Source organism: Pontibacter toksunensis (assembly GCF_042686245.1).
In the GTDB taxonomy this organism is placed as follows: Bacteria; Bacteroidota; Bacteroidia; order Cytophagales; family Hymenobacteraceae; genus Pontibacter; species Pontibacter toksunensis.
On the sequence record NZ_JBHUOX010000001.1, the window covers coordinates 344,017 to 401,687 of the forward strand.

At 46.6% G+C, this 57,671-nt stretch carries 47 protein-coding genes and 2 tRNA genes (2 of these 49 only partly in view); 28 read left to right on the forward strand and 21 right to left on the reverse strand.

Annotated elements, in window-relative coordinates:
- The 3 genes in view from ACFS7Z_RS01540 to hemF are tightly spaced (at most 51 nt apart) and all read right to left on the reverse strand, a layout consistent with a single transcriptional unit that may run on beyond the window.
- Window positions 1-1,374 carry the 5' portion of a TonB-dependent receptor gene (locus ACFS7Z_RS01540; RefSeq protein WP_377479822.1) on the reverse strand. The gene continues 1,002 nt to the left of window position 1, outside the view, so 1,374 of the gene's 2,376 nt are visible here — the first part of the coding sequence; its start codon is at window positions 1,372-1,374; its stop codon lies beyond the left edge, outside the window.
- Between the two features lie 51 nt (window positions 1,375-1,425).
- Window positions 1,426-1,998, reverse strand: coding sequence for a phosphatase PAP2 family protein (locus tag ACFS7Z_RS01545; RefSeq protein ID WP_377479825.1), 573 nt, complete (start codon window positions 1,996-1,998; stop codon window positions 1,426-1,428).
- 13 nt (window positions 1,999-2,011) lie between these two features.
- Window positions 2,012-2,911, reverse strand: coding sequence for an oxygen-dependent coproporphyrinogen oxidase (gene hemF / locus ACFS7Z_RS01550; protein WP_377479828.1), 900 nt, complete (start codon window positions 2,909-2,911; stop codon window positions 2,012-2,014).
- Between the two features lie 228 nt (window positions 2,912-3,139).
- On the opposite strand from hemF, the gene ACFS7Z_RS01555 reads away from it, so the two are divergent.
- Entirely contained in the window at window positions 3,140-5,218 is a 2,079-nt protein-coding gene (locus tag ACFS7Z_RS01555) for an alpha-ketoacid dehydrogenase subunit alpha/beta (RefSeq protein ID WP_377479831.1), read from the forward strand.
- Between the two features lie 636 nt (window positions 5,219-5,854).
- On the opposite strand, the gene tamL is transcribed toward ACFS7Z_RS01555, so the two are convergent.
- Complete coding sequence (gene tamL, locus ACFS7Z_RS01560) at window positions 5,855-8,308, reverse strand: translocation and assembly module lipoprotein TamL (RefSeq protein WP_377479834.1); 2,454 nt, start codon at window positions 8,306-8,308, stop codon at window positions 5,855-5,857.
- Between the two features lie 10 nt (window positions 8,309-8,318).
- Between tamL and ACFS7Z_RS01565 the strand changes: the two genes are divergently transcribed.
- On the forward strand, window positions 8,319-9,065 hold the full coding sequence (locus ACFS7Z_RS01565; protein WP_377479837.1) for a TrmH family RNA methyltransferase: 747 nt from the start codon (window positions 8,319-8,321) through the stop codon (window positions 9,063-9,065).
- A gap of 70 nt (window positions 9,066-9,135) precedes the next feature.
- Here the strand turns inward: ACFS7Z_RS01565 and ACFS7Z_RS01570 are convergent, their stop codons facing one another.
- The 4 genes from ACFS7Z_RS01570 to ACFS7Z_RS01585 form a co-directional block, all read right to left on the reverse strand.
- Complete coding sequence (locus ACFS7Z_RS01570; RefSeq protein WP_377479840.1) at window positions 9,136-10,260, reverse strand: outer membrane beta-barrel protein; 1,125 nt, start codon at window positions 10,258-10,260, stop codon at window positions 9,136-9,138.
- Between the two features lie 12 nt (window positions 10,261-10,272).
- Window positions 10,273-11,172: a hypothetical protein gene (locus ACFS7Z_RS01575; RefSeq protein WP_377479842.1), complete on the reverse strand. Its 900-nt coding sequence runs from the start codon at window positions 11,170-11,172 to the stop codon at window positions 10,273-10,275.
- 11 nt (window positions 11,173-11,183) lie between these two features.
- A complete protein-coding gene (locus tag ACFS7Z_RS01580; RefSeq protein ID WP_377479845.1) occupies window positions 11,184-11,717 on the reverse strand; it encodes an RNA polymerase sigma factor in 534 nt (177 codons plus the stop codon).
- Window positions 11,718-12,132: 415 nt separating this feature from the next.
- Window positions 12,133-12,849: an arylesterase gene (locus ACFS7Z_RS01585; protein WP_377479848.1), complete on the reverse strand. Its 717-nt coding sequence runs from the start codon at window positions 12,847-12,849 to the stop codon at window positions 12,133-12,135.
- 147 nt (window positions 12,850-12,996) lie between these two features.
- On the opposite strand from ACFS7Z_RS01585, the gene ACFS7Z_RS01590 reads away from it, so the two are divergent.
- From ACFS7Z_RS01590 to ACFS7Z_RS01600, 3 genes are all read left to right on the forward strand, one after another.
- A complete protein-coding gene (locus ACFS7Z_RS01590) occupies window positions 12,997-13,713 on the forward strand; it encodes an ABC transporter ATP-binding protein (RefSeq protein ID WP_377479851.1) in 717 nt (238 codons plus the stop codon).
- Window positions 13,714-13,758: 45 nt separating this feature from the next.
- Window positions 13,759-16,338 carry an ABC transporter permease gene (locus ACFS7Z_RS01595; RefSeq protein WP_377479854.1) on the forward strand — a complete coding sequence of 860 codons (2,580 nt, stop codon included), beginning with the start codon at window positions 13,759-13,761 and terminating at the stop codon, window positions 16,336-16,338.
- A 227-nt stretch (window positions 16,339-16,565) separates the two neighbouring features.
- Entirely contained in the window at window positions 16,566-17,423 is an 858-nt protein-coding gene (locus ACFS7Z_RS01600; protein ID WP_377479857.1) for an SDR family NAD(P)-dependent oxidoreductase, read from the forward strand.
- A 209-nt stretch (window positions 17,424-17,632) separates the two neighbouring features.
- Here the strand turns inward: ACFS7Z_RS01600 and ACFS7Z_RS01605 are convergent, their stop codons facing one another.
- The 3 genes from ACFS7Z_RS01605 to ACFS7Z_RS01615 all read right to left on the reverse strand — a co-directional run bounded on the left by ACFS7Z_RS01605 (window position 17,633) and on the right by ACFS7Z_RS01615 (window position 20,817).
- Entirely contained in the window at window positions 17,633-17,995 is a 363-nt protein-coding gene (locus ACFS7Z_RS01605) for a CoA-binding protein (protein ID WP_377479860.1), read from the reverse strand.
- Between the two features lie 136 nt (window positions 17,996-18,131).
- Complete coding sequence (locus ACFS7Z_RS01610; RefSeq protein WP_377479863.1) at window positions 18,132-19,715, reverse strand: NAD(P)/FAD-dependent oxidoreductase; 1,584 nt, start codon at window positions 19,713-19,715, stop codon at window positions 18,132-18,134.
- A gap of 136 nt (window positions 19,716-19,851) precedes the next feature.
- Window positions 19,852-20,817 carry a tryptophan 2,3-dioxygenase family protein gene (locus tag ACFS7Z_RS01615; protein WP_377479866.1) on the reverse strand — a complete coding sequence of 322 codons (966 nt, stop codon included), beginning with the start codon at window positions 20,815-20,817 and terminating at the stop codon, window positions 19,852-19,854.
- Window positions 20,818-21,196: 379 nt separating this feature from the next.
- Between ACFS7Z_RS01615 and sdaAB the strand changes: the two genes are divergently transcribed.
- The 4 genes from sdaAB to ACFS7Z_RS01635 are packed head-to-tail and all read left to right on the forward strand — an operon-like array spanning window position 21,197 to window position 25,767.
- The gene (sdaAB, locus tag ACFS7Z_RS01620; protein ID WP_377479869.1) at window positions 21,197-21,874 is read left to right on the forward strand and encodes an L-serine ammonia-lyase, iron-sulfur-dependent subunit beta; all 678 of its coding nucleotides are present in this window, start codon (window positions 21,197-21,199) and stop codon (window positions 21,872-21,874) included.
- A 12-nt stretch (window positions 21,875-21,886) separates the two neighbouring features.
- Window positions 21,887-23,359, forward strand: a complete 1,473-nt coding sequence (locus ACFS7Z_RS01625; RefSeq protein ID WP_377479872.1) for a TolC family protein — start codon at window positions 21,887-21,889, stop codon at window positions 23,357-23,359.
- A 6-nt stretch (window positions 23,360-23,365) separates the two neighbouring features.
- On the forward strand, window positions 23,366-24,763 hold the full coding sequence (locus ACFS7Z_RS01630; RefSeq protein WP_377479875.1) for an efflux RND transporter periplasmic adaptor subunit: 1,398 nt from the start codon (window positions 23,366-23,368) through the stop codon (window positions 24,761-24,763).
- Window positions 24,764-24,777: 14 nt separating this feature from the next.
- Window positions 24,778-25,767 carry an NAD(P)H-dependent glycerol-3-phosphate dehydrogenase gene (locus ACFS7Z_RS01635; RefSeq protein ID WP_377479878.1) on the forward strand — a complete coding sequence of 330 codons (990 nt, stop codon included), beginning with the start codon at window positions 24,778-24,780 and terminating at the stop codon, window positions 25,765-25,767.
- Between the two features lie 88 nt (window positions 25,768-25,855).
- Here ACFS7Z_RS01635 and ACFS7Z_RS01640 read toward each other — a convergent pair whose 3' ends face one another.
- Window positions 25,856-26,386 carry a hypothetical protein gene (locus tag ACFS7Z_RS01640; protein WP_377479880.1) on the reverse strand — a complete coding sequence of 177 codons (531 nt, stop codon included), beginning with the start codon at window positions 26,384-26,386 and terminating at the stop codon, window positions 25,856-25,858.
- Window positions 26,387-26,659: 273 nt separating this feature from the next.
- Between ACFS7Z_RS01640 and ACFS7Z_RS01645 the strand changes: the two genes are divergently transcribed.
- Both ACFS7Z_RS01645 and ACFS7Z_RS01650 read left to right on the forward strand, forming a co-directional pair.
- Complete coding sequence (locus ACFS7Z_RS01645) at window positions 26,660-27,052, forward strand: (deoxy)nucleoside triphosphate pyrophosphohydrolase (protein WP_377479883.1); 393 nt, start codon at window positions 26,660-26,662, stop codon at window positions 27,050-27,052.
- Between the two features lie 57 nt (window positions 27,053-27,109).
- The gene (locus ACFS7Z_RS01650) at window positions 27,110-28,501 is read left to right on the forward strand and encodes a methyltransferase RsmF C-terminal domain-like protein (protein ID WP_377479887.1); all 1,392 of its coding nucleotides are present in this window, start codon (window positions 27,110-27,112) and stop codon (window positions 28,499-28,501) included.
- Between the two features lie 142 nt (window positions 28,502-28,643).
- Here the strand turns inward: ACFS7Z_RS01650 and ACFS7Z_RS01655 are convergent, their stop codons facing one another.
- The 4 genes from ACFS7Z_RS01655 to pdxH all read right to left on the reverse strand — a co-directional run bounded on the left by ACFS7Z_RS01655 (window position 28,644) and on the right by pdxH (window position 32,553).
- Window positions 28,644-29,828, reverse strand: coding sequence for a class I SAM-dependent rRNA methyltransferase (locus ACFS7Z_RS01655; protein WP_377479890.1), 1,185 nt, complete (start codon window positions 29,826-29,828; stop codon window positions 28,644-28,646).
- A 181-nt stretch (window positions 29,829-30,009) separates the two neighbouring features.
- Complete coding sequence (locus tag ACFS7Z_RS01660; RefSeq protein ID WP_377479894.1) at window positions 30,010-30,591, reverse strand: Maf family nucleotide pyrophosphatase; 582 nt, start codon at window positions 30,589-30,591, stop codon at window positions 30,010-30,012.
- On the reverse strand, window positions 30,557-31,855 hold the full coding sequence (locus ACFS7Z_RS01665; protein WP_377479897.1) for a DUF1015 domain-containing protein: 1,299 nt from the start codon (window positions 31,853-31,855) through the stop codon (window positions 30,557-30,559). Before ACFS7Z_RS01665 ends, ACFS7Z_RS01660 begins: the two co-directional genes overlap by 35 nt.
- A 47-nt stretch (window positions 31,856-31,902) precedes the next feature.
- Window positions 31,903-32,553 carry a pyridoxamine 5'-phosphate oxidase gene (gene pdxH / locus ACFS7Z_RS01670; RefSeq protein WP_377479900.1) on the reverse strand — a complete coding sequence of 217 codons (651 nt, stop codon included), beginning with the start codon at window positions 32,551-32,553 and terminating at the stop codon, window positions 31,903-31,905.
- Between the two features lie 254 nt (window positions 32,554-32,807).
- Here pdxH and ACFS7Z_RS01675 point away from each other — a divergent pair, with 254 nt between their 5' ends.
- The 6 genes from ACFS7Z_RS01675 to ACFS7Z_RS01700 all read left to right on the forward strand — a co-directional run bounded on the left by ACFS7Z_RS01675 (window position 32,808) and on the right by ACFS7Z_RS01700 (window position 39,907).
- Window positions 32,808-33,377 carry a YqgE/AlgH family protein gene (locus ACFS7Z_RS01675; RefSeq protein ID WP_377479903.1) on the forward strand — a complete coding sequence of 190 codons (570 nt, stop codon included), beginning with the start codon at window positions 32,808-32,810 and terminating at the stop codon, window positions 33,375-33,377.
- A gap of 31 nt (window positions 33,378-33,408) precedes the next feature.
- Window positions 33,409-35,622, forward strand: coding sequence for a DUF349 domain-containing protein (locus tag ACFS7Z_RS01680; protein WP_377479906.1), 2,214 nt, complete (start codon window positions 33,409-33,411; stop codon window positions 35,620-35,622).
- A 127-nt stretch (window positions 35,623-35,749) separates the two neighbouring features.
- Window positions 35,750-35,825, forward strand: a tRNA-Thr gene (locus ACFS7Z_RS01685).
- 55 nt (window positions 35,826-35,880) lie between these two features.
- Window positions 35,881-35,953, forward strand: a tRNA-Thr gene (locus ACFS7Z_RS01690).
- A gap of 382 nt (window positions 35,954-36,335) precedes the next feature.
- The gene (locus ACFS7Z_RS01695) at window positions 36,336-38,579 is read left to right on the forward strand and encodes an ATP-binding protein (RefSeq protein WP_377479909.1); all 2,244 of its coding nucleotides are present in this window, start codon (window positions 36,336-36,338) and stop codon (window positions 38,577-38,579) included.
- Between the two features lie 161 nt (window positions 38,580-38,740).
- Window positions 38,741-39,907 (forward strand): hypothetical protein, encoded by a 1,167-nt coding sequence (locus tag ACFS7Z_RS01700; RefSeq protein ID WP_377479912.1) that lies wholly within the window; start codon window positions 38,741-38,743, stop codon window positions 39,905-39,907.
- Here the strand turns inward: ACFS7Z_RS01700 and ACFS7Z_RS01705 are convergent.
- Window positions 39,904-40,941: a potassium channel family protein gene (locus tag ACFS7Z_RS01705; RefSeq protein WP_377479915.1), complete on the reverse strand. Its 1,038-nt coding sequence runs from the start codon at window positions 40,939-40,941 to the stop codon at window positions 39,904-39,906. The two genes, ACFS7Z_RS01700 and ACFS7Z_RS01705, sit on opposite strands and share 4 nt — an antisense overlap.
- Before the next feature lie 119 nt (window positions 40,942-41,060).
- Here ACFS7Z_RS01705 and ACFS7Z_RS01710 point away from each other — a divergent pair, with 119 nt between their 5' ends.
- Window positions 41,061-42,089, forward strand: coding sequence for a metal-dependent hydrolase (locus ACFS7Z_RS01710; protein WP_377479918.1), 1,029 nt, complete (start codon window positions 41,061-41,063; stop codon window positions 42,087-42,089).
- Window positions 42,090-42,122: 33 nt separating this feature from the next.
- Here ACFS7Z_RS01710 and ACFS7Z_RS01715 read toward each other — a convergent pair whose 3' ends face one another.
- Window positions 42,123-42,851 carry a hypothetical protein gene (locus tag ACFS7Z_RS01715; protein WP_377479921.1) on the reverse strand — a complete coding sequence of 243 codons (729 nt, stop codon included), beginning with the start codon at window positions 42,849-42,851 and terminating at the stop codon, window positions 42,123-42,125.
- Window positions 42,852-43,023: 172 nt separating this feature from the next.
- Between ACFS7Z_RS01715 and ACFS7Z_RS01720 the strand changes: the two genes are divergently transcribed.
- The 7 genes from ACFS7Z_RS01720 to ACFS7Z_RS01750 all read left to right on the forward strand — a co-directional run bounded on the left by ACFS7Z_RS01720 (window position 43,024) and on the right by ACFS7Z_RS01750 (window position 51,247).
- Window positions 43,024-43,794: an SDR family oxidoreductase gene (locus ACFS7Z_RS01720; protein ID WP_377479924.1), complete on the forward strand. Its 771-nt coding sequence runs from the start codon at window positions 43,024-43,026 to the stop codon at window positions 43,792-43,794.
- 131 nt (window positions 43,795-43,925) lie between these two features.
- The gene (locus ACFS7Z_RS01725) at window positions 43,926-44,168 is read left to right on the forward strand and encodes a hypothetical protein (RefSeq protein ID WP_377479927.1); all 243 of its coding nucleotides are present in this window, start codon (window positions 43,926-43,928) and stop codon (window positions 44,166-44,168) included.
- 82 nt (window positions 44,169-44,250) lie between these two features.
- On the forward strand, window positions 44,251-46,821 hold the full coding sequence (gyrA, locus tag ACFS7Z_RS01730) for a DNA gyrase subunit A (protein ID WP_377479930.1): 2,571 nt from the start codon (window positions 44,251-44,253) through the stop codon (window positions 46,819-46,821).
- Window positions 46,822-46,892: 71 nt separating this feature from the next.
- Complete coding sequence (locus tag ACFS7Z_RS01735) at window positions 46,893-48,026, forward strand: tetratricopeptide repeat protein (protein WP_377479933.1); 1,134 nt, start codon at window positions 46,893-46,895, stop codon at window positions 48,024-48,026.
- Window positions 48,027-48,570: 544 nt separating this feature from the next.
- Window positions 48,571-49,611: a glycosyltransferase family 2 protein gene (locus ACFS7Z_RS01740; protein WP_377479935.1), complete on the forward strand. Its 1,041-nt coding sequence runs from the start codon at window positions 48,571-48,573 to the stop codon at window positions 49,609-49,611.
- An 89-nt stretch (window positions 49,612-49,700) separates the two neighbouring features.
- Window positions 49,701-50,603 carry a glycosyltransferase family 2 protein gene (locus ACFS7Z_RS01745; protein WP_377479937.1) on the forward strand — a complete coding sequence of 301 codons (903 nt, stop codon included), beginning with the start codon at window positions 49,701-49,703 and terminating at the stop codon, window positions 50,601-50,603.
- A gap of 242 nt (window positions 50,604-50,845) precedes the next feature.
- On the forward strand, window positions 50,846-51,247 hold the full coding sequence (locus tag ACFS7Z_RS01750; protein ID WP_377479940.1) for a GlcG/HbpS family heme-binding protein: 402 nt from the start codon (window positions 50,846-50,848) through the stop codon (window positions 51,245-51,247).
- Window positions 51,248-51,330: 83 nt separating this feature from the next.
- Here the strand turns inward: ACFS7Z_RS01750 and ACFS7Z_RS01755 are convergent, their stop codons facing one another.
- On the reverse strand, window positions 51,331-52,980 hold the full coding sequence (locus tag ACFS7Z_RS01755; protein WP_377479943.1) for an NADP-dependent glyceraldehyde-3-phosphate dehydrogenase: 1,650 nt from the start codon (window positions 52,978-52,980) through the stop codon (window positions 51,331-51,333).
- A 481-nt stretch (window positions 52,981-53,461) separates the two neighbouring features.
- Here ACFS7Z_RS01755 and ACFS7Z_RS01760 point away from each other — a divergent pair, with 481 nt between their 5' ends.
- Window positions 53,462-54,100, forward strand: a complete 639-nt coding sequence (locus ACFS7Z_RS01760; RefSeq protein WP_377479946.1) for a TlpA disulfide reductase family protein — start codon at window positions 53,462-53,464, stop codon at window positions 54,098-54,100.
- Window positions 54,101-54,195: 95 nt separating this feature from the next.
- Here ACFS7Z_RS01760 and ACFS7Z_RS01765 read toward each other — a convergent pair whose 3' ends face one another.
- Both ACFS7Z_RS01765 and msrA read right to left on the reverse strand, forming a co-directional pair.
- The gene (locus tag ACFS7Z_RS01765; RefSeq protein WP_377479949.1) at window positions 54,196-54,600 is read right to left on the reverse strand and encodes a phage holin family protein; all 405 of its coding nucleotides are present in this window, start codon (window positions 54,598-54,600) and stop codon (window positions 54,196-54,198) included.
- A gap of 69 nt (window positions 54,601-54,669) precedes the next feature.
- Window positions 54,670-55,350 (reverse strand): peptide-methionine (S)-S-oxide reductase MsrA, encoded by a 681-nt coding sequence (msrA, locus tag ACFS7Z_RS01770; protein WP_377479952.1) that lies wholly within the window; start codon window positions 55,348-55,350, stop codon window positions 54,670-54,672.
- Window positions 55,351-55,464: 114 nt separating this feature from the next.
- On the opposite strand from msrA, the gene ACFS7Z_RS01775 reads away from it, so the two are divergent.
- On the forward strand, window positions 55,465-56,283 hold the full coding sequence (locus ACFS7Z_RS01775; RefSeq protein WP_377479955.1) for an aminotransferase class IV: 819 nt from the start codon (window positions 55,465-55,467) through the stop codon (window positions 56,281-56,283).
- A gap of 517 nt (window positions 56,284-56,800) precedes the next feature.
- On the forward strand, window positions 56,801-57,671 hold the beginning of the coding sequence (locus ACFS7Z_RS01780; RefSeq protein ID WP_377479958.1) for a M4 family metallopeptidase. It continues 2,243 nt past the right edge of the window; only the first 871 of its 3,114 coding nucleotides appear in the window; the start codon lies at window positions 56,801-56,803; its stop codon lies beyond the right edge, outside the window.

Genomic DNA, 57,671 nt, shown 5'->3' on the forward strand with positions numbered 1-57,671 from the left:
CAGCTTATCCGTCACGTTCCAATCATCTGATACATAAAACCCAGTTTCATGGCCATATTTTGGTAATATCCGGGTGGTGCCGAACAATTCACCTGCTTCGCCCTCTGCCTCGCCGGTACGAGGGCGAAGGGTATGGTTCGTATACTGCACACCATACTGCAGGTGATGCCGTACAGACGGAGTATAATCAAAATCGATGTTCAGGCTATAGTCCTCCACACCTGTCTGCAGCACGGTGTTATACCCCCCATAGTCCCAGTTAAACTCGAACTTGTAGTTGCTGAGCACACCCGATACATTCATGAACATCTTATTGTTGAACACGTGGTTCCAGCGGGCGGTGGCGGTGGCGTTTCCCCAGGAAAACTGAGAGGTGAAACGACCATCGGATAATTTCAGATTCCCGATGTCGCGTCCATAGTAGCCACTCAACGTAAGCTTGTCCTTATCTGATAAAGTATAAGTTAGCTTTCCATTCAGGTCATAAAAGCGGAAGGGAATACCGCCTTGCTCTGTATTTTTAAGGACGGGGTTGAATAGGGCGTCAACATAAGTGCGGCGCCCGGAAAAGATAAAGGAAGCTTTTTGTTTGATTATTGGCCCCTGCACCGTCAGCCGGGAAGCAATCAAACCAATGCCACCTTCCGCGCTATAATCTGTCACATCGCCTTCTTTCATTTCGATATCCAGCACAGAAGAGAGGCGGCCACCGTAGCGGGCGGGCATATTCCCTTTTATTAGCGTAGTATTAGAAATGGCATCGCTGTTGAACACCGAAAAGAAGTTAAAGAGGTGGCCGGGGTTGTAAACAGTCGCGTTGTCCAGCAGCACGAGGTTCTGGTCGGCACCTCCGCCACGCACATAAAAGCCGGTATTGCCTTCACCACCCGACTGTACGCCCGGCAGCAGCTGCACTGTTTTCAGAATATCCAGCTCCCCAAAAAGAACAGGAAGTGTTTTTATAGTTTCCATAGGCAGTTCCAACTGCCCCATTGTTGCCGTTTCTGTGATGGGCTGCTGCCGTTCAGCCACAACTTCCACTTCCTGCACGCCATAAGTGGTTGGTGTGAGTTTAAAAGTAAGCTGGCTGTTCTGGTTCAGTTGCAAGAGCTGCTTTGCTTCATCGTAACCAATAGACTTCGCTAAAACGGTATAGGTGCCAGCAGGTGCAAGCAGCATAAAACGTCCATCAGCCGCTGTAATCGCACCCAGGTTACTGCGTTCCTGCAGGGATATGGAGGCTCCTGCCAGTCCTTCGCCTGTCTGGGCATCAGTTACCCGTCCGGATAGCCTGTAATTCTCCTGTGCTGATGCGGGAGCCAGAGCAATAAGCAGCAGAAAAAGAGAAATGAAAATAATATTAATTCGTCGCAAACCTGTTGCTATGTGTAAATCCCTCAAAGAACAGCCTATGGCCTCAAAGGTTTAACGCACCAGCGAAGGATATTTGTTCAAAAGAATGGTGTAGCCGAGCGAACAACAATAAGCCAGGAAGGCACCCAGTAAAGCGCCTCCAATTGTATCTCCGGGGTAGTGCACGCCCAGGTAAATCCGACTGTAAGAAACCACCACTGCCCAGACCACCAGCACAATTTTAAATACTAGGTACCGGTCTGAGAGAATCAGGTTGAAGAACACAGCCAGGGCAAAGCCTGTGGAGGCATGTGAAGACATAAACCCGAACCTCCCGCCGCAACCTTTCACAATGTTCACCACAGCAGAAAGCTCCGGGTCGTGGCAAGGGCGGAGGCGCGCGAAGAATGGTTTGAATATACCGGAGGCAACAAAATCAGCCAGGCCCACGGCCACAATGGCCAGCAGCAGCATCGGGATGCTCTGTTTCCGGTAGCGCCACACCAAGTAAACGATTAGACCCAGGTAAAAGGGAATCCAGACGTACTTGTTCGAAACAAACACCATCACACCGTCCCAGAATGGGCTCTGCATGTCGTTGAGGTACACAAAAAGGTCCTGGTCGAGTTGCTCCAGTTCTTCCATCTACTTCTATTTTCTATTGCACCTGTAGCCAATCAATTTCCTTCTTCAGGTAAGCCTGCGTCTCTTCTTCCGGGCTACCAGCCTCTGGTTTAAAGTTATAAATCCAGGAGGCGTGGGTAGGCAGGCTCATCAGAATCGATTCAATGCGCCCTTTTGTGAGCAGGCCGAACTTGGTGCCCCGGTCATACACCAGATTAAACTCCACGTATCGGCCACGGCGCAGCAACTGCCATTGCTTCTCCCGCTCCCCATAAGGTAGGTCACGGTTCTGGTTCATGATGGAAGTATAGAATGGAATAAAAGCATAAGCCACATCCTGTACAAAGGCAAAGCGTTCCTGAATGGTGAATTCTTCGTTCGCCGATAACCTATCAAAGAAAATGCCTCCCACACCACGCGTTTCCTCCCGGTGCTCGTTGTAAAAATAATCGTCGGCCCACTTCTTGAACTCCGGGTAATAAGAAGGATGGTGCTTTTCACATACCGCCTTCATCTGCTCATGAAACTGCTTTGCCTGTTTCTTGTCCAGGTAAATAGGCGTAAGGTCTATGCCGCCGCCAAACCAGGCTTGCCCATCTCCTGCTTCAAAGTAGCGCACATTCATATGCGTGATGGGTACCATGGGGCTGTGCGGGTGCATCACGACCGAAACACCTGTTGCAAAATAGTTTGGGTCCGGCATCAGCAGCATTTTCATGAAAGCAGGGGAAAGCTCTCCTTCCACAGCAGAGAAATTAACGCCGCCTTTCTCCAGCACAGAGCCGCCCTCTATTACACGTGAAATGCCGCCTCCGCCACTCTCATGCTGCCATTCGTCAGCACTGAAGGTAGCACCACCGTCACAGGTCTCTAAGGCTTGGTAAAGGTCTTTCTGAAACTGGCGCATGAACGCCTCTACTTCTTCTCTGAACATGTTATATAGCTACAGAATGTAAAACAAACACTTGAGCACCCTGTATATATACCGGCTAGCAAGCCCATATGAATCAAGGGTAAATTTTACCTGATGAAAATCAGAAGCTTAGCTTTTAGAGCTTCATCTGGGGTAAAATTACCAAATGTATTGCGTACAACCGAAGCAAGAGGCAAATTTTAGGAAGAGACCGGAAATTTGTAAATTCGGGCAAACCCACACAAGATTATGGTAAAAGATTCCTTTGAAGAGGTAAAGCTGGACGTTGATCTCTTAAAAAAAGCTTTCCGACTCATGATAACTGCCAAAACCATGGCAGACACTTACGAAGATAACAAAGCGATCTGTAGCAAGTATGTGCACAGCACGTCCCGCGGACATGAAGCCATTCAACTGGCGGCCGCTTTCCAGCTACAGCCTTACGATTACGCCGCCCTCTACTACCGCGATGATTCTATGCTGCTGGGCATAGGGCTGCAGCCCTACGAGCTCATGCTGCAGCTCATGGCCAAAGCCGATGATCCTTTTTCAGGAGGACGCACATACTACGGTCACCCATCTATGAAAAGAGACGGCTTCCCGACCATTCCGCATCAAAGCTCTGCCACCGGCATGCAGGCTATTCCGGCTACAGGTATGGCGCATGCTGTTTCTTACCTGGAAGGGCAGGGGCTGTTGCAGGGCGAGGAGAAGCCTGTGGTGCTTTGCTCTATAGGAGATGGTGCTGTAACGGAAGGAGAGGTGTCAGAAGCTTTCCAAATGGCAGTGCTGAAGGACCTGCCGATTGTGTACCTGGTGCAGGACAACGACTGGGGCATTTCGGCCACTGGCAGGGAAATGCGTTCTATGGACGCCTATGAATTTGCCGCTGGTTTTAAAGGGATGGAGCGCTTGCGCGTTAACGGTTCCGATTTTGAAGAGGCTTACGAAGGAATGCGCGTGGCATTTGAATATGCTCGAAAAGTGCGTAGACCGGTGCTGGTGCATGCAAAAGTTCCGCTCCTGGGCCACCATACCTCCGGCGTGCGCCGTGAGTGGTACAGAGGTGATAACCTGAAGCAGCAGGAAATAAACGACCCTATCCCGCAACTGCGCCAGACACTTTTAGAAGCGGATGTTTCTGAAGATGAAATAGAGGCACTGGAGCAGGAGGCAAAAGAAAACGTGGCACAGGATTATCAAAAAGCCCTGAATGCCCCAACTCCTGATCCAACTACTTTTGATCAGCATGAATTTGCACCCACACCTGTAACAGAAGAAAAAGGCGAACGCAGCCCTGCTGGTGCTGAAAAAGTAACCATGGTAGATGCCGCCCTGCATGCAGTAGATGATATCCTTAAAACGTATCCGGAGGCACTGTTCTATGGCCAGGATGTGGGAGGAGAACTGGGAGGTGTGTTCCGGGAGGCTGCCTTGCTGGCCAAGAAGTATGGCGATGCACGTGTTTTTAATACACCGATACAGGAAGCATACATCGTCGGCTCTACGGCCGGTATGTCGGCCGTGGGAGCCAAAGCCATAGTTGAGATCCAATTTGCCGACTATATCTGGCCTGGCATTAACCAGCTTGTAGAGGAGCTGTCAAAAAGCTGCTACCTCTCTATGGGGCAGTTTCCTGTGCAGTCCCTTATCAGGGTGCCTATAGGAGCTTACGGTGGGGGCGGGCCTTACCATTCCGGAAGTATAGAGTCTACGCTGCTGAATATCCGAGGCATTAAAGTGGTCTTCCCTAGCAATGCGGCTGATATGAAGGGCTTGATGAAAGCCGCTTTCCTGGACCCGAACCCCGTAGTAATGCTGGAGCACAAAGGCATTTACTGGTCTAAAGTGCCGGGCACCGAAGACGCTAAAACAGCAGAACCTGACGCTGATTACATCCTACCACTCGGCAAGGCGAGCATTGTGCAGCAGGCTGATGAGCAGGAAGTGCGCATGGGCAACAGTATGGCCGTCATTACCTATGGCATGGGCGTGTACTGGGCTAAAACGGCATCAAAGGAATATCCAGGAAGCATTGAAATCGTTGACCTCCGCACGCTGAACCCACTCGACTATGATACAGTGCGGGCATCTGTAGAGCGGCATGGTAAGGCGCTGGTGCTGACTGAGGAGCCGCTGATGAACTCTTTCGCAGAATCCCTGGCCGGACGCTTATCGAAAGATTGCTTTCAGAAGCTGGATGCTCCGGTTTATACCTTGGGTGCCGCTAATTTGCCAGCGATTCCGCTCAATGTGGAGCTGGAAAAGATGATGCTGCCGAATGCAGAGAAAGTTGCCGCCGCGATGGAAGATTTGTTGAACTACTAAAGTTGAAGGCAACCAACCAGAGGAAAGATAAAAGCATTAAACTGATTTCACTGCCATACTATGAAAAAGAGGCTGCCCTTTTAGAGCAGGCTCTTTCTTTGACTTAATACTCATTTACATAAAGCTCCTCCCATAACTAAGCCTTTCCTATTCGTTAGCACGGAGTGGAACAGTTTCCAGTCTTTGGTTGAGCGCCTGGGGGAAGGGGCCCTCTATTGCAAATGTTGTGGTGCCAAACAAAGAGAGGCAGCCGGAGCAGAGCTATAGATGGCCCCTTCCCCACAACGGGACCCCACGGCCTAAAGAGCACAGCGTAATTGCCATAAAACAGTAGGTTTGATGCCGTTGTATGAACTGCCACTACGGCAGCTTAAACTGCATTCCTATAGAATAAACTTCATTCGATGTAGTATTATTCCTCTCGTACAGTCTCAGCCGGACGACTTGATAATAGAAACAAACCTGTCTTCGTTTTGAGCTCCAACGAAGCGGCATGTTGTGGTGCATTCACAGGCCAATCCGTTTGAATTAGTCTGTTTCAGGATGATCATGATAGCAACAGAACGTCCCGCTGGGACTAACTGATGCTTTACTACCACTTGCCTTGAAAGACTGACGAATTGTACAGAAGCGAAATCAGAAAGGGTAGCCTATACCAATCTGAAGGGTGCTCTGGCTATTCCTGGTAAAGAAGTCGGAGAACCTGAAGTCATCCAGGATAAAGCGGTTACCATAGAGCCCTCCCGGGTCATATACCTTAGTTGCAAGGTCGAAGCGGAGTATGAGAACGGCCAGGTCGAAACGTATACCGAAGCCGGTGCCTACTGCCAGCTCTTTGTAGAACCTGTTGAATTCAAAGTTTGCCTTTGGGCGGTTCACGTCTTCCTGCAGCAGCCACACATTCCCTGCATCCACAAATACGGCCCCATTCAGGAAACTAAAGATATTAAAGCGGTACTCAACATTTGCTTCTATGAGTACTTCACCAGGCTGCTCTAAGCTAAAATCACGTTCTACACCCACACTATACGGTTCTTCCGGATTGTCTACTTCCACAGGTTTTATAGAAGCATAAGAGCCCAGGCCCAGGCGGCGCGACTGCCAGGCACGCACGCTGCTGGCACCGCCAGCAAAAAAGTGCTTTTCGTAAGGCAATACCTCAGATTTAAAAATAGGAGAGGCAACACCTCCACTCAGGCGGTAAACAAAATAACGTTGTTTTCCCAGCGGGATGTAACGGCGGTAATCAGGATTGATTTTGGCATACTGGAAAGTCTGCAGGTTATTATACCCGATGTCCAGCCCCAGTTCTTTCGATAAGCCACCTACTTCAACGAGCGTCCGGAAATACCTTGCATTCCTGGTTTGCGTGAAATCGTTGGTGTTATAGATGAAGTTAAACCCAATAAAAGAAATGATACCATCTGAGAAGCTCTCGATCAGCGACCTGCTGCCCTCGCTGTTATTGATAAGGCTCTGCCGGAAGGTATTGTCCAGTATCTCTCCCTGCACAATGTTCAGGTTAACCGGCGAGAAAATGAACTGCATGACAGGTGGGCGAAGCGGGTTTCTGATAATTTGCCAGATATAGTCGAGGCCAAGCTGGTAGCTTGTTCTGGTGTACTGTTCGCGGTCGCTGCTCGTATAGCCGGAATAGATACGTGTTCTTGGGCTGTATTCTGATAAAAGGCTCTTGTTGGTGAAAGGGAAGAGGATAACAGGGAACGACAACGCCGCATCAGCGCCAAACTCCTTGATAAGCACGACATTATTTGGATCAGTAAAACTCGCCTGTCCCTCAATACCACCTCTCAAGCCCAGATCCAGGTTTTCGGCTCCGCCAAACACATTGCGCACGCGTAGCCTGATACTGGCAAAAGGCCCAGGTACCCTTTCAGTATAGTTCAAACCTACCTCTATTGTCTCCTGAAACTTCTTGGCCGGCAAGGCATTGATATAAGCGTTCAGGAGATAGCTGGAGTCAGAAGTAGTCTCCAGCTTACTGTAAAGCACGTTGTTGAACTGGAACACATCCAACTCGGCCAATTTGCGCTGTGTGGTGGAGGTGCGTAACTGGCTGTAGCGCTGGCCAGGGTAAATGTCAATCTTTTTATCGAGGATTTCAGGTGAGAATTTGTGCTTGTACGCTACATAGTGGATGCCATTGTACAGGATCGTATCTCTGGGAATGCCAAAACGGTCGGCGTCGGTTTTAAAATAAACTTTGTTCAACGTGTACAGCCTATGCGTGGAGTCCTGCTCAGGGTTTTGAATAATGGTCTTGATGGTTGCAGCTCGTCGCGTAGAAAAGGTGTCTACCTCAAACTCGATGTAAGCACGGGCGAAGTCAAAGTAGCCGCGGTTGCGTAGGAGTGTGTAAATACGGTCTCTTTCTGCCGTTAAAATATCCTCATCATATTTTTCACCAAGCTGCAGCAAAGAGCGGTTGGCAGTAGATTGCACCAACTGGCGTATATCATCATCCTGTATGCCATAGGTAAACTCCGTGTACCGGTAAGGAACATTTTCCTCTATGTTAATAGTGACTGTTACGAACTTGTCATCTTTTACTTCCTTCCGGTAACTGGTCTGGTGGTTGAAGTAACCCTTGGCATTCAGGTAAATGTCAATCTGATCCATCGTTTCCTCCATCAAGGTAGAATCATAGATGGCGGGAGGCTCCCCAAGCTGCATCAGAAAGTTGCCTTCTTTCATTCTTTCCTCCAGCCTCTCGATGCGGGCATCAAATTTTAGCCGCTGGCGTTGTATCTTTGCTGAGTCAGTGCCGGCTTCTTCTATTTTTTCCTTCTTTCTGGCTTCCTGCTTTTGTATTCGCTCCTGAATCTGCTGTGGGTCGTAAAACTTTTTGCCAAAATTATAAAGCGCCAGGTAAGGAGTGGAGCCTAGTACCAAGCGATTTGGGTCCTGTTGGTAAAGTGCTTCGATGGCAGCGGGATCAACTGTTTCCAGTCCTTCAGGTTTAATGCCTACCAGCAGCCTTTCATCTTCGGCTAAATACTTGGTAGGCACACAAGACTGCACGCATAACATTGTGAATACCAGAACAGATATGTATAATCGTGATTTCAAATGTTGAATTATGTTATCAAAAGCAGTTGTAAAGTATATCAAATCGTTGCAAATAAAAAAATACAGGAAGCAACACAAGGCTTTTGTGGTAGAGGGAGCCAAAAGCGTACAGGAGTTACTTCATGCAGATTTTGAGCTGGAGCATCTTTTTATAACTAATGGTTTTCAAAAACAATATTCAGAGAGCTTCCCCCCAGGTTTGGCTTTTGAGGTTGTTTCAGAAGAGGAACTGGTAAAAGCCGGCTCTTTCTCCAGCAACAACGCGGCACTGGCCGTGGCACGTATGCGGCTGCTGCCCCCTTTGCACATTCAAAAGAACGACCTGATTATTGCTTTGGATGACGTACGGGACCCGGGCAACCTGGGTACGATCATCCGGATAGCTGATTGGTATGGTATTCAGCAGATTGTGTGCTCCGAGACATGTGCCGATTTTTACAATTCTAAAGTAATTTCCGCCACTATGGGCTCTTTTACACGTGTTAATGTGCAATACCTGAACCTGGCGGAATGGTTGCAGCAGCATACAAAAAATTATAAAATTTACGGTGCCTCCCTGGCTGGGGAGAGCCTGCATGAAATGACACTACAGCCAGAGGGTATTGTGGTGTTGGGCAATGAGGCGAATGGAATATGCCCTGAAGTAGCAGCACAGGTAAACCAATTCATCAAGATACCTGCCTTTGGTGCGGCAGAATCTCTCAACGTAGCCACTGCTACAGCTATCATCATTGATAATTTTCGTCGCAACTCTTAACTTAACTAAAATAAAAAGAGGAGCGCTACACCGCTCCTCTTTTACCTCAAGTCACTTTCAATTATACTTTCTACATGAACAACCGGAGTCCGAAGGATACCACATTTGTCTTTGGTCCTCGGTTTTCTTTGAACAGGTCGTTCATGTTGTATTTCGCAAACAAGTTCAGGCCGCCGTATCCAACTACCCCTTCCACGCCGTATTGGAAATCACTCAGGTTAAAGGAGTCGCGGGTTTTGTCTTTTTCCGTTCTGCCACCTTCCTGGAACTTCAACTTGGTGTGGCTACCCATGCGGTAGCCTACAAAAGGACCGGCACCTATGGTGAAACCGTCTTTCCCGTTTTCCCGCTGAAACTCCAGCAGCGCCATTAAAGGAACGTTTACAGAAGAATGGGTCAATTTAGACTTCTCAAAGTTTACTTCCTCCACCTCACGGAAAAAGGTTGTATTATTTACTTCATCCACCACCACATTGTCTTCAAACATATAGTTGTTGAAGGCAAACTCAAGACCTGACACTATCAGGAACGGACTTTTACGGCCACCCACACGAGACTTTAGGTGCCAGTTAAGGCTCACGTAGCGGGAGCCCCAGGGCTTAAGGTCTGCCATATCAGCCGCATCACTGGTGAAGGCATTGAATCCTAAATCGGTATTAAAATTCATCTTCGTAGCTTTGTAGCTCTCCTCCTTATGGGCGGCACGGGTACTGTCGCGCTCTGCCTTATTTGGCACATCCACATTTACTTTTGTGTTATTCCCGTCGTCTTCCACTTCCACATCAATTTTAAAATTTTTGTTGATGCGGATTTCATGACGCTCTTTTTTAACTTCACCTTGTGGGGTGGTTTCCTGTACCGTCACGGTTACCTGGTCCCCGGTTCCATCTTCTGTCTTCGACGTGTTGAAGGTAACGGTCATGTCTTTTGAGCCTGGGTTAGAGTTCTCCATCTGGTCTACGCGTTCCACGTAAGAGTTGAGCTCCCGCATCAGCGAGTCGAGGCTATAGTTCTGGAAGGCTTTGAGTTGTTGAATGTTCTGTAGCTGCAGAATCATTTTGGCGCCGTTGGCCATTTTGATGATGATGGTATCCTGTACGTTTACGGGGCTTTGGCCTATGGTAGGTCCGCCTTTAGCAGACACACCGGTAGCGGTGGCCATGAAAATGGCCATGAGTAATAGTATTCGTTTCATGATTTTGAAGGGTTAGAGATTAATTACTTTAGAGAATTTTTGCTTGCCGATTTGTGTATTCAGCGCCACTTTATCGGCATTAATACCCAACTCAGAGAGCTCCACTTCTTCGCCACTTGCGAGGTTGCGGACCTGCTTGAAGATGTTTTTGGCCAGCTTTGCCTTCTTGTCTAAGCCACCTTGAGCTTCATCTGCCTCTGCCATGGCAGCTGGTGTTGGAGAAGTTCCGGCTCGTGTAATGATGATCTCAACTGGCGCTGCGTTCATGTTGGCGTCAGCTTTAGCTGAAGCGAGGGCATTGGACATAACAGGCTTCACAGCTGGCGTTGTCACAGTCTCTTCAACTTCAGGGGCTCTCTCCGTTTGAGAATTTATGGCGATGGCCTGCTGCGCAGTCGCCTGAGGTTGTCTTTTTGTAGAGGTCTTAACCTTTTTTTGCTGTACAGCTTTTGGTGTTGCTACGGCTATGGCTTCCTTTTTAACATCCTCTTCTGCCATATTAGATGCAGCATGGTTTGCATCGGTTGCCTGAGGGGTAAGATTTTTTTCTTCGTTATTTGTTTCTGTTGCTACTTCTGCCTGCGCGATTGATTCTGGAACTGGTGCACTGTATACAGGTGTTTCCTGAATCTCTACACGGCCTTTTTCTTCAATGGACTGGCTAATTTCTGGTGTTCCGGTTCTGATGTTAAAGAAAACGACACCAACAGCAAGCACCATCGAAATACTGGCAGCCACTGATGAGTACACCCACATAAAGGAGTGTTTTTCCTCTTTCGGCTGTAGTGGTGCCGTTTGTGGCAATTCGGCTTCCATGCGGTCCTGCAGGCGGCTCCACAGATCTAAGGGAGGCGTAGGAGAGGAATTCCCCAGGCGCTCCTTAAATAGCTTATCTATGTCTTCTGGTCTCATGGTCATCTTATTTATAGGGTAACAGCTTCCTGGCCACTTAATCGGCGCTGCAGCATGGCGCGGGCCTTGCTCAACTGCGACTTCGATGTACCCTCGGTTATACTGAGCATATCCGCTATTTCCTTGTGTGAGTATCCTTCAATGGCATACAGGTTAAAAACCGCTCTGTAGCCAGCGGGTAACGATTTCAACAGTTCCAGCAGTTCTTCCTCCGCCAGTTCCTGATCAGCACCTGAGGTGCCAGCCACTTGTACGTGGCTGTCGTCGATAGCGAGGTGCAGCAGTTCCTTCTTTCTTAAAAAAGCCAGGGCTTCGTTCACCATGATGCGGCGAACCCACCCCTCGAAACTGCCTTTCGCTTCAAAGCGAACAATGTTCTGGTAGATCTTCATAAACCCGTTCAGCAGCGCTTCTTCCGCGTCCATTTCATTTTTAAGATAGCGTTTGCACACCCCGTACATCTGCGAGGCAAAGCGCTCGTACAGGAGCTTTTGTGCCTTTGTGTCTGCCTTCTGGCATCCCCCTATCAGTTCTGCTTCTGTCACGCTTTGTAAAGGTTTATCAAATATTCTGTGTTAGGTCGAAATCTTTGAGCTGTTGCTCTTTACCCCTTAGATGCAAGGTACCCGTGGTGTGGTTGCCTGAGACCATCTAAATATTTTATATTTTTTTGATTGAACCAACTCCTTTACTATAAAAGGCTGATGCTCAGCCATAATTTTATTCAGATAATTTACTATATACTGTACCTATCTTACACTTTAAGTAAGCAGGCGCAGGCAATTGCAACTGGTTTTGTTTAAAGGAGGCTTGTGTCTATTGCTATTAGGTCTTTAAAAAGCAAAGGCTCCTTCAATTGAGGAGCCTTTATGATGTACAAAATATATGTTGATCTTCAATATTTCTCAGCTAACTACTTATGGAGCTAAGCTGATTTTGTCTTCATAAAAGAATGGCAATTTATACTTCCTCTTCCTGTATGACATCTTTCAAAACATCCCACACGTTTTCAGCTAAAATCTTCTGGCCTTCTTCCGTCGGGTGTATACCATCCCCCTGATTCAATTCACGGTTGCCGGCTACACCTTCCAGCAAAAATGGAATAAGTGCTACATTTTCTTCTGCAGCCAGTCGGGTGTAGACTTCTCTAAAGTCCTGGGTATACTTTTGCCCCATACTGGGCGGAATCTGCATCCCTGCCAGCACCACTTTTACATCCGGGTTTTTGCTTCGCACCTTCTGAATGATAGCCTTCAGGTTGTTGTATGTCTCTTCTGTTTTAACTCCCCGTAGTCCGTCATTTGCCCCCAGTTCCAAAACAAAAACGTCTACAGGCTGTTTTAAAAGCCAATCGATGCGGCTCTTGCCACCCGAGGTTGTTTCACCGCTGACACCTGCATTCACTACCTTATAGGGCAGATCCAGGGAATCAATCCGCTCCTGGATGAGCGCCGGAAAGGCAAGGTCCGGTTCCAGACCATATCCTGCTGTCAGGCTGTTGCCAAAGAACAGGATTGTTTTGGTATCTGTTTCTGCCCTGGCCCTTTCAGTTGTTGCAGCCTTAGTGGTTGCTTCCTGCTCTGTTTCCAGTTGGGCGGTCGTGCTGTCACTACCGCAACCGGCTAAAGCCAGCATACCAGCCAGACATGTTGCTAAAAAGGAATATTCAATCTTCATAAATGCTATTGTTTACTATATTTATAACTACGCCAGCTTAAACTAATAACGTGCTGTAAGAGTTATTTGATTTAATTATGCTATCCAGTTGGTATAGTTTGTGTTAACAAACGTTATACCAATACTCATACATAAAACACCTTCCTCGTGTCAACAATTCTCGATATACAAGATTTAAAAAAGACCTATAACAGCGGTGACCGGCATCTAACAGTGCTGCAAGGTATTAATTTCTCTCTTCAGGCCGGTGATACCTGTTCAATTGTTGGGCCCTCAGGTAGCGGTAAAACAACTTTGCTCGGCCTCTGCGCCGGCCTTGACCGCGCCAGTTCCGGGTCCGTCATTCTGAATGGTGTAAAATTAGACAATTTGTCAGAAGATGAGCGGGCACAGGTACGTAACCAGTATGTCGGTTTTATTTTCCAGAACTTCCAGCTGATACCCACACTGACAGCCCTGGAAAACGTGATGGTGCCCCTTGAACTGCGGGGAGAACGCAATGTACAGCGCCAGGCCATGGAACTATTGGGAAGAGTAGGGTTGGCAGAGCGCCACGACCACTACCCAACCCAGTTATCCGGAGGTGAGCAACAGCGCGTGTCGCTGGCAAGGGCCTTCTCTAACAGACCTACCATTCTTTTTGCTGATGAACCGACGGGCAACCTCGATGAAGAAACAGGCCAACGGGTAGAGGAACTGTTGTTCGATTTGAACAGGGAGTCCGGTACTACGCTGGTGCTGGTGACGCATGATTTAGAGCTGGCGGAGAAAACACAACGTATCATCCGCATCAAAGGCGGCACACTGGCCTCAGACACAGGTGCGCCCGTATCCGTCAGCAGAGACGAACTCAGCGGTATTTAAGACTACTCATCCATCAGCATCTGAAAACTTTTATAATCGACTCCTGTGCCCGACACCATCATACATATAGACAAGAAAAATAAGCTGAACCTGCCCTGGCTCCTGAAAATGGCATGGCGTGATAGCAGGCGTAACCGGGGCCGTTTGGCACTGTTTATTTCTTCTATTGTGCTGGGCATCGCTGCGCTGGTAGCTATCAATTCCTTTTCAGATAACCTCCGCAACGATATTGAGAACCAGGCAAAGTCGCTGATAGGAGCTGACCTGGTGGTAGCCAGTAACAAGGAAGTAGAGCCGAAGATGCAGCAGTTGCTGGACTCCATTGCCGTTGGCGGCGATCGCTCTGATGAGGTTCGCTTTGTGTCCATGGTTTATTTCAAGGCGTCAGAGGGAACCCGGCTGGTGCAGGTGCGTGCCCTGGAGGAAGGCGGATTTCCTTATTATGGAGAGATAGAGTCTGAACCGAAGAATGCCAGTTCCACCTTCCGGAGCGGCGGTCGCAAAGCCTTGGTTGATCATACGCTGCTATTGCAATACAACTCAGAGCCTGGCGATTCTATCAAAGTAGGAAATTTGACATTTGAGATTTCCGGTGCCCTTCATAAAATTCCAGGCCAGTCTGCTATGACGGCTACCATTGCCCCGGCTGTTTATATTCCGAAGCAGTACCTCGAGGAGACAGGCCTGCTGCAGAAGGGCAGCCGCATCAGCTATTACCGTTACTACCACCTGCCCGCTACTACAGATGCTGATAAGCTGGTGGAGAAATTGGAGCCGCGATTTGAGGAAGCAGGCTTGGGCTACGATACGGTACAGAGCCGCAAGGAAAGTACAGGAGAATCCTACGCCAACTTGGCGCGATTCCTGTCGCTGGTTGGTTTTGTGGCGCTGCTTTTGGGCTGTGTGGGCGTTGCAAGTGCTGTACATGTTTATATACGGGAGAAACTGGCAACGATAGGTGTATTGCGCTGCCTGGGCATGAGTGGCAAGCAGGCCTTTCTGATATACCTATTCCAAGTAGCGGCCATGGGGCTCATTGGTTCTGTGGTAGGCGCTATTCTCGGCACCTTAATTCAGTTATACCTGCCGCAGCTGTTTCAATCTTTTCTGCCTGTGGAGGTGACGGTGGGCGTTTCGTGGGCTGCAGTTGCCGGGGGCATAGGCATTGGCCTGGTGGTGTCCATCCTATTCGCTTTGCTGCCCCTGCTTTCTATCCGGAATGTATCGCCGCTCATTACCTTACGCGCCGGCATAGAGCATGTCTCAAAGCAACCGGATAAACTAAAATGGGCAGTGAGCGCACTCATACTTGCTTTCATTTTCGTTTTTGCTTACCTGCAGCTTGGTACCTGGCTGAGAGCCCTGGGGTTTACAGGCGGCGTACTGGTAGGCTTTGTGGTGCTTGCGCTGATTGCGCGCCTGATGATGGCCCTGGTGAAGCGTTTTTTCCCTACAAGTTGGGGATACGTGTGGCGACAAAGCTTAGCGAATCTTTACCGCCCAAACAACCAGACACTGCTCCTGACAGTATCAATCGGCCTAGGTACGGCCCTGATTGCCACACTCTTCCTTATTCAGCGGCTTCTGTTAAGTGAAGTAGCGATAGCCGGTAGCGAAAATCAGCCTAACCTGGTGCTGTTTGACATTCAGAATGCGCAGAAAGAGGAGGTGGCAAAAATAACGCGTCAGCAGGGGCTTCCGATACTGCAAATGGTGCCGGTGGTCACCATGCGCATCGATGAAATCAAGGGCTATACTGCTGCTGATGTGCGAAAGGACACCACCTTGGGTATCTCTGAAAGAGCTTTTACAAATGAACTACGGGTAACGTACCGCGATACGCTGATTGAATCTGAAAAAGGAATCGACGGAAAATGGGATAGAGCAACAGCAACTCCTGGAGAAATTGTTCCTATCTCTTTAGAGGACAGGTATGCAGAAAGGCTGGAAGTAGCGGTTGGCGATACCATTATCTTCAACGTACAGGGAGCACTTATATCAACAAAAGTGGCCCACCTGCGTGAAGTGGAATGGAACCGGGTACAGACTAATTTCCGCGTCGTATTCCCGAAAGGAGTACTGGAAGAGGCACCTCAGTTTCATGTGCTCATGACGCGTACACAGACAGATGACCAGTCGGCACAATACCAGCGGACAATGGTGCAGCGTTTCCCTAACGTCTCGGCCATAGACCTCGACCTCATTTTAAGAACACTGGATGATATACTAGGCAAGATTTCGTTTGTGATCCGTTTTATGGCACTCTTCAGCATCAGCACCGGCCTACTGGTGCTCATCGGCTCTGTTAACATCAGTAAGTTTCAGCGGGTGCAGGAAAGTGTGTTGCTTCGTACGCTTGGAGCCAGCCGCAAGCAAATCTTATCTATCAATGCTTTTGAATACCTGTTGCTAGGTGCTTTGGCTGCAGGCACTGGCATTATATTAGCGCTGGGAGCAAGCTGGGCTTTGGCAATATTTTCCTTTGAAGTGCCGTTTATACCTGACTTGGCGCCATTGCTACCGATTTTCCTTGGTATTACTGCCTTGACTGTATTTATAGGAATGCTGAACAGCCGTGGTATTCTGAACCGGCCACCACTTGAAGTGCTACGCAGAGAGGGTTAATTTTTCCCGCGTAGGCAAGCTTATAAAGAAGGCGGAACCTTCTGCAGTTAATGCAAAAAGTCCCGCCTTTTTATTTTGCAGGTTTTCATAAAAGAAGGAAGGTATAAGCCTCTTCCTTTCACCGCTTCTGTACTTTCATGAGAACGGGAAAAGACACAGGCAACCCATTTGATGTTTCGTTGGTAAAAGATAGTACCGCTGCGAACGGCAGTGCATGAACGTAAACTATGAAAGCAATGAAAGAAGAAAACAAAGGAAAGACAGTTTTAATTACAGGCGCTTCGAATGGGTTCGGGTTAGAATTTGCCCGGCTTTTTGCTGAGGACGGTTATAACCTGGTACTGGTTTCCCGCAGCACGGACAGAATGAAAAAGCTGGCTTATGAACTGCAGGACAGGCACCAGTTAGAGCATGTATGTGTAGTAACCTCTGATTTGGCAAGAGCAGAATCACCGCGCGAGGTATACGAAGAAGTGACGAAGAGCGGTATTCAGGTAGATGTACTGGTGAACAATGCCGGAGCAGGAACATATGGATTCTTCTATGAAACAGACCTGGAGCGGGAAAAGGCCATCATTCAACTGAACGTGACCACGCCTGTGGAGCTAACAAAATTGTTCCTTCAGGACATGAAGAGGAGAAATGAAGGTAAAATTCTGAATGTGGCATCTGTTGTATCGCATATGGCTTCTCCTTTAATGGCAATTTATGGCGCAACAAAAGCCTTTATACTCTCTTTCTCTGAAGCCCTGACAAATGAGCTGCAGGATACTAATATCACGGTGACAGCTTTATGCCCGGGAGCCAGTAACACCATGTTCTTCCGAAGAGCAGGTGCGGCACATACAAAGGCGGCCAACGGCCCACTTTCAGAGCCCGCAGAAGTAGCCAAGGACGGATACGAAGCGTTGATGAACGGAGAAACCAAAATTGTGTCTGGTTTCATGAACAAGGCGCAAACAACAGCTACAGGTATAGTTCCTGATAGTGTTTCAGCAGCTGCTATGAGAAAAATGATGGAAGAAGAGGAAGGTGCAGAACATCAGGAGCGACGCAGAGATGATGAGTACCATGTAGAAACCTGATTGAAAAAGATTACATATTTAGAACTAGGCCTGTCAGCATACTTAAGCTGGCAGGCTTTTTTTGTTTATGATTGCCTTCAAACGAAAGAAGGGACCTTGCCTTAAGGTCCCTTCTTTGTGCATAGACAACAAATGCCATCTGCCATTTTCTTATTTATACGTTCTGGTTTTTACCAGGTTGAAGGTTTTGAAAAAAAATTTAATTTTTTTTAATAGCTATCGGTGGCCAACATAACAAGGGTGCAATGGTGAAGCGTCTGGATGTTTGCTTTCTCTGCCATTTGCTCGAATTCCCTGTTTTCGGTACCAGGGTTAAAGATAATGCGCTTTGGTTTTAAGTTGATAATATAGTCGTACCAAGAAGGCTGATTCTGTGGTCCCACGTAAAGTGTCACCGTGTCTACATCCTCAATTGCTTCCTCCTTATTATGTATAATCTGCTTTCCGCCTACTTCTCCTTTTTTTATGCCTACCGGCACCACCTCATGCCCATGCTGCTGCAACCGATGCACAGCTTTGTAGGCATACCTCGCCGGATTATCGGTGGCACCTAATACAACGGTCTTTTTCATATTAATTCAGTTTTATTCTCAATTCAAAAACGGTTATACCTTGTTTTACCTATCTATTGCCAAAATAGTTTGTATTTATGGATCTGCCTGCTACGCCAAAGCGCCTGAAATCTACTCATTCATAAACCCGCTGCGGCTAATTATTCACAGTATGTCCGGCTTTTAACGCGGCCATCTCCGCACAACGCTCTCCATCCATTGCAGCAGACACAATGCCACCGGCATAACCTGCCCCTTCGCCACAGGGGAAGAAGCGCTTTACCTGTACATGCTCCAGTGTCTCCCGGTCGCGAGGAATCCGGACAGGGGAGGAGGTGCGGCTTTCAACCCCCACAATCTGAGCATCGTTAGAGAGGTAACCGCGCATCTTATTGCCAAAGGCTTTGAAGCCTTCCCGCAGCCGGTAGCTCATATCCTCCGGGAAAAGCTCATTCATGTCTACTGGCACCAGGCCTGGCTGGTAAGAGGTATCCAACAAAGCCCCTCCTGATTTACGGCGGGTAAAGTCATGCAGCAACTGGGCAGGAGCCGCCTGGGTGCCACCTGCTATGTTGCAGGCTTTTTGCTCAAGCGCCTGTTGCATGCGGAGCCCAGCAAGAGGGCCGTATTTATTCAGCTCCATGTCTTCCAGTTCAATGGCCACCACAATGCCGGAATTGGAGAAGCGGGAGTCGCGGCGGCTCGGTGACATTCCATTTACTACCACCTCTCCGGGTGCTGTTGCCGAAGGAACGATAAAGCCACCCGGGCACATGCAAAAGGAGAATATGCCACGCTGCTTGTTTTTGTAATGCGTTTGGTGCACCAGGGCATAAGACGAAGCCGGCAAGTATGGCCCCCGATCAGCACACTTATACTGGATGCTGTCGATGAGGCTTTGCTGGTGTTCTACCCGCACCCCCATGGCAAAAGGCTTAGCTTCAATCAGTATGCTTTTTTGATGCAGCAGTTCAAAAATGTCGCGGGCGCTGTGGCCTGTGGCCAGGATAACGGACTCACCTGAATAAGCATTTCCGTCATGGGTTACTACACCACGCATCTCTCCCTGCTCCAGTATAAAATCTGTTACACGCTTATCAAAAAGTACTTCGCCACCTGCTTCACATATTGTCTCGCGAATGGCTTCAATGATTTTCGGTAGCTTGTTGGTACCAATGTGCGGGTGGGCATCAAAAAGGATATCTGGTGTAGCGCCGTGCTGCACCAGGATCTGCAGAATGCGCTGCAGGTCTCCGCGCTTCTTTGATCGGGTATAGAGTTTTCCGTCAGAATAAGTACCGGCGCCTCCTTCCCCGAAGCAATAATTAGAGTCTGCATTTACCGTATGTTCTTTATTGATGGCTGCCAGATCACGGCGGCGACTGCGCACATCCTTTCCACGCTCCAGCACAACAGGTTTCAGACCGAGTTCAATACAGCGTAAAGCTGCAAACAAGCCGGCAGGACCTGCACCCACAATCACCACCTGCTTTGCGTTGGTAACATCGGGGTAATGGTATTGCGGAGAAATAATATCAGCAGGAGGAGTGTCTAAGTATACATCGGCCCGAATGCGTACCAGCACGTCTCGGCCCCTGGCATCGATGGATCGCTTTATACGGTGCAGAAACTTAACATCTTCGGGCTTGGCATGAGCACTTTTGAGGATTTCGTGCTCTAATTGCTGCGCATCATACGCAACTTCTGGTGCTAACACCAGGTCTAGTTCTTTTTTTCTCATAAATTTGGGTAAGGGATTTATCCTTAAACCTTTTGATTGGTTATCTCTTTTCGCTGTGTCAGAACATAAATAAGCGGGTAGTAGTTCGCTTTTTTATACTTTGAACAGCTTACAATGAGCTGTTGCAAATGAACCATTAGATCTCATCCTTCAGCACTTTCTCTACCCAGCCTTTTCCCCATTCCTCCGTTTCGTCTGCTGACCAAAGTTCTGGGTAAAAAATGCGCTTCTGGAACCTGGGCGGGAGGTATTTCATCCAGTTTGTACCACCAGTAGCGGCTATAATTTCAGGGTCCTTTTGCAGGTACCGAACGGCAGATTTATAGTGCATCAGCGGCCAGTTAACGTTCACGTTGCTGTCGAGGGATCGCAGTGCATTGTTAATTTTTGGGTTTTGCTGGTCTTCCAGTGGAAGACGCTTATATACAGCCCAAACATTTTTGTGCTCGTACTCTTTGGCGAATTGTATGAGCTGATGTGTGTATTTCTCTTCAAACCGGAGAAGCGTCAGAGTTTTGCTGCCGGACGCTACTTCTGTAGCGCCTTCCTTCCAGTACATGCAGCCGATCATTTCCTCCTGCGTGCTTTGCAGGCCCAGCACTGCCCGCTTCGCCTTGTCCACGAGGTTACGCAGGTCAGTGGAGGCTATCTCAATCATGCGGTACTGCACCGACTGGAATCCACTGGCAGGCATCAGGGCCATCCGGAAGTTGAGGAACTGCTTCGGGTCCATGCCTTCCACCATTACATCAAATGAGCTGATGAGGTTGTCGAAATAGCGGTTGATGCGCTTTAGTCGGCGCATCAACAAATCAGCTGTCATCTCTTTTTCCTCGGCTATATGTCTATACTCCTCCAGGCAAAGCTTAAAGTAGAGCTCTGTTATCTGGTGGTACATGATAAATATCTTCTCGTCCGGGATGTTTGTGCGCGGGTTCTGAAGGCTCAGCAGTGTATCGAGGTGAATGTAATCCCAGTAATTCAGGAAGTCGGTGTAGTATAAACCTTCGAGGTAGGCGGCCAGGTTCTGGCCAAGTGGAACGTATTTTTGCTCCAGCCGCTCCAGCTGCTTCAGTACTTCAGGGTCAAAGCTGTGCTCCATTACAAGCCTTTTAGTGGTACGTGATGGTATAACAGCTACAAAGTAAGTAAATCTACCCTTTGCCACCCATTCTGTATTTAATTAATTTCCAATCTCTGCTGGCAGAAACTCTAAGGCCCAGGCAACTTTATACCCCTGAAGCGCATCTGAAGAAGAGAGAGGGTAAGATACAGTAGCGGGAAGGCATTTAGCAGGGCAAATGATCCGGAAAGTATCTGCTTTTTAACCAGAATCCCTTCACTTTGTGGAGGCTGGCAGGAGGTTAGTAGAGGGATAGCTCCCGTTGGTAGAATTAAATCTAAATTAACGTCTGTTTTATGCAAATCTGTTTCTTTATTCTTAAATTTGATTTTTGCGATATTTTTGCGGGTTCACCCTTATGGCTGAAAAAAGCAGCGTTTTTGATATGATTGGGCCTGTTATGATTGGTCCCTCCAGTTCGCATACAGCCGGAGTTGTACGGATAGCAAGGGCAGCCATCCGGTTGTTAGGTGCTGCCCCTGAAGAAGCTGTCATCACTTTTTATAACTCGTTTGCACGCACCTATGAGGGCCACGGCAGTGACCGTGCCATCATAGCAGGCCTTCTGGATTTTAAGACAGATGACAAGCGGATAAAGGATGCCTTCATACACGCAGAAGAGCGTGGGCTGAAGTATACCTTTAGATCGGTAGGCAATGCCTCTACCATGCACCCTAACACAATCAAGCTAAACCTGAAAGCAGCAGACCGGGAGGTAGAGGTAATAGGGCAGAGCCGTGGGGGGGGCGTTATTAAAATTGTAGAAGTAGACGGCTTTTCAGCTAACTTCTCTGCTACGCTGCACACATTAATCATTGATGCAGAGGATGTGACCGGTAGTATTGCTTTTATTGCCTCTGTTCTGGCGCATGACGATTGTAACATTGCCACCATGAGCGTATCCAGGAAAGGGAGAAACGAACTGGCCCGGCAGTTTATAGAAATGGATTCCGGCATCAAGCCCATCACCCTGGAGTACCTGCGGCAGCTGAGCTGGGTAAAGTATGTGATTTATATTCCGAATATCGACCTTTAATACACAAGCACTATGAAAAAAATGTCAAAAAAGCTGCTCCTGGTCATTGGCCTCTCCCTATCGGGCATGTACGGTGCTGTGGCACAGCAAGACCCGAATGGCGATGGAAAATGGAGCTTGGAAGAAGCTGTTATTTATGCGCGCGAAAACAACCTGAATGTACGGCAAAGCAAGCTTAATCAGAGAGTTTCCGAAATTGATGTAAAACAGTCAAAGTTTGAGCGCCTACCAAGCTTAAATGCCGGCGGAAATTACACTTTCAATTCTGGTTCCTTTCAAAACCCTGTAACATTTGGATTGCTTACACAAAATGCTCAAACAGCAAGTATTCAAGCAAACTCTTCTCTCCCTGTTTTCTCAGGATTTCAGCAAGTAAATCAAATCAAACAAAACCTGCTTGAGCTGCAGGCAAGTGAGCTGGATTATCTTTCTGCACAAAATGAAGCAACTATTGATGTGGTAACTTCTTATCTTAACATCCTTTTTGTTAAAGAGCAGATTGGTTTGGCTGAGCTTCAACGTGAGTTAACGAGGCAACAGTTGGATCGTACAAGAATACTCTTTGAAGCTGGAACTTTAGCAGAAAACTCTGTACTGGACCTTGAGTCTCAGTTAGCCACAGATGAGTTAGATTTGATTAGTGTACAAAATCAAGGCGATATAGCCCGTCTTGGCTTAATTCAGCTGCTTAATTTACCTGCTAATCAATCATTTGAAATAGTAGTACCTGAAATTCCAGAACCTGATCAAAATCCTATTTTGGTTTCCCCAAATCAAGTTTATGATGTTGCTGTACAAACTTTGCCACTGGTGAAGGCTACAGATTTACGAATACTAAGTGCTGGAAAGGCTTTAGATGTAGCACGAGGAGCTTATTATCCGCGTTTGAGTCTGTTTGCAGGAATAAACTCCCGTTACTCTAATACAACAGATTTTGTAATCGGGCGTGAGACAGTGGTGGATGGATTCAGAGAGCAAACTTTCTTTTTGGATAAAGACGGGCGAGAGCCTTTTGTAGTTTTTGTGCCAAATGCATCAATTAAAGAAATAAGTGAGAGTTACCCTATAATCGATCAGTTCAAGGATTTAGTGGGTAAGCAGGTAGGGGTTTCATTACAAGTACCAATATTCAATGGTTTACAAGTAAGGTCAGGTGTTGAGCGTGCGAAGGTTGCACAGCAAAATGCGCAATTGAATGCTGAAATCACAAGAAACAATTTACGTCAGACGATAGAGCAGGCATATGTCGATGCACGTGCTGCTCAGCGTCGTTACTTAGCTGCAAAAGAGCAAGTAGCTGCCGCTCAAAAGAATTTTAACAATGCTCAATTGAGGTTGAACAATGGTATTATAAATACTATTGAATATAATATTGTAGCTAATTCATTGCGCTCGGCACAATCAAGCCTAATTCAGGCAAAATATGACTATTTTTTTAAAGAAAAAGTCTTGGATTTTTATCAAGGCGAAGACATATCTTTCTAATAAACCATGGCTAAAAGAAAATCAAAGCTGATCCCTGTTCTTGTTGGAGTACTTGTACTGGTGCTTATTGGTATTGTAGCCGCAAAAAAATTCGGTTGGATAGGACAGGACGAGGGAACAGAAGTTTTAATTGCCGAGGCAAAAAGAACGGAGATTGTCGAAAAAGTAAGTGCCTCCGGCAAAATTCAACCTGAGACTGAGGTGAAAATAAGCCCCGACGTTTCCGGGGAAATTATTGAGCTGCACGTGGAAGAAGGGGATTCTGTTGTGAAAGGACAGTTGCTGCTGCGTATCCGGCCGGATAACTACCAATCGATGGTGGATGCACAGGAAGCGATGGTGAATACGCAGCGTGCCAACCTGGGGCAGTCAAAAGCACGGCTGGCTCAGGCAGAGGCAAACCTGCAGCAGGTAGAGCAGAACTATGAGCGAAACAAGGCGCTGTATGATCAAAAAGTAATCTCTGTTTCGGAATGGCAGCAGATAAAGGCGAACTATGAAGCCGCACGCCAGGAAGTAGCATCGTTGCGGGCAAGCGTGCGTGCGTCAGAATTCAACGTTCAGAATGCCCAGGCCTCTCTGAAAGATGCCCGTGAAAACCTGAACAAGACCACCATCTATGCCCCGGTAAGCGGCACCGTTTCGAAGCTGAACGTAGAGCAGGGCGAGCGCGTAGTGGGTACATCGCAGATGGCAGGTACGGAAATCATGCGTATCGCGAACCTCAACAACATGGAGGTGCGCGTAAACGTGAATGAAAATGACATTATCCGTGTGGCCTTAGGCGATTCGGTTATTGTGGACGTCGATTCTTATTCCAGCCAGGATGAGAAGTTCAAAGGCGTAGTGACAGCGATTGCCAACACTGCAAAAGATGCCACCACGCTTGAGGCAGTAACAGAGTTCGAAGTACGCATCCGCCTCATAAATGATTCCTACAGCCACCTCGCAGCCCAGACGAGCCGCCCGTTCCGCCCAGGCATGACCGCTTCAGTTGACATCATTACAGAGAGAAAACCTAATGTTTTATCTGTACCTTTGTCTGCCGTTACTACACGTTCACCAAATATGCCAGGCCAGAATCCGGAAGAAGAAGGGGAGGAAGACGAAGAAGAGCAGCAACAACAGCAGAACATACCTCCTGCAACGCCGCCTGCAGAGGTAAAAGAAGTAGTCTTCGTCTTTAATAGTGCCACCAATACAGTAGAAGCCCGTGATGTGAAAACAGGCATAAGCGATTTTGAGAATATTGAGATCATCAGTGGGCTGGAGCTGGGTCAGAAGATAGTGGCAGGACCTTTCAGGGCGGTGTCTCAGACGCTGAACGATGGAGCCAAAGTAGCTGTGAAAGACGAAAAATCGCTTAACAAACAGGCAATTGCCGCAGACACTGAACAGGATTAACTGAAAACATACACTTGGAAAAAGTAGCAGTATTGGGAGGAGGTAGCTGGGCTACAGCCATTGTAAAAATTCTCTCAGAAAATAAATCTCAGATACACTGGTGGATGCGCAACAGCAACGACGTGCAGCACCTCCTGAATTATAAACACAATCCGCGCTACCTAAGCCAGGTCTCTTTCGACCTGCATTATGTAAAGCCTTCTACTGATATACAGGCAGTTCTTGCTGCCGCTGATTGGGTTATACTGGCAGTGCCAGCCGCATTTGTGCGGCTGGCACTTGCTGATTTAAAGGAAGATGCTTTTAAAGGCAAAGTGGTTGTATCAGCCATAAAAGGAATGATACCGGAGGACAATGTCCTCATTACTGAGCACATGGAGCGCAAATACCACGTGCCCAACTCGCATCAGCTGGTAATTGCCGGCCCTTGCCACGCGGAGGAGGTAGCCCTCGAAAAGCAGTCTTACCTGACTATAGGCTCGCATGACATGGCTACAGCCGAAAAGTTCTGCGCGCTCCTCCGGAACCGGTATGTAAAGGCAAATCCCCTTGATGACCTGGATGGAATTGAATACTGCGCTGTGATGAAAAACATTATCGCCATGGCCTGTGGCATTGCCCGTGGCCTGAACTATGGCGATAACTTTCAGGCGGTGCTGGTATCCAATGCGATGTTCGAAATAGAGCGGTTTCTGGATGCCATTATGCCCATACACCGTGTTTTAAGCGGATCTGCTTATTTAGGAGACCTTCTGGTAACAGCGTACTCACAATTTAGCCGGAACCGGACTTTCGGCAACATGATTGGCCGTGGCTATACAGTGAAGTCTGCTCAGGTGGAAATGAACATGGTGGCCGAAGGATATTATGCTGTGCAAAGTATCTTTGAGCTTAATAAGCATTTTAAAGTAGAAATGCCTATCACAAATGCGGTATACCATATTCTCTACGAGCGCATAGCACCCACTATGGAGTTCGAAATTCTGAAAGACAAACTAAAGTAAAAAAACCACACAACCCCGGACATCAGAGTGACATGTGCTTTTATGAATAGACACTTCTGTTTTTTTTGAAAATCAGAGCACTACATTATCAGGTGGATGTGCTTTGTTTTTTTGCTTTAGCCTCTTTTAGCATCTGGTAATCTCCCAAAGCCCTGTATACAGCCATTACTGTTATAGCCCCGGCCAGAGATACAGAGTGTAGGAAAAACATGCCCAAATATTCCTGGTAAGTGATCTGTTCTATTCGTCTTAAGCGGCATAACATCAGGATAATGCCGGCAACCAGGCCGCCGGCCAGGCTCAGCATAAAAGCACGGTGTAGAATATGGCCGGGGAGCCTGTCAATGAGCGTCTGGCTTTTGAGGTGCCAGTGAAGTGGCAGCACCTTTTTTCTAAGCAAAGCCCTGTGCGTTAACTTTGTTGCAACCAACCCTGTCAGGAAAGCGAGAGCGGGGCTAAATATCAACAGATCAGTAGAAGCACTTTTCTGTCCCCAAAGTGGTACCGTTCCCTCATGATGCTCAAGCACCTGCATCAGCAGCATAATCAGGACAGCTGTTGCTCCTACTAGCCAGCCAGTAATCTGAAGAAGAAATTTATAATTCAGGCTGATGCGCATTTGCTGTTTAAATAGGCCAGAAGATAGTAGCTTTAACTAATGCGGTATTAAGATACTTTCTTTTCAATTAAAGTAACACTAACATGGCTTCTAGAAGAATAATTTTTGAAGGTATACTTTAACCTGCATTATGTGTAGCAACCAGGCCAATTTAAAATAACCATGTTCTGTATCTGCCTGATTTAGCAGAATGCTGATAAAAGACAGGATGCCTGGCTGATGCGGGAGTATACTCAGTACACTATAATTGATTCTAAAATTTTCCTGAGAAGCATGTTAAAAGTCACTTGTGCTATTATAGAACTTCATGGAAAAGTGCTTGTAACCCAGCGAAGTGAGTTCATGCGGGAACCGCTGCTATGGGAGTTTCCTGGCGGCAAGCTGGAACAGGGCGAAACAGAAGAAGCTTGCCTGGTGCGTGAGGTATACGAAGAGCTGAACATACACGTGCGGCCCCTGAAGCGGCTGACACCTGTGATGCATCAGACCAAAAATCACTTAATAGAATTGATACCACATATCTGCACTTATGTGGGTGGAGTGATTCACCTGCTGGAGCACATAGCCTTTGAGTGGGTTGATCCATCTGCTTTACAAAAGTATAACTGGTGCCTGCCTGATGTGCCTGTAGTTGAAGAATACCTCCGTTTGAAGAAAATGACATGACTTCCAGAGTAGAGTGCATTTTCAGCTGCATGAAAATAGCCGTACCTTTACCACACTATGCAACTACCTGATACATTTACTCAGCGCATGCAGCGGCTACTGGGCAGCGGCTATGAGAGCTTTCTGGAGGCACTGCAGCAAACGCCGCCAACAAGCGTCCGCCTGAACCCCGGAAAGACAGCCGCCAAACCCGGATTGCCAAAGGTACCCTGGGCTGAGCAAGGATATTACCTGCGGGAGCGCCCGTCCTTTACGCTGGACCCGCTGCTGCATGCCGGCACCTACTATGTGCAGGAGGCTAGTTCCATGTTTATAGAGCAGGCACTAAAACAGGTCATAGACCTGGAGAAACCACTGCACGTGCTGGATCTATGCGGCGCGCCTGGCGGCAAGTCAACGCACCTTGCCAGCCTTATCTCGCCGGATAGTTTACAGGTATCAAATGAAGTCATCAAAAGCCGCGCCTATGTGCTGGCAGAGAACGTGGCGAAATGGGGAAGTGGAAACGTGTTGGTCACCAACAACGATCCGAGAGACTTCGGCAGGCTGAAAAGCTTTTTTGATGTGATGGTTGTGGATGCACCCTGCAGCGGAGAAGGGATGTTCCGGAAAGACCTGCAGGCAATAGGAGAGTGGTCAGAAGAAAACGTGAACCTGTGCGCGCAGCGCCAGCAACGCATTCTCACGGATGTATGGGAAGCGCTGAAACCGGGAGGAGTGCTCATTTACAGCACCTGTACCTGGAACGAGCAGGAAAATGAAGAAAACATAGCCTGGCTTTCTGAACAGGAGCAGGCAGAAACTCTAAAGCTAATACTTCGGCCAGAGTGGGGAATAACGCCCACTCACCTTAACGGAGTAGAGGGATACCGGTTTTACCCGCACCTCACACAGGGAGAAGGCTTCTTTATGGCTGTGGTTCGAAAGGGCGGTATTCCAGAAGAGGAAGCCATAGGCAAAAAGAAAAAGTATAAACTTACGCTTGCAGGAAAAAAGGAACAGGCACTGGTAGAAAACTGGCTTCAGAATCCGGAGCAATTTGTATGGCTTCAGCATGGAGAGGTGATTTCTGCCCTGCCAGCGCCGCTTTTCGATGCCGCCGACAAGGTGTTCCAGAACCTGTATGTGCTCTTTGCAGGCGCAGAGATAGCAGAAGTGAATGGAAAGAAACTGAAACCACTTCAAGGGTTGGCCCTGTCGCAGCACCTGAACAAAGCTGCTTTCGAAACAGCTGACTTAAATTTAGAGCAGGCCCTCCGTTACCTCCGCAAAGAAGACATCAGCTTAGGCACCAACGGCAGTAACTGGCTATTACTCCAGTACAAGAACATTCCCCTCGGCTGGGCGAAGCAGGTAGGTAACCGCATGAATAACTATTACCCGAAGGAATGGCGCATCCGGATGGAGTTGCCCCAGGAGCTGCCTTCCTTTACTTTGCTGACTGCCTAAATTTCTCCTGCTCCTCAAAAACATCCGTGGCTTTACGCCCGATGGAAGAAATCAGAAATAGATTAAGACAGATTTCTCTCTTTGAGAGAAAATACAAAGTAAAGGCAGGTGGCAGGTATACAGAACCTGCAGAAGCAGACGATTATTCCACGAACAGCACCAGCCCTTTCAGGTATTCTCCCTCCGGATGAAAAATAGAGATGGGATGGTCCGCTGGCTGTGAGAGATGGTGCATGATTTTGATGTTACGTCCCGCCTCTATGGCAGCTGCCATGACAGTGTTATTAAAAAGGTACTTGTCTACCACCTGTGAACAGGAGAAGGTAAATAATATTCCTCCAGGCTTTATCTTTTTCATTGCCTCCGCATTCAGCCGCTTGTAGCCCATCAGGGCATTGTGGCGCACTTTCTGGCTCTTGGCAAAAGCAGGAGGATCCAGTATGATCACATCATACATCTCCTCTTTGCCTTTCAGGAACTCAAACGTATCCACAGCAAAGGCCTCGTGGTTTTCCGGCGCCTGGCTTAGTTCCCCGTTCCTGATGGTCAGTTCTATGGCCTTTTTGGAGACATCCACAGAATGCACTTCTTTGGCATCGGCATTCAAAGCGTAAACAGAGAAGCCACCGGTGTAGCAAAAAGTGTTCAGCACCGACTTATCCTTTACATAGCGGGCCAGCAAATCGCGGTTTTCGCGCTGGTCAATAAAGAAGCCTGTTTTCTGCCCGCCTTCCCAATCCACGAAAAACTGGTTTTCATTTTCTGTGACCACGACTCCTCCAACCGACTCTCCGAGCAAGTAACCGTTTACTGCGCCAATCTGTACTTTTGCCGGCAGCGACTCAGCACTCTTATCGTATATGGCACGCAGCCTGCTGCCGTAGATTTCCTGCAGTGCCTGGGCAATATGCTCACGCACCTGGTACATACCCACCGTATGCGTCTGAATCACCGCAGTGTCTTTATAGAAATCTACTATAAGACCGGATACGCCATCTCCTTCGGCATAAACCAGGCGGTAAACATCAGTGTGGGGATTGTTTACAAGCCCGAGGCGGTTCCGGTAGTCATATGCCTGCTGTATTTTTCCCTTCCAGAAGGTGAAATCAGGCGTAACCTGATCAAAAGAAAAGATACGCACTGCTATAGAACCTGGTGCCCAGTGGCCTATTCCCAGGAACTCATGCTTGTTGGAGTATACTTCAACTATATCTCCCTCTGCCGGTTCACCGTCAGCTTTCCTGATAGCCCCTGAAAAAACCCATGGATGCTGGCGCTTTAGAGAATGCTCCTTTCCGGGAGCTAAATATAATTTAATAAAAGTCATATGCTTTTGTGGTCTCACTATGTGATTTGAATCTATATTAAACACTCTCGAAGTGCTTTGGATGCCATACGTTTACCTGCAAAGGGCATTAAATAAATGCTTTCAGGATTTGTACCGGAAAATGGGATGGAAGCATTTAAAGCACAGTACTGCTACTGAAGCCAATATATTAATCACCTAGTCACGAACTAATCAACCCTAACGTTTTCAGGTGTCCGTAAAGTTTCTGTACCGGCATCCCTACCACATTGAAATAAGAGCCTTCTATGCGCTCAATGCCAATCATACCAATCCATTCCTGTATTCCGTAGGCTCCTGCCTTGTCGAAGGGCTTATAGAGACGAATGTAGTAATCTATTTCCTCCTCCGTCAGCTTTTTAAAGTACACTGTAGTAACATCATGAAAAACTAACTTCTGCTCTTTTGAGCATATACATACGCCCGTTATCACTTCGTGTGCGGTATCTGATAAAGCAGACAGCATTTCAAAGGCCTCTTTGTAATCAGCAGGCTTGTTCAGGATGCCCTCACCGAGACAAACAATGGTATCTGCAGTAATAAGCACTTCGTTCTCCAAATCATGCTGATAAGCATCCGCTTTATGAGAGGCCAGGTACTCGGCTACTTCAGCGCGTTTAAGATGTTCAGGAAAATCCTCATTGACTTCCTTCACCTTAACTTCAAACTTGAAGCCCAAGCCGGCCAAGAGTTCTTTTCGTCGGGGAGAGTTAGAGGCAAGCAGCAGGGGACGTGACAAATTCATCTTCTTTTATGGAGGAAAATAAGAATCCAGAAATAACTTTAGGGTAAAAGAAAGTAGACTTCTGGGGCATGATGGCCCCACTGTGGCACACACGCTTCACCTGATCCATCGTGACTTCATTAGTGATCAGAGCCAGCCTCGCCTCTCCTGTATCTACCTGCCTGATGCAGGAGGTAAAATTACGTACGTAGCTTAGGTCTTTATAATCGCGCTGCGCCTTCCTGTAAACACCAAGCACTTTTTCAAAAATAAAATAATGCATAACGGTCAGGTCAAGGTCTTTTACCTCCTTGGGGAAGTTCCAGTCAATCTCAGCGTGAACTTCTGGTTTCAGGCGCAGTTTATAAGCATTACCGCTTAAGAATAAGCCAAAGGCCCACTGTTTGCCAGCAATTACTTCGTTCAGTTCAAGCGGGTCTTCTTTCGGCGTGATAATAAAGTAGACATTTAGTTTTTCAAGGAATTCCTCGTCTGTCATGTCCAGGTTCCTGAGCACCCGGTGCGTTGGCAGGATGCGCAAATCATCATGTTCTGAGTTAGTCAGGTACATGAGGTGATAGTTATAGGGCTCTAATCCGGTATGATTGGGGTTCTGCTCCGTGCGCTTCTTCCGGTACTCAAGAGATCCTTCATAGCGGTGGTGCCCGTCTGCAAGCAAAATCTGTTTCCCCTGCAGTGTCTCCACAAACAGCCGGATAACCTGATGGTCATGAATGACAGCCAGCACATCCCGCACCCCCTGGTAATCTTCCGTTACATAGAGGGGCGTCAGAATGCTTTCGTCCATATAAGGCTCCAGAACAAAGGCTTCGTCTGAATACAAACCATGGGTTGGACTGGTATTTGTCTCCGTCTCCTCCAGCAGCGCAATCCGGTCGTTTACAGCAGACGGTATTGTGTTTTCATGCCGTAACAGCACACCTTCTTTCCAGTCGTAAGCTTTGATGTTGCAGATGAAGCCTTTGCGCACATACTCCTTATCGTTTCCGGGCAAGCGGAAATACTGGTAGTAAACATATATGCCGGGCAGGTGGTCCTGCAGCAGCACACCATTTTCTTTCCACTGTTGCATTAAGGTGGCAGCCTCCAGGGCAGGCTTATTTCCTAACGGAACAGAAAGGTGAATGCTGTTGATGGGGTTGCGGTACAGTGCCTGCCGCTGTTTCTCTGAAACAACATCAAATAAAGGGGCCGTCAGTTCATCTATTTTGTCAGACAGCTTGTCGTTATAGCGCCAGGCGCGGAAGGGTAGTATTTCAGCCATGCATATTTAATTGATACGGATCAGAAAGCAGCAGTATAATGCTTCTTTCAGGGAGCCAGCCGCTTGATTTTCCAGGAATCCTGCTGCTGCTCATACACGATGCGGTCGTGCAGGCGATTGGGGCGTCCCTGCCAGAACTCAAATCTCTCTGGCTGTAGTTGGTAACCTCCCCAGTGCGGTGGACGGGGAATAGTGTCAGCATCATTGTACTTCTCTGATAACTGTTGGTCGGCTTTTTCTATGACTTCACGGCTCTCTATCTCCTGGCTTTGCGGAGAGGCCCATGCGCCAATCTGACTGCCTTTCGGGCGGCTGTGGAAGTAAGTATCTGATACCTCAGGCGCTAATTTCACCACCTTGCCCTCTATGCGTACCTGCCGTTCCAGCGATGGCCAGAAAAAGGTAACGGCAGCAAACGGACTTTCTCTGAGTTCCTGACCCTTGCGGCTTTCGTAGTTTGTGAAGAACGACAAACCATCAGCAGAAACATCTTTCAACAGCACGACACGGGCCGACGGTTTCCCCTGTGCATTTACCGTGGATAGGACCATGGCTGTAGGCTCCTCCACCTTAGACTTTAATGCCTCCTCCAGCCACACGTTAAACTGTTGGATTGGCTCCCTTGAAACAGAGTCTTCTGACAAGGCTTGCCTGGAGTAATTGCTTCGTATGTCTGCTAGATTATGTGTCAGGGCCATATTTTCTATTTTGAGCAAAATTATAAAATTATCTGCTGCCTTTAAACTTTAATCCACCTATGAATCTGTTGAATACTGCAAAACCGTAGTTAAGAGTGAGTTTAAGTATGGTTTTCTCCTCCTGACAAGTAGCATTATGTGAGTTCGACCATATTTGCTGCTTTGCGTAAGTATGAATAAAGCTTTAGATATAAGAAATCAGGGAAGTTTATGTTCTGATTCTTTATTTTGAACATAATGGCGCAGGAAATTAAATGGAAGACAAAAGTGTAAACAAGCCCCAGAACGGCAGCTTACTTATTTCAGAGCCATTTTTGGGTGATCCGAACTTTGAGCGGACGGTAATCCTCGTGTGCAACCACGATGAGGCAGAGGGAACATTCGGGCTGGTGCTGAACCGGACCTCCAATCTCAGGCTGGCAGATGTGGTGGATGTTTACAATGAGGATTTTGATGCTGAATTAGGTGTGGGGGGGCCAGTGCAGTACAACACCCTGCACTATGTGCATCGCATGGCTGAACTGCCGCAGTCAGTGAAGCTGGATGAGGGCTTGTACTGGGGTGGTGACTTTGAAAGACTGCGTACTATGATTGGTGCAGGGCTGGTGAATACTGAAGATATTAAGTTCTTTTTGGGCTACTCCGGCTGGACTGCCGGGCAGTTGCAGGAAGAAATAGATAAAAATGTTTGGATCGTGAACAACGATGCTGCGAATAAATTATTTAATTTGGACTCCGATACCCTTTGGCGCAGTGTTTTGCGTGAAATGGGTGGAAAATTCAAGGTGCTATCAAACTATCCTACAGACCCGCGCCTGAACTGAGCACGCTTTTTTTGTACTAAAGAACGTTGACATGACAACTGAAAATAATCAAATAGACGCTACCGGAGCAGAGGCTAACAAACCAGAAAACCAGCCAAGTGCTGGCTCGCCAAACAGCATTCTGGAACAAAGACTTGCTGAGATCAATGCCCGCAACCAGAGCCAGCAGCAACCGGAAAAAGCTGCACCAAAAGAGGAACAGCCAGAGATTGATCCAAACCTTACATCTGAGAAAGAAGCAGAGGAAGTTGAAGACATAACATCAGCATTTGCAGAAGCAAACTCTGATGTAGTGGATACTACTGACTTTGCAACTCCTGATGCTTCCCCTTTAGAAGAAGTGTCGGCACCGGAGGCACATGCCACAACGGAGGAGAAGGACCCTATAGAAACGTATGCGCCTGCACCGGATACTGCCGCAGAACTGGAGGCAGCCACTCCTGCATTGCTTGACACACCATCACCAGCGGGTGCAGCAGGCGTAAACACTGCTTCGATGCAGCATGAAGAAGAAGAAGAAGAGGACACAGAGGCAGCCGATTATAGCCAGCTCTCACTTGATGAGCTCCGCCAGCACTTACAGGTGGTGCTGAAAAGCGCGGATGCCATGAAACAGAACAGGGTAATTAACGAACTGCACCGCCACTACGATCAGAAATTTCAGGCGGAGCGCTTTGAGGCGCTTGAAAGGTTTAGACAGGAAGGCGGCACTGAAGACGACTTTGCCTATAATACCTCTAAAGAGCATCAGGACCTGGAGAAGCTGCTTTCTGCTTACCGTGAGGCCCGCTATCTGCAGCGCCAGAACGTAGAGGAGCAACGTCAGCGTAATCTGGAGCGCAAGGAACAACTGCTTTCGCAACTCAGGCAGTTAGTGGAGTCTGCTGAAACAAAGAACAGCAGCGACGAAGTGAAAAAGCTGCAGGCAGAGTGGAAGTCTATTGGACCAGTGCCAGCCGGCGAAGCACAGGCACAGTGGGATTCGTACCACGCACTGCTCGACATATTCTACAATAACCGCAGCATGTTCTTCGAAATGAAGGAGCTGGACCGCAAGCGCAACCTGGATGCTAAAATTCACCTGGTTGAGCGCGCAGAAGCACTGCAAGAAGAACGGTCGATCAACAAAGCACTGCAAGAGTTGCGTCACCTGCACGAGGAATGGAAAAACATTGGCCCTGTGCCGAACGACCAGCGTGAGCCGGTGTGGGAACGCTTTATTCAAGCTTCCGAGCAGGTGCACGAACGCAGGAGGGCATACCATGGGGAGCGGAATCAGCGTGAGCTGGAAAACCTTGCAAAGAAGCGTGCTTTGCTGGACCGTCTGCAGGAGTACACGAACTTTAAGACCGAGCGCATCAACGAGTGGCGTGATAAAACCGATGAAATTCAAAAGCTCAAAGAAGAGTGGGATGCCGCAGGCCTGGTGCCGAAAGAGCATGCCGAGGAGGTGAACAAAAACTTCTGGGGCAACTACAAAGCCTTTTTCCACCACAAGAACCAGTTCTTCAAAGCCCTGGATGAGCAGAAGATGGCAAACCTGCGCCTGAAAACGGAGCTGTGTGAGGAAGCGGAAAGCCTGAAAGACAGCAATGACTGGAATGCCACAAAAGAGAAACTGATACAGCTCCAGAAGAAGTGGAAAACCATTGGTCGTGTGCCAGATAAGCATTCAGATAAAATTTGGCAGCGCTTCAGGTCAGCCTGCAATGAGTTTTTTGACCGAAAGCAGGCAACGGAGCAAAACAAAGCCGCTGAGATAGAAAAGCTATCGTCAGAAAAGATGGAGCTATGCGACCGGATAGCGGAGAAACTGGCAACACCCAATGCTATGGGTTCGGTACAGGAGTATGAGACGTTCGTGACAGAATGGCGTGCCCTGGACACAGACCAGAAGCGCAGCAGCCCGAAAGTAGAAGAGAAGTTCCTGGCCCTGATGGAAAAGTACCTGAATAATGTGCCTTCTCTGAAGCCGGAGGAACGCAACACCCTGCTCGTGAAGCTGCAGGTGGAACGCTTGAAACATAGCCCAGATGCTGGCCAGAAGCTGCAGCAGCGTGAGCAGCATATACGCCGTGAAATTACGCACCTGCAAAATGATATTCAGACGTTGCGCACCAATATCGAGTTTTTCGGTCGTTCTAAAAATGCCGATAAACTGCGCCAGGAGTATGAAGGGAAAATTACAGATGCTCAAAAGCGAATTGATCAGCTGCAGCACCAGCTACAAGTGTTCAGAGGGTAAATTTTCCCTCTGAGCATCAAATCCTTACCATTTGCTGTTTAAAATTTTTAGAAGAAGCATTGCATGGTATAATTCTTCGCTATACTTTTGCAACGCTTTAGAACAATAAAGCACGCTAAAAGTGTAAGCCTCCTTAGCTCAGCTGGTAGAGCAACTGACTTGTAATCAGTAGGTCGCTGGTTCGATCCCGGCAGGGGGCTCCACTCCAAAAAGCAGAAGTGTGTACTTCCTCTGCTTTTTCAGTAAAACAAAGTACAGGCCTCCTTAGCTCAGCTGGTAGAGCAACTGACTTGTAATCAGTAGGTCGCTGGTTCGATCCCGGCAGGGGGCTCTTTAAAAACCACTTATTCCGATAGAAGGATTAAGTGGTTTTTTGTTTTTCAGGCCAAATCCTTTCATGCTACAACCGGACGCTCACTTCAAAGTACGTTACGCCTGCTTCTAACTATCACTCAAGCCCTTTCAATAGCCGCACCTTTTTTTGTGATACCTCTTGCATAGTAAAATTATCTAAAATCTGATTGGTTCAATATTTTCTTATCATTTGAACAATTCGTACTTTAAGCTACTATTTCATTTTATAAAGCTTCTTTACATGCAAGGGAGGCAGGTGGAACAACGGAACGTCTCAGTTGAAGACGGTGGGAAAAATACACTCAAGACACATTCTTATTTTCCTTCGCCTGCTTTATAAGCTAATGTAAAGTTCTTTTATGAAAAAAGTTTTTACCCTGTTCTTCATACTTTTCACAGCTTTTGCGATTCGTCAGGCACTGGGCGCTGATTCAAAGGTCTTTCACCTGCATCAGTTGCCAGCAAGAGGAGTATTTCTGGATGAAGGGTGGAAATACCAAATAGGAGATAACTATAAATGGGCCGAGTCGGGTTATGATGATAGCTCCTGGAGAAAAGTTAATCCACTTCAGGATATTCATAGTATTCCCCAATTCTGGCAGGCAGGAATAGGTTGGTTTCGGCTGCAATTGGCTGTTGATAGTGCAGTGCGACAACAGTCGCTTGTGCTGATGATTGAGCAAACAGGCGCAACTGAAGTCTATCTGAATGGGCATCTTATTCAACAGATTGGTAAGATAAGCTATAATCCGAAAGAAGTAGAAGCGCACACGCTGCCCAAAGGACACATGATTGCATTGCCACTGAACGACAAGCCTATCCAAACTCTGGCAATAAGGTATGCGCTGCAAAAAGGGATACCATATTTGCGCTTTGGGGATGATCCAAACTGGGTCCTTCGGATTAGAGTGAATGAAGTTAGTGCAGCAGCTAAAACATCAAGAGCTGATGATCTGGTGCTCACTCCCTTCGAGTACTTTCGTGCTGGTTTATTTTTTATTCTCGCTGTTATTCACCTGGCTTTTTTTTGGTTTTACCCGGTACAAAAAGCAAACTTATACTTTTTTATCTACGCATTCCTTACAGCCATATCCTCCTGTGTCGGGCATCTAGCCAATAATGTGTTTCTGGTGGAGACAAAAATGTATCTGCTTGTTTTTAATCTCCTTATAGGCTTAATCATTAATTACATCTTCTACATTGTAGCACTCTACACACTGTTCAATCTGCGGCAGGGAGTTATGTTCTGGACTTTAACGGCTGGACTCATCCTTGTTTTCCCAATGTGCTTCTGGCTTTACAATGAATTTGCACTTATTACAAAGTTGTTTTTCTTTTTGATTTCTTTAGAATCTATTAGAATAACCATCATCGCGATAAAAAGAAGAAAGCGAGGAGCCAGAGTAATCGCTGGTGGAGCGCTTGCTTTTTTTATATTCTTTTCTCTTTTCACAGCCATGTCTTATGGGTACGTGCCTGTTGGCAGCAACTGGTTTTACGGAATTTTAGCTTTCAATTTAAGTGTGTTGAGCTTTCCGGTAGCTGTTTCTCTCTTTCTGGCGCTTGAATTTGCTATCACTAGCCGAACGCTCGGAAAAAAACTAGTTCAGGTACAGCAGTTGTCAGCGAAAACACTTGCCCAGGAACACGAGAAGCAGCAAATACTTACAGCTCAGAATGAAACATTAGAACGCCAGGTGCTTGAGAGAACAGCGGAGGTAGTAGCACAAAAGGAAGAAATTCAGCATGCATTGGAGTACGTAGAGGCAACACAAGCTCAACTTGTGCAGAAAGAGAAGATGGCTTCACTAGGGGAGTTAACTGCCGGTATCGCACATGAAATTCAAAACCCGCTCAACTTCGTTAATAACTTTTCTGAAGTGAGTACCGAGCTGTTGCAGGAGTTGGAACAGGAAATTGGCTTGAATAACAGAGAGGAGGCTATGGTATTAACTTCAGATATCCGCCAGAATCTGTACAAGATTCACCACCATGGATGCCGGGCTGACGCTATTGTCAAGAATATGCTGCAGCACTCCCGCTCCAGTGCCGGAGTTAAGCAACTGACAGACCTGAATTCACTTGCAGAGGAATACCTGCGTCTGGCCTATCTGGGCATAAGAAACAAGCATAAAGACTTTAACTGCACCCTTGACACGTGCCTTGACTCAAGTTTGGAAAAGGTAGAAGTAGTACCGCAGGAACTGGGGCGCGTGCTCCTCAATATCTTCAACAACGCCTTCTATTCGGTGCAACAAAAGCAGAGGCTGGGGATTAGTTTATATAAGCCGAAGGTAACGGTACAAACACAACAAATGGTAGAGCAGCTAGAAATTCGGGTGCAGGATAATGGGATAGGGATGCCGGAGAGCGTGAAAAGCAAGATTTTCCAGCCTTTCTTTACCACTAAGCCTGCAGGACAAGGCACTGGATTGGGCCTCTCTCTCAGTTACGACATTATTACCAAAGGCCATGGCGGAGAACTGAAGGTGGAGTCGGAGGTGGGAGAGTGGGCAGAATTTATAATCAGGGTACCCCTTTCAGTAGCAGTAGGCCAAGAAGTTCCGATAGGGCCAGGTGAACTGATAATCAAAAACAGATAAACTTGAAGTATGCTGTTGCCTTTATAATTTTATAGCTATTGTTGCGTCTGCACTGTTAAAGCTAGAGCGGCACCCCCACCTAGAGCAGCACGCTAAAGTAAAAACTTCATTTTCTATGAGTTTATAGCTTACTTTGCGGTTCTACGCACTAAGAAAATGCTATGAAACTGATAGAGGTAAATACTCCGGAACTGGCACAGGAATTTTTAATGGTCCAGGTAAGGCTATACAAAAAAGACCAAAATTATATTAGACCTTTAGACAAAGACATCAACAATGTTTTTGATCCAAAAAAAAACAAGCTACTCCGCGAAGGCGATGCTGTACGCTGGCTGCTGCAGGATAATAAAGGTAAATACATAGGCCGCGTGTCTGCCTTTATTAACAGGAAAACAGCGAAGAAATATGATCAGCCAACAGGAGGCATGGGTTTTTTTGACTGTGTTAACGATCAGGCAGCTGCCAATATGCTTTTAGATGCCTGTCGTGAATGGCTGAAGGAAAAGGGAATGGAGGCTATGGACGGACCCATAAACCTGGGCGAAAGAGACAAGTGGTGGGGTGTATTGATCGACGGCTTCCACAAGCCGAATTACTGCATGCACTATAACTACCCGTACTATAAAGACCTCCTGGAGAACTACGGTTTTCAAACTTATTTCCTGCAGTATACCTATCACCGTGCCGTGGAAGATCCGCTAACGCCAGAGTATAATGAGAAGGCACAGCGCATCTTGAGGGATACACGCTACCAGTTCCGCCATCTCGACAAGAACGATCTGATGAAGTTTGCTCAGGACTTCCGGATAGTATACAACAAGGCCTGGACCAAGCATGAGGGGGTGAAGGAAATGAGTGAGGCGCAGGCTAGTGCTATTATGAAGACTTTGAAACCTGTATTGGATGAGCGCATTATGTGGTTTTCCTATTTCGAAGAAGAGCCTGTTGGTTTTTTTATTACCATACCTGAGCTAAACCAGCTCTTCCAGTACGTAAATGGTAAAATGGATTTCTGGGGGAAGCTGAAGTTTGTTTTCCATCGCTGGCGTGGCGCATGCACCACCATGTATGGCATCGTCTTTGGGATCACCCCGGAGCATCAGGCAAAAGGAGTGGAAGCGGCTATGGTTGTCTCTGCTGGAAAGCTGGTGCAAAATAACCCCAGCATCCCCTATAAAGATTTGCAGATGAACTGGATAGGAGACTTTAACCCGAAGATGATGAAAGTGGTGGAGCAGGTTGGAAGCCGTATTCTTAAAACCCATGCTACTTACCGTTACCTGTTCGACAGAACGAAGGAATTCAAACGAATGCCCATCCTCCGCTAAAGCATAGAGGGGAGGTCCATATCATCGCCTAAAACAGGTGCAGATATTTCCTTCCATTTCCAGCCGTTGTACTCCACCATATACTTAAGAGACCGACGGCGCTTGCTGAGCTGTTCTATTTTTTTTATATCCGGCTGCAACAGCGGCAAACGGGCTTCCTGCAGTTCATCGATTTGTATGGCTGGCACGTTAATTTTATCCGCATTAATAAACAAAGAGGTGAGCGATTGGATGAAGGTTGTAATTGCTTTTCTCAAGGGGATGAGAAACTGGTCCTGCGGCCGCATGTGTTCCGGCACATACAGCAGCAGAATGGTAATAGCCTCATCGAGTGCTGCCAGGTTTGGCAAGAGCGATGCTTCTTTGTCTTTGTGCTGGAAATAATGCAGCACGGGGTAAGAAAGGTGCATCTGGCCCTGGTGTATTATCTCCTGGCTTAGGTTTTGGAATTGATCCTCCAGTTTCCGGAAGTTCTCCCCATTCCAGTTGTTCAATAGTATGCGTTGCGGGCTGTTGCCAATGGAAGCAATCTGGATACTGAGTGCTCTGCGCTTTGTTACAGCAGATAATACAGGCACCATATAAGTAATGGCAATGGTGATAAACATGAGACCGCTAAAAGAAATAATGGCAGCAAATATTCTCCAGCCGTCTGTTCCTGCTTTAAAGTCTCCGTTACCGAGGGTTGAAAGGGTATAGCCTGTAAAATAGACCCGTTCCATCAGATCAGCGGGAAGCATGGTGGTGGAATCGACAACAGATTCTTTGTCTGAAGAAAGAATAAACACGTTCCCCGCCCATAGCAGTATAACCCAGGTTATCAGGATAGAGAACACGATTACAATGCCTGCTCCTGTTAAAGGCGCTCTGCCCTTGAATAACTTGCCAGCATAATAGAAAATTCTCCAAATAATAAACGTTACAGGGCCGCTTATCAAGCCGGCACCCCGTGGTGCAAAGGTGGTATAAATCAGATCTACTGCAGTGAACAGTACAATGAGAATGCCCAGCACTAAGTAGATTGTTGCTTCCATTTGAAACAGTGTGTGTCCAAGTGATTTGTTCTATATTACAAACCCTGTATACCTTTGCCGGCGAATGTGAGTTGCAAAGGCATAATTTACGAGGGGCATAAGAAGCAGAGAAAGAACATATGGATTCATTAACGCAAATAGTGTTAGGTGCCTCTGTTGGGGAGGCTGTGGCAGGCAAAAGGCTTGGTAACAAGGCCATGGTCTGGGGAGGTATTGCAGGCACCATACCAGATCTTGACGTACTGCTTAACCCGTGGCTGGATACTGTGGAGCAGTTAAGCTTTCATCGGTCCATAACGCATTCACTTCTCTTTGCTGTTGTTGCTTCACCTGTTCTGGGCTGGCTACTGAGGCGGCTTTACAGGCATCAGCATGCCACCTTCCGGGACTGGGCTTTACTTTTCTTTTTAGGCTTCACCACCCATGCCTTGTTGGACAGTTGCACCACCTGGGGTACACAGTTACTCTGGCCTTTCAGCAACTACGGCGTTGCTTTTTACAATATATTCGTAGTTGACCCCCTCTATACTCTCCCATTTCTTGTCTGTGTGCTGGCCGCAGCTTTTTACGCACGGCGTAACTCGAAAAGGCGCTTCCTGAACTATGCCGGCCTAGCCCTCAGCACGGTATACCTGCTGTTTTCATTTATAGCCAAGGCATCTGCAAACAATGCTTTTGAAGAAAGCATGCAGCAGCAAAACATCAGCTATAGTGAATACATCAGCAAGCCTACGCCTCTGAATACCATATTCTGGTCTCTTACAGCAAAGGGTGAAGAGGGTTTTTACAATGGGTTTTACTCATTGCTGGATAAAGAGCATGCTATTGATTTTGAATTTGTGCCGCAGCAGGCCGAACTGCTGCAGCCCTATAGAGGGAACCCTAAACTGGAGGAACTCCTGGAAATAACGAAGGGCTATTTTGCTGTTGTACCCGCAGAGGAGGGCATCCTGATTCAGGACCTGCGCTTCGGAAAGTTTGATGGCTGGCGGGAGGAGGGAGGCCAGTATGTATTTGTATACCATGTGTGGCAGAACGAGCAGGGAGAACTGCAGGTTGAGGAGATAAACAACAGGCCCAGAGTAGATAAAGCCTATCTGCAGTCTTACTGGCGGCGGATAAGGGGTATAAAAGAAAAAGGCGCTTAAGCAGCACCTTTTATCTTGTAAAGGCAAAGTAGTTTAAAGCGATTCATAGTAGGCGAGGGCTTTTGCCCATCCGTCAGCCGTATCTAAATCTAACTTTGAGGAGAGGGCATATTCCTGCACCTTGTTCTGTTTGTCTGGCAGCGCCCTCAACAGGTTCTTTCTGTTTAACTTTACCTTTTCGGCTTTTTTACCAGGGCCTATGAGATAGTATGTCTGCACATCTGCCAATTCATCATACTTGTTTCCTGTGCTATAAGCCCCGGTGTAATTAGCTTTTATGAAGTCTTTTTCCGGCACCATTACCAGTTGCACCTGAGCGCCATCATAAACAACAGCAACAAATCTGTTCACGAGCTTATCATCTTCGGAAGCCAGGACAGGAAGCTTCTTGAATTGCAGCTCGTGTCCTGTTTTATCGTCTGTCAGTACAAAATCATCAATTTTGTGTGGTTCAAGAATAAACTCTTTCCCTTCAGGAGTACGGTAGTTTATTTTATTTTCATACACGTTATACTTAACATCCAGATTGCGGTAGATAGTATTGTTTTTTGTGAGGGTCGCTTTGTTCCATTCTGCACTGAAAAATGGAGTGCCCTTTACTCCCTCGTACCTATTATCGTACGTACGAACCATGGTGGCATTGGTGCTATTCCCTAATTCTGCCAGATTACGTTCTGCATCAAGACCAATGGGAACAGAAGCCTGAGCAAAAGCGGCCTGTGTGGCAAAAACAAGGGGGAGGAAAAGTGCGATTCTGACCATAACTTTAAGTTTTTATGAGTAGTTAGAAGAACTGAATCTATAGGATCTTTGAGAGTACCTACCTGATGCCGACTTATTTGAATCATTAACAGGAGGTGCTTGTACCTAACTTCATAATGTAAGATAAGAGCAAACAATTTAAATCTGATTTAGAATTATTAAAATTTACAAAATGACACAAAACAGGTGGACACTAGCAGGTAAAAAAGCTGTTGTAACGGGCGGATCGAAAGGTATAGGAGCGGCAATTGTAGATGATTTCATTTCACTGGGAGCAGAAGTACTGGCTGTTGCCCGTAAAGAGGAAGACCTGCAGCGCCTGAAGGAAAAATATCCGGAAAGGCTTTTTTCTTTTTCAGCAGATATAAGTACCCCACAAGGACGCCAGGCTTTGGCCGACAAGGTACAGGAACAATGGGGAGCGCTGGATATCCTCATCAATAACGTGGGAACGAATATCAGGAAGCCGACAGCAGACTATACACCAGATGAATACGACTTTGTGATGAACACCAACCTCCGTTCTGCCTTTGACCTAAACCGCCAGCTATATCCGCTGCTTCAAAAGTCAAGTCAGGGAAATATCATACATGTTTCGTCTGTGGCTGGTTTGGTGCATGTGCGCACCGGCAGCATCTATGGTATGACGAAAGCGGCCATGAACCAGCTAACCCGTAACCTTGCCGCTGAATGGGCAAAGGACGGCATACGGGTAAATGCAATTGCCCCCTGGTACATCAGCACTCCGCTGGCCCAGACTGTACTGCAAAACAAAGAATTCCATGATGCAGTGGTAAGCAGAACACCCATGCAGCAGGTAGGCAGACCCGAAGATGTGGCCGGTGCTGTGTCCTTTCTTTGCATGCCCGCGGCGGCTTACATAACCGGGCAAACACTCGCCGTTGACGGAGGCTTTACCATCAACGGATTTCACCCTTTGTAGAGGGCCTGGAGCTATTTTCAGAGGCAGAAAGTACTGCTGATAAATCTGGATTTTTAAAGCAAATATGCTTACTTTTGTATGATATGGATTAAGAGCCTGCTGTAGTAGCAGGCTTTTTTTAACCTGATTCTATGGCTACACCCAGAGTACTGATTGTCACCCTCATTGCACTACTTTCTGCTACTGTCTTTTCCTGTAAACCAGCTTGTCCTATTGTCTCTTGTCAGGTGCGAATGGTACACCCGCATGGCGAACAGGAGTTCAGGGGCCAGCCCATCTGGAAAAAGCAGCACCCTAAAATGGGAGAGAAGCTTCCTAAAACTTCCCAGGAGAAGGTGCCAGACAGGAAAGACAACAGTAGAAACAAGAATTAGGCTATATAGCAGTTTAGTCATTTATACCTAAATTGCATGCGTTAAACTATCAACCTAAACAAAAAACATTTAGATTTTAGACATGATCGAAGGCGAAAGAATAATACCGATCAACATTGAAGACGAAATGCGCGGTGCGTATATCGACTACTCAATGTCTGTTATCATTTCAAGAGCCTTACCCGACGTTCGGGACGGACTGAAGCCTGTGCACCGCCGTGTGCTCTACGGTATGTCTGAACTGGGGGTATCTTATAACAAAGCCTATAAAAAATCGGCCAGGATAGTAGGAGAGGTGCTGGGTAAATATCACCCGCACGGGGACTCTTCTGTTTACGAAACCATGGTACGTATGGCCCAGGAATGGTCTTTACGATACCCGTTGGTAGATGGCCAGGGTAACTATGGCTCTATAGACGGTGACTCACCCGCTGCGATGCGTTATACAGAAGCGCGACTCAAAAGAATTGCTGACGAGCTGCTTGCAGACCTGGAAAAGAACACCGTTGATTTTGTGCCAAACTTCGATGACTCGTTGAAAGAGCCATCAGTGATGCCTGCCAAGTTTCCGAACCTGCTCGTAAACGGTACATCTGGTATAGCAGTGGGAATGGCTACGAACATGGCACCTCATAACCTGACTGAGGTAGTAAACGGCACCATCGCGTATATTGAAAACAAGGACATTACCGTAGCTGAACTGATGCAGTTCATCACTGCACCGGACTTCCCGACTGGTGGTATCATTCATGGTTATGATGGTGTGAAATCTGCTTTTGAAACAGGCCGTGGCCGTGTATTGATGCGTGGGCGTGCAATTTTTGAAACAACCCCTTCCGGTAAGGAGCAGATTATCGTAACAGAAATCCCTTACATGGTAAACAAGGCATCTATGATTGAAAAGACGGCTGCCCTTGTTAATGAGAAGAAAATTGAGGGCATAGCCGATTTACGTGACGAGTCTGACCGTGATGGATTACGTATTGTGTATGACCTGAAGCGCGATGCTATACCGAATGTAGTACTCAACAACCTGTACAAGTATACGGCACTGCAGTCTTCATTTGGCGTGAACAACGTGGCGCTTGTGAAAGGTCGCCCGATGACGCTGAACCTGAAAGAGCTGATTCATTACTTTGTGGAGCACCGCCATGAGGTGGTTATCCGCCGCACGAATTATGAACTGGACGAGGCGAAGAAACGGGCGCACATCCTAGAAGGTTTGCTCATAGCACTGGACAACCTGGACGAGGTTATCAACCTGATTCGTTCTTCCCGTGATCCGGAGATAGCCCGAAATGGCTTGATAGAGCGCTTCGGTTTATCTGAGCTTCAGGCTCGTGCCATCTTGGACATGCGTCTGCAGCGTCTCACCGGCCTGGAGCGTGACAAAATTCAGCAGGAATTCCAGGAAATTATGAAGTTGATTGATTATTTAACTTCTATTCTGAACGATGAGGGCCTGCGCATGCAGATCATTAAAGACGAACTGACAGAGATCAGGGATCGGTACGGGGACGGACGGCGCACCGGCATTGAGGCCAGCACCGGCGATATATCTTACGAAGACATGATCCCGGAAGAGAACATGGTGATCACCATCTCCCACGAAGGCTATATCAAGCGTACTTCCCTGAGCGAGTACCGCAGCCAAAGCCGCGGCGGAGTAGGATCAAGGGGAGTGGCCGCATCAAAGGAAAGTGATTTCACTGAGCACCTGTTTATTGCAAACACGCACCACCATATGCTGTTCTTCACAGAGTATGGCCGCGTGTTTTGGCTCAAAGTTTATGAGTTGCCAGAAGGAGGGAAGACCACGAAAGGGCGCGCCATTCAGAACCTCATTCAGATAGAGAAAGACGACAATGTACGTGCTGTCCTGAATGTGCGTGACCTGAAGAATGAGGATTATGTGCTCAACCACAACCTGGTATTCATTACAGAGCAGGGTACTATCAAGAAAACCGCGCTGGAAGCGTATTCACGCCCTCGCACCAACGGTATCAACGCGATTACCATTAACGATGGGGACCGCCTGCTGGATGTGCAGTTGACAAACGGCAGTAGTGAAATCATCATCGCGCTGGAGTCTGGCAGGGCCATCCGCTTTAACGAAAGCCAGGTTCGGGGCATGGGACGCAACGCGGCAGGGGTTCGCGCCGTAACTCTTGGCGGACCGGCAGACAAGGTAGTTGGTATGGTTTGTGTTACAGATGAGAACACAGAGCTTTTAGTGGTTTCTGAAAACGGTTTTGGTAAACGCTCTCTTTTAGAAGAGTACCGCATCACAAACCGGGGCGGTAAGGGTGTAAAAACCATGAATGTGACAGAAAAAACTGGAAAACTGGTTGCCATAAAAGGTGTGATTGACACGGACGACCTGATGATTATCAACCGTTCCGGCATCACCATCAGGTTAAATGTGAGCGAATTGCGGGTTATCGGACGAGCCACGCAAGGTGTTCGCCTGATTAAACTGAATGAGAACGACCAGATTTCGTCAGTAGCTAAAGTAGAGATGGAGAACGAGGAGGAGATAGTGGAGGCTGTTTTGGATCAATCTGAACTGACTCCTGAAGAGTCTTTGCAACCGGATGACATGATAGATCCGGATAAAGCTGACGATGAGCCTGAGAACACTGAAGAAGTATAAATTAAACGTAAACGAACTAATCTTTAAGTAATTAACGTTACACAAACAATCACAAACCATTCAAATATAATATGAAAAAAGTACTTTTAACAGCCTTAGCAGCCGCAACCATATCGGTAGCAAGTGCACAAAACTCGGCCGTAAACAGCGCTATCCTGAACCACAAGAACGGTACGCTGGACAAAGCCCAGGAAAGTATTAACCAGGCCATTGAACATAAGAAAACCAAAGACAAAGCCAAGACCTGGTTTTACAGAGGTGTAATTTACCAGGACATGATCGGCAACCCGATTTATGGTAAGATGACTGATGACAAAACACCACTTATTGTTCTGGAGTCGTTCGACAAAACGCTTGAGTTGGATGGTAATAATGGTGAGTTTGCCAAGCAGGTACCTGCCCGCAAAGAGCAACTGTACGGCCAGGTGCTGAACCAGGCGGTAGAATTCCATAACAACCAAGACTGGGAGAACGCCATTGAGAAGTACAAACTGGCCAGCAAAATCAACCCCACTGATACCACATCCGTTTTATATGCGGCTTATGCCTCAACAGCTAACAAAGATTACCCGGCTGCCATTGGTTTCTATGACAACCTGATAAAAATGGGCCACACTACAGAGGATGTTTACAAAAACAAAATCCAGTTGATGCAGGCCACCGAAGCTTCTGATGAAGAAGTGATGAAAACTTTGTCTGCCGGATTAGAGAAGCAGCCAAACAGCGTTTACCTGATGCAGGAAGAGCTTCGCTATTACCTGAAGAACGACCGTGGCGAAGAAGCAATGGAGAAACTGGATAAAGCCATTGCAGCTGATCCATCCAATGCCAGTCTTTTAGCAGTGAAAGGAAACCTGTTAGAGCGCAAGAAGGATCTGGACGGTGCTACAGCAACGTATAAGAAGGCTATTGAAATCGAGCCTAACAACTTTGATGCAAACTATAACCTGGGTGTGCTTGAGTTCAACAAAGGTGCTGATGTAAACAACAGAGCAGCAAAGATGGACTATGCAACATATCAGAAAAAAGGTAAGGCTTTAGAAGCTGAAGCCAAGAAGCACTACCAGGCGGCATTGCCATACTTTGAGAAGGCTCTTGAGATTCAGCCAAAAGATCAGGCAACTATGCAGAACCTGATTAAGCTTTACACACGTTTAGAGCGTAAGGCTGATGCTGAGAAAATCAGCGCTATGCTGAATCAGTAATAATTAGAATAAATTGAAATTTAAATCATCCCAAACTTTCTAATCGGGAGTAGGCGGTAAATTCATTGAGGATGTTGGCCAGTGCCAATCGGATACGGTAAAGCGGTGCAGGAGTATTCCTGGGCCGCTTTTCTGTTCTATGGCAGGCCTGCCGCAGCAACATCCAGCAAGGCGGCGAGTTTCTCGAGGAAGGGGAAGAGGAAAGTCTCCTGCCGGTGGGAGAAAAAACGGGACAGGTAGAAAACATCATTCTATCCTTTTTTATTCTAAATCCTAAAATTCGGGATGATTTATGTTTTTTTATTTGAGCATTAAGGTTTAAACATGATAATTTTCTCTTTTAAATTATAATCATTATATTATCTTGTTTTCATGAAAAAAATTTTACCTAAGTTCATTTTCTAAATATAAAAAGGCTCTTTTTTCACTTTTAAATAACATAGATGCATAATGTGATACTTTACTGAGTTAATCGTACTATAGCAAACCCTATAATATTTCGCATTTCTTAGCGTTTGTAATTCATTTGCTTCTTTAGTTTAGTATGTTGCGTAATCCCCATTCGCCTCCCTCTATTTTACCTCTACCTGCCGGGGTGCCAAGGCCACTGTGGTCGGTGATGATTCCGGTCTACAACTGCGCTGACTTCATACCTGAAGCATTGCAAAGTGTGCTGGCTCAGGGTATAGGGGAGGAGCAAATGCAGATAGAGGTTGTAGATGATGCAAGCACTGATGCAGATGTGGAGGCCATTGTAAAGGAAATCGGTGGAGGAAGAGTGTGCTATTACCGCCAGCCAGAGAACGTGGGTAGCCTGCGTAATTTTGAAACATGCATCAACCGCGCCCGAGGCAGGCTGGTGCATCTGCTACACGGCGATGACCGGGTAAAGCAGGGTTTCTACCGTAAAATAGCCTTACTCTTTGACAAATACCCAGTGGCAGGCGCTGCTTTCTGCAGATATAATTTCATCGACAAAAACGGGAACAGGACGCACACTAACGCTTGTGAAGCCCAAAAAGATACAATATTAGAAGACTGGTTTGTTCAGATATGCAAGAAGCAGCGCATTCAGTATGCTTCTATGGTTGTGCGTCGTGAGGTATATGAGCATTTGGGAAGCTTTTATGGAATGGCTTACGCAGAGGATTGGGAAATGTGGGTACGCATCGCGCGGTATTATACTATAGCTTATACTCCAGAAATTCTTGCGGAATACCGGCTGCTGGATAATTCTATGTCCAATCGTATGGAAACTTCCGGTCAGAGTTTGTACTTACTACTCAAATCACGAGCGCTTATACAGGAGCATATTGTGCAGGAGAATATACCTGAAAGAATAAAAAAGCATATCATTGCTGAAGGAAAAAAACATTGTGCTCTTTACAGTATAGCGTTAGCCAGTAATATTTATAAGAAAACCCATAACAGCTTATTAGCTAAGGAATATATTAAAACAGCACTCCATCTAAGTAAAAAACCTTATGTTGTTTTACGTGTGCTTAAATTCTGCTTGAAGTTTGCTCTCATCAAGTTTTCTGCTCATTCTTTTATTGGAATAACTCTTTTGAACCACTATACCTAATCCTTTGGTCTAGCATGTTGCGTATTCCCCAATCGCCTCCCTCTATTTTACCTCTACCTGCCGGGGTGCCAAGGCCACTGTGGTCGGTGATGATTCCGGTCTACAACTGCGCTGACTTCATACCTGAAGCATTGCAAAGTGTGCTGGCTCAGGGTATAGGGGAGGAGCAAATGCAGATAGAGGTTGTAGATGATGCAAGCACTGATGCAGATGTGGAGGCCATTGTAAAGGAAATCGGTGGAGGAAGAGTGTGCTATTACCGCCAGCCAGAGAACGTGGGTAGCCTGCGTAATTTTGAAACATGCATCAACCGCGCCCGAGGCAGGCTGGTGCATCTGCTACACGGCGATGACCGAGTAAAGCAGGGTTTCTACTGTAAAATAGCCTTACTCTTTGACAAATACCCAGCGGCAGGCGCTGCCTTTTCAAATTATTTAGACATTAATACTGATAGTAATGCTATTAAACTTCACAAATCATTAGCAGAAAAAGATGAAATTCTAAAAGATGGGTTGATAAAGATTTCTGAATATCAGTATATTCAATATGTTTCTATGGTAGTACGTCGTGAGGTTTATGAGAATTTGGGAAGCTTCTACGGTGTTGTTTATGGAGAAGATTGGGAAATGTGGGCACGAATTGCCAAAAATTACCCAATTGCTTATACTCCGGAAACTCTGGCTGAATACAGGAAGCATCAAGGCTCAATTTCTTGGCCTGAATATGAAACAGGACAGAATACAAGAGATTTAGCGCATGTATTGAATATCATAGAGAATTATTTACCAGCTGACAAGAAAGGCATCATGTGTAAGTCGAAAAAAAGTTGTGCGCTTTTTTGTTTAGCTAAAGCAAACGTTATTTTAGCCGAATCACATAATACAGTAGCTGCCATGGCACAAATCAAACTTGCACTCAGTTTAAGTAGATCGCCGATTCTCTATTATCACATAGCAAAATTTTATATCAAGTTAGTTTTAAAAACATACTAGAAGATGAGGGTGCTACTATAGGTAGGTAACGTTGAATGCTATTTAACATAATATAAATTATAAGACTTATAATATACGATGTAAAACATCTATTTTAAGTGTCACTCATAATATACTTTATGTTAAATAGAATAGGGAAAGAAAGTATGCCGATAACAGCTTAAGTTACCAAACCTTTGGATGCGACGTTAGTAGTTATGGGAGTAAATAAAAGAACCATCAACAATAAAAACTGAAAACAAATGAATGTATCATTAGATCAAGCACAAGCAGCCATAAAAGCAGCGACAGAAAAATCACAGGAACTAAACCTGAAGATGAACATTGCCATTGTAGACGCTGGCGCAAACCTGACTGCCTTCGCGCGTATGGATGGCGCCTGGCTTGGCTCCATTGACATCGCAATCAAAAAAGCAAAAACGGCACGCTTCTTTGATATGCCTACTGGTGATATCGGGCAAATTTCACAGCCGGGTGGCTCCCTTTTTAACATTGAGCACTCTAACGGCGGACTGATTACTTTTCCAGGCGGTATTCCGATTAAAAGCGGAAATGGTGAAGTGATAGGTGCCATTGGTGTATCTGGAAGCACCGTAGAAAACGACCATACTGTAGCTGAAGCTGGTATGAATGCCGTTAATTAAACCAGGAAAAAATAATTAAAACAAAAGGAGTCGCGGCTGTGAGCTGCGACTCCTTTTGTTTTATAAAAAAATGTTTCTGCTTCTTAGAAGATATACTTGGTGCTCAGGAAGTTTGAATTGCCTTTGTTCACAATCTCATTGATGAGCTGTTTGTTGTTTTCGTTTAGCTTAGTCGCAACTAAAGATCGGATAGAGAAAGAACGTAGAGCATCCACTACAGACAAAGTACCTTCGGCACTGTCTTTTCGGCCAGTGAACGGGAAGGTGTCGGGTCCGCGCTGGCACTGGCAGTTAATGTTGACGCGGCTAACCTGGTTCACCAGTGGATCTATCAAAGAAGCTGTTTCAGTGGCATCGTTACTGAAAATACTTACCTGCTGCCCGTGCGTAGACTCTATCAGGTACTGAATTGGCTCCTCCAGGTCATCAAAAGGCACGACCGGAATTACGGGTCCAAATTGCTCCTCCCGGTATACTTTCATCTTTTGGTTTACCGGGTATAGTATGGCCGGATAAACAAAGGATTCAAATGAAGCCCCTCCTCCTCTATTTATAACCGCTGCGCCATACGCTTCCGCATCATCAATTAAGTCTTTTAGATAAGCAGGCTTTTGCGGCTCCGGTAGTGGCGTCAGGGCTACTCCTTTTTCCCACGGCATTCCTATCTTCAGCTTACTGACAGCTTCACTTAATTGCCCCAGGAACTGGTCTACTTTGGAGCGGTGCACAAATATAATCTTAAGAGCAGTACAGCGTTGCCCATTGAATGAAAGCGCGCCCAGTACCGTTTCAGAAACTGCCAAACTCACATCAGCATTTTCTGTTACGATGGCGGCATTTTTAGCGTCCAAACCCAGTATGGCACGAAGCCTGTTCACCTTCGGGTGAAGTTTCTTCAGTTCATCGGCTACTTTACTGGAGCCTATCAATGTTAGCACGTTGATTTGACCTGTCTGCATTAGCGCTGGCACTATGGCATGTCCACGACCATAGATTGTATTCACTACTCCTTTCGGAAAACATTCTTTAAATGCCTCCAAAAGTGGGTAATGCAATAGCGTACCGTGCTTTGGCGGCTTAAACAGCAGCGTATTTCCCATGATGAGTGCAGGGATAAGCGTGGTAAAGGTTTCGTTCAGCGGATAGTTGAACGGACCCATGCATAACACCACTCCCAGCGGCGAACGACGAATCTGCGCTACAATACCCTGCTCTATTTCGAAGCGGGAAGAATCCCGGTCCAGGTCTTTTAAGGCGTCAATAGTCGCATAAATATACTCCACAGTTCTGTCGAACTCCTTTACTGAATCCGCAACAGACTTTCCTATTTCCCACATGATGAGTTTCACCACTATGTCCTTTTGCTCTTTCATTTTATGCGTGAACTGCTCCACGCAACGGATGCGGTCCTGCACACTCATCGTTGGCCACTGTCCGCGGCCATGGTTATAGGCAGCCACAGCGGCATCCAATGATTCAATAGCTTCTTTCTCGGTGCAAACAGGATACGTGCCAATAACCTTGCGCTTATACCCATCGGGTGTTTGAACAGCTACGGGGGAGTAAACAGTATGCACTGCTCCCTCCCACTGTTTCATTTCCCCGTTAGATAGGTACTCGCGCTGATGAATTTCCTGTTTTAGTTTAAACTCATCCGGAATCTGATGTTCGGCAACAAAAATTGATTTTACCTGGTCTTCCGTTGCATTCTCTGCAAAGTCTGTTACACTCATTGCATGTTGGTTTGATTATGAATTAAATTGATGCAGCTTTTTTACATATCTTTTGTGCTGATGAAAGCCATTCTGTAAAAAAGAATGGTATCACCTCGGCTCCGCAAGCCTGTCAAAGATTCACAAAACTATAGTATAAATTTCATTAAATAAAGCAATACAAAGATTTTGTTGAGAAAGTCATAAGTATATCCATACAATATTGAAGTATTGCTAACAAGTGTTAGTTTTGCTATATAGCTACTTGTGTAATAAAGAAACCAAGCAAGAGAAAGGAAAAGGCAGTGCTACTATGGATACATTCTTTTATGCAAAGGAAGGACAAGCAAATTTGACTTTTGTTTTTCATCCCTCCTCTTTGCTTCTTAATTGCTATACGAGGCACCAGAAAGTGTATCTTCGTTTTTGTAGAGCAATTTGTTTTAACAGTAGCTTATGGAAATAAGATTTAGCTAGTTATGTGGTTATATTAGTAACGCTTATGATGAAAAAAGAGCAAATTTCACTCAAAAAGGTTCCTGGGTGGGTATTATTACTGGCTGCCTTTGCTGTACTCTATGTCACGGGTTTGCACACAGAGGCCATCGGGCAGTTACAGCGGCTGATGCTAAAGACCGGCCTTCTGAACGCTGACGTGCCCGAACAAGCTGCTGGTGCACTTTTAAAATCCGGTTCACCTGCAATACCATCTGCAAGCGAAGCCGGTGTGGTGGGAAGCGGTTTTCAGTTAACCACCCTGGATGGCGCCACGGTGGATTTCAAAAGCTTGAAAGGGAAAGTAGTATTCCTGAACATCTGGGCTACCTGGTGCCCGCCCTGTGTGGCAGAAATGCCCAACATACAGCGTCTATATGAAAAGGTGGGTTCAGATAAGATTGCTTTTGTCATGCTATCAGTAGATGACAGAGGAGTGGACAAAGTGCAGAAGTTTATTCAAAAGAAAGGCTTTACGTTTCCTGTTTACATGCCTGCAGGGCTGCTTCCGGAGGAGTTCAGCAGCGAAGCTATACCTACCACATTCATTATATCACCTGAAGGTAAAATAGTGGCAAGGCAGGAAGGAATGGCAGAATACGACACGAAAGAAATGCGTGAGTTTCTCCTAAGTATGGCAAAGTAAAAGTAATCTACCTATAGAAAAGAAAAAGGAAATGAAGGTAAAAAAAAGATCCTGCAACATGACATGGCAGGACCCTTTTAACTTTTATAGCCAAGCTATTTTGCAGCCATCATTATTTCTGTTTGCTCCGGAGCCTGGTCTAGCTTTGTGTATTCTTCGTTTCCGCCCCGGAGCCAGCTTACTGCCGCAATAGCTATTGCTGTTGCAATGGCTATGATGACTGCTGGCAGAAATCCATCTACTTTGAAATTACCCACCAGCATGTCCACCAGCTTTATCATCAGGGAAACCACGAAAATACTAATAATGGCTTCCAGTAAGAAAAAGGTAACCAGGTTAAGCAATCCTCCTAAAAGCCAACCGATAGTAGCATTGAAAATGGCAATCAAAAAAGCAACCCATAAGGCCGTCCAGAAGCTCTTTACATGCACACTGGACATGGCGTAAGCCAGTATCAGAATGACGCCGGCAGTAATGAATAAGTTAATTATAAATTCCATAGTGTTGTTTTGTTGTTTATCTATAGAACACTACTACGGAGGCATTGACGTTTTTGATAGGAATAAATACTAATCCCTATACTCTGGCTTCAGCTTATTGCGGAAATTAGCCTCGAATTTTGCTACTTTAGGCCTAGCCACTGACACTACATAAGGGTCAGAAGGATTGTTAACATAATAATCCTGATGATAACCTTCTGCATCCCAAAACTTTTTGAAAGGCTGAATTTTAGTTACGATATCGTCACGGTAAACACCAGCTTCATCCAGATGCCGAACAAAATCATCAACAATCTTTTTCTCTTCCGGTGTGCGGTAAAATACCACCGAGCGGTACTGTTTGCCATAATCCGGACCCTGCCTGTTGAGGGTAGTAGGATCATGTGTGGCAAAAAACACCTCTAACAGCTCCTGATAAGAGATTTGCTCCGGATTATAGTATACCTGTACAGCCTCAGCATAATCTGTTTCGCCGGCACTTACCTCACTGTAATTCGGATTCGCTTTGGTACCACCAGAATAGCCGGAAATAACCGCCTCCACACCTTGTAATCGCTCAAAGTAAGCTTCCGTACACCAGAAACAACCTCCGGCAAAAGTCGCCTTAGCCAATCCTGCCGTGTCTTCAGGTAATATCGTCTTACCAGCCTCACTGGCCAGGCTGCTCGTCGTCTGGTCGGTGCTGGCTTCGGTGCAGGAGGTGAAAAGAAATAAGAGAGGTAATAAAAAGTAAATTTTAGCTATTGTCATGGGTTACATGTTGAGTTTATAATTCTTCTTAACGACAACAAGCTTTCAGCAGATTTAGTTTGTACAGGTGCTGTCGCTGCCTATCTTTGATTAGCCAAGGAAATCTATCCTAACATGCAACTGCTATACAACAACCACCTGCTGCACGAAAGCGAGTTGCGGCTGCCACTTTCAAACAGGGCTTTTCAGTTTAACGATGGTTTCTTTGAAACAATTATCATCAGGCGGGGAAGTTTATGCTTCTGGCAGGACCACCTGCTGCGTATGCAGGAAGCAGCTGCTGCTCTCCACTTAGCTCTTCCCCCCTATTTCACCTTAACTTCATTTGAGGAAAAGCTGTTGAAACTGGCAGCAAAACAGCAGGCAACAGCATACGCCAGGCTCAAGCTGAAAGTCTGGAGGTCTGGCGGCGGGTTGTATACACCTGAGACAAATCAGGTGGAGTGGCTGGCAACTGCACAACAGGCAACACCTCCTTCTGCGTTGCCACTCCAAGTTGGTTTATGCCGCCAGGTTCGCACGCAGTATTCTCCCCTCTCTCATTTTAAAGGACCAAACGCACCTATGTACGTTTTGGCTGCCATGGAGAAGGACAAGCGCAATCTTGATGACTTAGTGCTGCTCGACCTTCAGAACAAGGTGTCAGAACTCACCTCCTCCAATATTTTGTGGGTAAGAGAAAACAGGGTCTTCACCCCCGCCCTGAGCACGGGCTGTATAAATGGTGTGCTGCGCCGGAACATTGTGCGCTGGTGCCAGCAGCATAAAGTAGAAGTTGCAGAGGTTTTAGGCGACATCGATCAACTATATCATTCTGATGGGGTATTTTCTGCCAATGTAACAGGCATCAAAAGAATAGCCGCTATAGAAGAAGTTTCTGTTTCTACACGGCACCCCCTGGTAGAGCAGCTAGCCCGGGATCTATCGGTGTAGAAGCTTCTGATAGGTCTGAAAAAAGCCACCTTATTTTATAATCATCTTCAGGCATTACCTTCCTTACCTTGTATTCAATTCCTTTTTTTCCTAAAGCGTTCCTGCTTCAGCCGGAGTCATTATTCTACTGAGGCAGGAAATCCAAACCCATTCTACCATACTTCAAAAAAAACTTTTTTTCTTAATGGACTGAATTATTTTTCTTCTAAATATTATTTTTTATACTTGAAAAATAAAAGAACTCTTGTTCTTAACACAACGTATTTAGTATAAGGGCTATATATATACACACAAATATTAATCTGCTGTATCTCCGAATGCAGCTTGGGGAATTTTAATACTGGTGTCAAGTCTCTATACCTATTCAAGCTTACAACTCATGCACCTTTTACCTGCTTCCAGGTTTAAGAAATGCTTCTCCGCTAAAGGCTGCTTCTAGCTGCACTATAGTCTTCCATTCCAAGCACAAACAACCATTTTGCTTCAGTATCCATGTTTCATTTTTATGTTAATTCCTATGAGGAAATTTTACGTCTATGCCTCCCTGTTTGTGGGTGGTTTGTTTTTTAACCAAGAAGGGTATGCACAGCAGCTGGAGCGTGTGAAGGAAAAGCTGGAGGATGCGAACGGAGCACCAGCTTTTATCAAGTTCAAAGTTAACGGCAAGGAAAGTTTCCGTGCTGATCAGGCCAGCCAAGTGCTGAGCACCTACCTGAATCTGAAAGCAGAAGACGAGCTGAAGCCGGTAAAACAGGAAACAGATGTGAATGGTTTTCAGCACCAGCGTTTTGCTCAGTACTACAAGGAAGTACGGGTAGAGTATGGCAGCTATCATGTGCATAGCAGGAACGGCATTGTAGAGTCTATCAACGGAGAAATTAAGAAAATTAAAAAGCTGAACACAAAGCCTGCCCTGGCTGAAAAAGCGGCTATGCAGAGAGCTGTGGCTTTTGTGGGAGCCCGAAAGTATATGTGGGATGACCCGGAACAGGAAGCCTGGATTAAAAAGACAGAGGGGAAACCTGAGGCTACTTTTTTCCCGAAAGGGGAGCTTGTAATCGTCAACAATTACCTCTCACCTTCTAAAGAAAGACGCGAGGAGCCTGTACTTGCCTGGAAGTTCAACATTTACGCGCAGGAGCCGCTGAGCCGTGACTTCATTTATGTGGATGCACAAACAGGGGAAGTTGTTCATAAAGATGCCATCATTAAACATGCTGTAGCCTCCGGATCAGCAACAACACGTTACAGTGGCACCCAGACCATTGCTACTGACAGCTACAATGGCAGCTTCCGGCTGAGAGATCTTTCCAGAGGGGGCGGCATCGAGACCTATAACTGTAAAACCGGCACCAGCTATAATACGGCGACAGACTTTACGGATGCTA

Coding starts and splice junctions, on each gene's coding strand:
- ACFS7Z_RS01740 (WP_377479935.1), top strand. CDS start 48,571: ATGTTGCGTAATCCCCATTCGCCTCCCTCTATTTTACCTCTACCTGCC.
- ACFS7Z_RS01705 (WP_377479915.1), bottom strand. CDS start 40,941: ATGGAAGCAACAATCTACTTAGTGCTGGGCATTCTCATTGTACTGTTC.
- ACFS7Z_RS01720 (WP_377479924.1), top strand. CDS start 43,024: ATGACACAAAACAGGTGGACACTAGCAGGTAAAAAAGCTGTTGTAACG.
- ACFS7Z_RS01600 (WP_377479857.1), top strand. CDS start 16,566: ATGAAAGCAATGAAAGAAGAAAACAAAGGAAAGACAGTTTTAATTACA.
- ACFS7Z_RS01615 (WP_377479866.1), bottom strand. CDS start 20,817: ATGGAGCACAGCTTTGACCCTGAAGTACTGAAGCAGCTGGAGCGGCTG.
- ACFS7Z_RS01775 (WP_377479955.1), top strand. CDS start 55,465: ATGCAACTGCTATACAACAACCACCTGCTGCACGAAAGCGAGTTGCGG.
- ACFS7Z_RS01630 (WP_377479875.1), top strand. CDS start 23,366: ATGGCTAAAAGAAAATCAAAGCTGATCCCTGTTCTTGTTGGAGTACTT.
- ACFS7Z_RS01745 (WP_377479937.1), top strand. CDS start 49,701: ATGATTCCGGTCTACAACTGCGCTGACTTCATACCTGAAGCATTGCAA.
- ACFS7Z_RS01555 (WP_377479831.1), top strand. CDS start 3,140: ATGGTAAAAGATTCCTTTGAAGAGGTAAAGCTGGACGTTGATCTCTTA.
- ACFS7Z_RS01700 (WP_377479912.1), top strand. CDS start 38,741: ATGAAACTGATAGAGGTAAATACTCCGGAACTGGCACAGGAATTTTTA.
- ACFS7Z_RS01735 (WP_377479933.1), top strand. CDS start 46,893: ATGAAAAAAGTACTTTTAACAGCCTTAGCAGCCGCAACCATATCGGTA.
- ACFS7Z_RS01565 (WP_377479837.1), top strand. CDS start 8,319: ATGTTATCAAAAGCAGTTGTAAAGTATATCAAATCGTTGCAAATAAAA.
- ACFS7Z_RS01640 (WP_377479880.1), bottom strand. CDS start 26,386: ATGCGCATCAGCCTGAATTATAAATTTCTTCTTCAGATTACTGGCTGG.
- ACFS7Z_RS01610 (WP_377479863.1), bottom strand. CDS start 19,715: ATGAGAAAAAAAGAACTAGACCTGGTGTTAGCACCAGAAGTTGCGTAT.
- ACFS7Z_RS01765 (WP_377479949.1), bottom strand. CDS start 54,600: ATGGAATTTATAATTAACTTATTCATTACTGCCGGCGTCATTCTGATA.
- pdxH (WP_377479900.1), bottom strand. CDS start 32,553: ATGGCCCTGACACATAATCTAGCAGACATACGAAGCAATTACTCCAGG.
- ACFS7Z_RS01695 (WP_377479909.1), top strand. CDS start 36,336: ATGAAAAAAGTTTTTACCCTGTTCTTCATACTTTTCACAGCTTTTGCG.
- ACFS7Z_RS01760 (WP_377479946.1), top strand. CDS start 53,462: ATGATGAAAAAAGAGCAAATTTCACTCAAAAAGGTTCCTGGGTGGGTA.
- hemF (WP_377479828.1), bottom strand. CDS start 2,911: ATGTTCAGAGAAGAAGTAGAGGCGTTCATGCGCCAGTTTCAGAAAGAC.
- ACFS7Z_RS01585 (WP_377479848.1), bottom strand. CDS start 12,849: ATGAAGATTGAATATTCCTTTTTAGCAACATGTCTGGCTGGTATGCTG.
- ACFS7Z_RS01645 (WP_377479883.1), top strand. CDS start 26,660: ATGTTAAAAGTCACTTGTGCTATTATAGAACTTCATGGAAAAGTGCTT.
- ACFS7Z_RS01750 (WP_377479940.1), top strand. CDS start 50,846: ATGAATGTATCATTAGATCAAGCACAAGCAGCCATAAAAGCAGCGACA.
- ACFS7Z_RS01660 (WP_377479894.1), bottom strand. CDS start 30,591: ATGAATTTGTCACGTCCCCTGCTGCTTGCCTCTAACTCTCCCCGACGA.
- ACFS7Z_RS01655 (WP_377479890.1), bottom strand. CDS start 29,828: ATGACTTTTATTAAATTATATTTAGCTCCCGGAAAGGAGCATTCTCTA.
- ACFS7Z_RS01545 (WP_377479825.1), bottom strand. CDS start 1,998: ATGGAAGAACTGGAGCAACTCGACCAGGACCTTTTTGTGTACCTCAAC.
- ACFS7Z_RS01755 (WP_377479943.1), bottom strand. CDS start 52,980: ATGAGTGTAACAGACTTTGCAGAGAATGCAACGGAAGACCAGGTAAAA.
- gyrA (WP_377479930.1), top strand. CDS start 44,251: ATGATCGAAGGCGAAAGAATAATACCGATCAACATTGAAGACGAAATG.
- ACFS7Z_RS01675 (WP_377479903.1), top strand. CDS start 32,808: ATGGAAGACAAAAGTGTAAACAAGCCCCAGAACGGCAGCTTACTTATT.
- ACFS7Z_RS01710 (WP_377479918.1), top strand. CDS start 41,061: ATGGATTCATTAACGCAAATAGTGTTAGGTGCCTCTGTTGGGGAGGCT.
- ACFS7Z_RS01570 (WP_377479840.1), bottom strand. CDS start 10,260: ATGAAACGAATACTATTACTCATGGCCATTTTCATGGCCACCGCTACC.
- ACFS7Z_RS01715 (WP_377479921.1), bottom strand. CDS start 42,851: ATGGTCAGAATCGCACTTTTCCTCCCCCTTGTTTTTGCCACACAGGCC.
- ACFS7Z_RS01725 (WP_377479927.1), top strand. CDS start 43,926: ATGGCTACACCCAGAGTACTGATTGTCACCCTCATTGCACTACTTTCT.
- ACFS7Z_RS01680 (WP_377479906.1), top strand. CDS start 33,409: ATGACAACTGAAAATAATCAAATAGACGCTACCGGAGCAGAGGCTAAC.
- ACFS7Z_RS01625 (WP_377479872.1), top strand. CDS start 21,887: ATGAAAAAAATGTCAAAAAAGCTGCTCCTGGTCATTGGCCTCTCCCTA.
- msrA (WP_377479952.1), bottom strand. CDS start 55,350: ATGACAATAGCTAAAATTTACTTTTTATTACCTCTCTTATTTCTTTTC.
- ACFS7Z_RS01605 (WP_377479860.1), bottom strand. CDS start 17,995: ATGAAAAAGACCGTTGTATTAGGTGCCACCGATAATCCGGCGAGGTAT.
- ACFS7Z_RS01650 (WP_377479887.1), top strand. CDS start 27,110: ATGCAACTACCTGATACATTTACTCAGCGCATGCAGCGGCTACTGGGC.
- ACFS7Z_RS01575 (WP_377479842.1), bottom strand. CDS start 11,172: ATGAGACCAGAAGACATAGATAAGCTATTTAAGGAGCGCCTGGGGAAT.
- ACFS7Z_RS01665 (WP_377479897.1), bottom strand. CDS start 31,855: ATGGCTGAAATACTACCCTTCCGCGCCTGGCGCTATAACGACAAGCTG.
- sdaAB (WP_377479869.1), top strand. CDS start 21,197: ATGGCTGAAAAAAGCAGCGTTTTTGATATGATTGGGCCTGTTATGATT.